Raw genomic sequence first — 51,082 nt, 5'->3', positions numbered from 1 at the left:
GGCGGAGGGTGTGCTGCGGGAGAGTGAGGGGGTGGGGGATGCGGAGGCGGCGTCGATCGCGTTGCGGGGGATGGCGTTGGCCGCGTGGGAGTTTGGGGATCTGGGGTTGGCGGATGAGCTGCTTACGCGGGCGGCTCGCCGGGCTGTCGATGTGCCGGTGCGGGCGGCGCAGGCGGCGATGTCGCAGGTTCCGCTTCGTGCGTTGCTGGGGGATCCCGAAGCGGCGCTCGCTCTGGCCGACAAGGTCGAACCGGATCTGGACAGGCTCGATCGGCATCGGCTGGATGTTCAGCGGGCGGTGCCGCTGGTTCTGCTGGGCAGGCATACGGAGGCTGTTGAGCGGTGTACGACGGCTTTTCCAGCTCTCGGCGATGACCCACGTTGTCATGCGGGCGGGCTCCTCAGCCGGGGGCTCGCCTATGTCTTCCTTGAACGATTCGGGGAAGCGGCGGCCGACTTCACGCGTTCCGCCGGAATCGCCAGAAGCTCAGGGTTCACCCATTTGGCCATGCTCGCCGAAGGCAACCTGCCTTTTGCCGCCGCCCGCCGAGGTGACATTCCCGCCGCTTTCGCTAGTTACCAGGCCGCCGAACATTCCCTGGTCGGCTACCCGGAACGCCTGGCGGCCATGCGCGTCGACTTCGCCCAAGCCCTCGTCGAGGCACGGCTCCCGAACGAAGCACGCGCCCTCCTGGAACAGGCCGTCCCGGTATTGGCGGCTTCCAATGCCCAGGTGGCGCTGAGCGACGCCCGCCTCCTCCTAGCTCAGGTGGAACTACTCACCGGCGACCCTTACCAAGCAGAACAAACCGCGCAGACGACCCACACTGAACTACTCACCCAAAGCCGTGCCCGCTGGGCTCCTCTGGCCACCGAAATCATCCTGCGAGCACGACTGGCACAGTCCGACCCTCCTCACCTCGTCCCCGCGGATCTGCTCACCGACTTGTACGCATGCGCCGACGAACTGGCCACCACAGGCTGGCCCACCCAAGCCGACTCCCTCCGCCTACTCGCCGGACGCACCGCCAAGCACCTGAAGGATCGAGCGGCGGCCACAACCCAGTTGTCCCGGCTCCTGACGCCGCGCACCCGCCCGATCGTCCGCCACCACGCGCAAGCCGTCCTCCATCACCTGAACGGAAACGACACCGCCTCTATGGCGTCAGTGGAGGCGGGCATCGCCACCTTCCTGGAAACGATCTCCCCCACGTCGGCTCAAGGCATCGAGCACCCCATGATCATGGGCGCGGCCGAGATCCGTGCCCACGCGATTCGAGGCGCCGAGCAGTTGGCAGCCTTCGGTCTCAAACTCGCCCTCTCACGCGGAAACGGCCATGGTGTCCTGGCCTGGGCAGAACGATGGCGTGCGGTGGTACGCGGCGACTTCAACGACGGCGCTCCAACCATCGGACCGACCTGCCTCGTGGAATTCGTCCGACACGAAGACGACCTATTCGCAGTCGTCGCCCAACATGACACTTGCGAACTCCACAAGATCGGCTCGTATTCGGACATAACCGAAGCAACAATCCGGATCCGCTACCAGCTCCGACGACGCAACCTACGCGACACCGAACCCCGCAGTGAACACGACACCGGACGCGACACCGAACCCAACATCGAACGTGGCACCGGACCCGGCACGGGGCGCAAGACCGAACCCGGCACCGGACGTGGCACCGGACCCGGCACGGAATCGATACCCGAAGCGGATCTGGCAGCACTCGACGCCTTGCTGATGCGTTCTCTCCGCCTGAACCTGGGACCAATCACCATCGTCCCCACAGGCTCGCTCCATACCCTCCCGTGGCCGCTGCTCCCCTCCCTCCGTGGCCGACCAGTCTCCGTACACTCACACGCGGGTGAACCTCCGGCCGCACACAAAACGGACGCCCTCGTTATCGCGGTAGCCGGCCCCGAACTGGAATACGCCAAAGCCGAAGTCCAGAGAGTGGTCGAGACTCACAAGAACGCCACAGCCATCCCAGCCACCAAGAAATCAGTGATCGAGGCCCTGGAATCGGCCGGAGTCCTCCACATCGCGGCCCACGGCATGTTCTCACCTCGCAGCCCAATGCTCTCGAACATCACTCTTGATGACGGCCCTCTGATGGCCTACGAAATCCTTCGCGCCAACCGCATGCCACCAGTGGTCGTCCTCTCAGCATGCGAAGCCGGAATGGCACACGCCCCCATGGACGGCGTCACCTGGGGCCTGGCAGGCGCATTTCTAGAACGCGGCGCCCGCTGCGTCATCGCCGGAGTGGTACCAGTACGGGACGAGGAAGCTCTAGTCCTGATGAGCCGCTTCCACGAACTCCTCGCAGTCGGCCACACACCCGCCGAAGCACTGGCACGCGCAACACACGAGACCAACATCCCAGGATTCGCATGCTTCGGCTCGGGAGACTAACCGATCACGATGTACCGAGGTCCACGTGTCCTGCGACCAAGCCACGAGCACCCAGAACAATCAGCCACTCGCCGAGTTCTCACCGCCATGTCCGGCCAGGGCCCCGTCGCCGTCCTCTACCGTCACTACACAGTCATCCCCTGCCGCGACTGGGAAGCCTCCCCAGAGATCACCTGAACCCCGGCACCCGCCTGACCGACCGCCACACCAGCGACCCGCGCACCCAGCACCGCCATGAACTGGGCTCGTCGTGCCGATATGCAGATTTCACAATTTTCCACCAGGATAAACGAGCAACACTCTATACATTAATAGCATCGCTTTATACAGCACATAGAGGCCCTCTATACCTTAGAAAAATCAAAACCGGCATATTCCAGTTATGTATTCGGTAATCTTTGCCTCATGATCAGCGCCCCCCACGAGGGTCTCGCCGGCATCGCCACCCTTGACCCGGGCCGAACCGCGGACGCCCTTCGAACCCTCTTCGAACTCCCCATTCCAGCAACCGGAAACAGCCGCGTCATCTCCGGCAACCTGACCGAATGCCTACCAACCGAGTACCGCGCCGACGCCGCCCTACTTTACGGCGACGAAGCCAACCCATTCGGTGTCATCGTCGAGGTCCAACTCCAGCGCGACGACCACAAGCGCATAAGCTGGCCCGCCTACATCACCAATCTCCGTGCCCGCGACAAATGCCGCGCCTGCCTGGTGGTCATCTGCCGCGACCGCGCCACCGCGAGATGGGCCTCCCAGCCCATCGAGGTCGGCCATCCCAACTGGGACCTGGTCCCCCTGGTGATCGGACCAGACAACTCACCCGTCTACACCGAGGTCACCGACGCCATCGGCAACCTCGGCCTCGCCGCGATCGCCGCCATCGCCCACAACAAACACCCCCAGATCAACAAGATCCTCGCAACATTGACAGCCGCCCTGCACTCCCTAGGGGAAGATTCCAGCGCCGAAGGTTACGCTGGGTACGTGCTGGTGTCTCTGACGGGCGACGCGCAACAAGAAATGGAGAGGCTCATGACCGCCGAGACCTACCCGTACCAGAGCAGGTTGATCGAGAACCTCCTAGCCGAAGGCGAAGCCAAGGGCAAGGCCGAGGGCAAGGCAGAGGGCAAGGCCGAAGGCGCGCTTGAGAAAGAGGCGGGGATCCTGCTGATGATGCTGGAAACCCGGGGCGTCGAACTCTCCGAAGGCGACCGCAAGCGCATCCTCGCCTGCAAAGACGAGGCGATCCTCGACTCCTGGGTCAAACGCGCCCTATTCGCCGAGTCAGCCAACGAGGTCTTCTCCTGACACGTTCACCCGGGTGGCATCTGACGAGAAGCCACCCAGGTCGGGAATGTACGCAAACTGAGCCAGGACGGGAAGCGCCCGGTCAGTGAAGTCGAAAAGGGCGTGGTTTCCCATTCGTTGGGATATCAGTAGCGTTGCTGCCACCACGGCCACTCGGGTGAAGCGTGCGGATTCGGTAACGTTCGGGTGAGAAATCGTCTGTCGACAGGGAGGACCAGACCGTAGAGGTACGGTTTGGCCCACCGCGGCAGTGCGATGAGTGCCTCTTCGAGGCGCTGGCGTGGGGTGTCTCCGGAGCACTCTCGGCACATGCAGGTAGGCGCGATCCGGTCAGTGGTGCCAGGAATGACCGCTTGCGCCCAAGCGAGCAAGGCCGCCGCCACTTCGCCTGGCCGCATACGGGTATGTTCCAGCCTGATCACCGCGGCCATGGGCCGACGGCCAAGACCGGGAACCTGATGGATCGAAGCTCTGTGGGTCACGCACACAGATCCTCGTGCGCGAACCTCGGAAGGGCGCCTACGCGGCATGGCCCTTTCTGCCAAATATCACAACCGTGATCATCGCATGCCGAGGTCCCGATCTCTAGATCAGGTGCCCAGCGGTGGAGCAGATCAAGAATCAAACACTTTCGGCATCCAGCGGGACATTCTGGCCTTCAGCAGGGCGCTCAAGGGCGCGTTGCCTGCGCCGCCTCGGCAATGCGAACCCCGATGGTTCACAATCTTGATGTTCACCCGTCCTGGGCTGCGAGGACGCTCGTTCGCCCAGCACCCGAAAGGTGCTGGCCGAACACGCGGCTATGAGCCATGTTCGCGCAGGTCAGGAAGTCAGCTATCAGATGTATTGACCAGATGCTGAATAGCTGAGGTGGAACGTGATGATCGCCACTTACCGGAAGCGTGTACTCACCCCACAATCGCCCTCACGCTCAAGCCCTCTGATGGCCGCCGCTGTGCCCCTGGAGCCGGGTTCCCCTTGGCCCTCGTCTCTGCGCCGTCCCGCCCGGCCACAGCCGACGATCGCGCGAGCGGGCGGTCTGCAGGGGGGTCAGCCTGTGGCGATGGGGCGGGTGGGGTCGGTGATCCAGTGGGACCAGGAGCCGACGTACAGGGCGGCGGGGAGGTTGGCTACTTCTAGGGCTAGGAGTTGGTGGGCGGCGGTTACGCCGGAGCCGCAGTAGGTGCCGATGGGGATGCCGGGGGTGGCGCCTAGGGTGTTGAAGCGTTCGCGGAGGAAGTCGGGGGTGTGGAAGAGGCCGGCGGGTTCGATGTTCTGGGTGGTGGGGGCGTTGACGGCGCCGGGGATGTGGCCGGCGACGGGGTCGATGGGTTCGGTTTCGCCTCGGTAGCGTTCGGGGGCGCGGGCGTCGAGGAGGACGCCGGTGATGGCGAGGTCGGCGGCCTGGTCGGCGTCCAGGGTGGGCATTCCGCCGGGGGTGGCGGTGAAGTCGCCGACGGGAACGTCCGGCATGTCCTTGGTGATCGGTAGGCCGGCCCGGATCCAGGCGCGGAGTCCGCCATTGAGCACGCGAACGCTGGGATGCCCGAAGTATCGCAACGTCCACCAGGCGCGCGCGGCGGACAGGGATTCGGCCTCGTCGTAGACCACGACGGGCCGGGAGCCCGACACCCCGAGACGGCGCATGGCGGCCTGGAAGTCCTCGGCGGACGGCAGCGGATGGCGCCCGCCGGGCCCGGGCGGCGCGGCCAGATCCCGGTCCAGGTCGCAGAAGACGGCGCCGGGAATGTGCCCTTCGCGGTAGGACTCGATCCCCGGCGGACCACCCAGCCGCCAGCGCACATCGAGCAGGGTGACCCGCTCGTCGGCCAGACTCTCAGCGGCGATCAACGGCCCCATCGTGCACCCCCAGGCAGATCAGACGAACTCACCGATGGATCTCCAGCAGCGGAACGTTCAGCTCCTCCACTGTCAACGACCCGTGGTACCCCGTGAATGCCCACTCCAACTTCTCGGCCTCCGCCGGGATGACCACGCAGCCACCGTACGGCACGGCTACGACATCCCCGATGCGCGGCAGCCACTCCCGCCGCACGCTCCCCCCGAACCACCCGGAATCCACCGCTTCCTCCCGGGACACGACCCACGCCCGCCCGTCGAGCATCTCCCGCCAGGTGGCTTCGACCGCCGAGGCGGCGCCCGGGAGCGTGTAGACATGCCGAGCCCGGGCTTCGCCCCCGAGCAGGGAGACGCCCTCCATGAGTTCGGGATGCTGGTCGACGTCGACCTTGTCGGTGGCGTTGACCATGCCGTGGTCGGCGGTCACATACATGACCGCGCCCGGCGGCAGGGTCTCGGCGAGGCGTTCGGCCATGCGGTCGACGATGGCGAGCTGCTCGAGCCAGGCGGGTGAACCCCAGCCCGACCGGTGGCCGGCGCTGTCGAGGTCGCTGTAGTAGACGGTCACGAACGTGCGGGGGGCTTGGAGCGCGTGCCGTACTCCCTCGATGCGCTCGTCGATGGACTCGGCGTGCAGGTGGTGGACGCCGCGGTAGACGGCGCGGTTGAGGCCGGTGCCGTCGAAGGCGCCGGTGGCGACGTAGACGGCGTCGACGTCGAGGGCGGTAAGGCGCTGGTAGACGGTGGTGGCGGGCTGCCAGACCTCGGGGTCGATGGGGAGGCCGGGGGCGGTCCAGCGCAGGCAGTTGAAGAGGCGGCCCTCGCCGGGGACCGCCATCTGGATGCCGATCATGCCGTGCTCGCCGGGGGTGCCGCCGGTGCCGAGGGTGGCCAGGCTGGTGGGGGTGGAGGACGGAAACCCGGCCGTGATCGTGCGGCCCAGCGCGCCGGACAGGAACGGGGCCGTCCCGGGATGGGCGCGCAGGAGTTCGGCGCCCATCCCGTCCACCAGGAACAGGCAGACCCGGGAGGCGGGCTCCAGCCCGAGCGTGTTGTCGCCGCCGCCCCCGAAGGTGGCGAGCAGGGAGCCGGGAAAATCGCTCAGCGAGGCGGCGCCGTACGCGGGGAGGTGGGGCCCGGCCACGGTCAGCTCCTGGCGGTGGCTTCGGACAGGGCGCGGGCGAAGGCGAGGACGTGGGTGACCGCCTCAGGACCGTCGGCGGCCTCGCTGACCCGCAGTTGCAGGTCGTCGGCGGTGACCGCGCCGGTGTAGCCGTGGTCGGCGTCGCAGTTCTCGTCGCCGCAGGTGGCCGGTTCGAGATCGACGTGCGAGATCGCGCCCCAGCCGATGGTCAGGGTGACCTCGCTGGGCGGCACGCCGGGCACGTAGGAGGCGGGGTCGGGGACCACCCGGGTGAGCGCGACCGACTGGATCCGGCTCAGCCGGACGGCCTCGGTCGTGGTGGAGGCGTGCGAGGTGGGGTTGCCCTCGGCGGGCGGATGCTCGTCGGTGTGGCAGACCAGCAGCCGGGACGGTGACAGCACCAGCACGGTGACGTGCCTGCGCACCTCCATGGCCGGGTCGAACGTGGCCTCGTGGTGCACGACGAACGCCGTTACCTGCTCTTTCCCTACGGCGGAGTCGACGGCGTCGGTGACCAGGTCGGGGTAGTAGCCGCTGCGGTCGATGGCCTCGCGCAGGTCGGCAGCCGAGACTCGGGTATCCCTCATGGGTCCATCCTGCCCTGTCATGGGCGCGGTTTTCACATGCGAAGCCACCTTCTCGCCAGCCCAGATATACGGATTTAGCAGTATTTGGAATGAGTATCGGGCCTTTCCCTTGCCCTTACCCGTCCAGGGTTATCGCTAGAGGCGTACTAGCCAAGGCGGCGGGGTCCGCCGTCGGGGCGAGGGCCGACCACGGGCCGGATCACCGCGCGGGCGCCCAGCACCGTGACGCCGCCCTCCCCCACCAGGACCTGATCGAGATCGAGCCGGGCCACCTCGGGCAGCGCGTCCGCCAGCAGCCCAACCCGGACCAGCAGATCCTCCAGAGCCGGTACGGCCACGGGCGGGTAGCCGTACTCCCCGAACAGGAGCGGCGCGGTGCGCACGGCGCGGACCAGACCGGCCGCGTCCTCCCCGGTCAGCGGCGCCAGCCGGTACGCGTGATCGCCCAGCAGCCGGGCCGCCACATCGGCGAGCCCGAACGACACGACCGCCCCGAAGTCACGGTCCTGGACCACACCGACCATGGTCGGCACCGCTGGCCCTGCCGAGGGCTCGGTCACGACCTCGATCCCGTAACAGGCGAGCAGGGCGGTGGCGTCGATCTCGGTGTCGGCGGGCGCGGCGTCGATGACGCGGTGCGCCTCCGCCCGATCTAACGAAATTTCCGGAATCGTGCCAGCCGGTGCGGTACGCCACCGGGCATGCCTGACCACATGCGCCAGCGCCCGAACGGCCTCCTCCGGCGCCGAATAGGACGGAATCGAGCCACGCTCCGGACCCTCCCCCGGCACGCGAAGCTCGGCGGGAAGCCCCCACTCGCCCTGGAACGTGGCCAGCACCGGTTTCCCGGACTCCCGGGCCACCTTGATCAGCTCGGCGGCCACCAGGTCGGCCCGCCCGGGAATGGGCGGCATGTAGATCGCGACCACGGCGTCCACCCCCGGCAGCACACCCGCGAGCGCCTTCCCGAACTCCTCGGCCCCCGCGCGTGCGCCCAGATTAACCGGAGTGCCAGGTTCAAGACCCGCGGCCAGGCAGGCGTCGGCGGCCAGCAGCGCCAGCGCGTCGGAATTGCCCACGATGCCCACCCGCGGCCCTTCCGGCAGCGGCTGGTAGGCCAGCAACTGGCCCACATCGAACAGCTGGGTCAGATCGTCCACCCTGATCACCCCGGCCTGGGCGAACAGCGAGCTCACCACGGTGTCCGGCAGGCCGAGCGCCGACGCCGCGTGCCCGCTCGGCACCCGCTGCGACTTGACCACCACGATCGGCTTGGTACGCGAGATGCGCCGCGCCAGCCGCGCGAACTTACGCGGATTCCCGAGCGATTCCAGGTAGAGCAGGATCACCTCGGTCGCCGGATCCTCCTCCCAGTACTGGAGCAGGTCGTTGCCGGACACGTCGGCCCGGTTCCCGGCGGAGACGAACGTGGAGATCCCCATGCCGCGCTGCGCCACCCGCTGCAGCAGCGCGGTCCCGAGCGCTCCCGACTGGCTGAAGAAGCCCACCCGGCCACGGCCGGGCAGGGTCGCGGCCAGGGTGGCGTTGAGGCGGATGCCGGGGTCGGTGTTGGCGATGCCGAGGCAGTTGGGGCCGACCACGCGCATGCCGTACAGGCGGGAGATGCGGACCAGTTCCTGCTGCCTCTCGGCGCCCTCCTCGCCGGTCTCGCCGAAGCCGCTGGAGACCACGACCAGGCCTTTGACGCCCTTGCGGGCGCATTCCTCGACCACGCCGAGCACGCTTTCGGCCGGGACGGCGACGATGGCGAGATCCACGTCGCCGTCGATCGCGGAGACGCTGCGATAGGCGCGCACCCCAGCGACCGCCCGGACCTCGCGGTGCACGGGGTAGACCGGGCCGGTGAAGTCGGCGGCCAGCAGGTTGCGCAGCACGGTCTGGCCGATGCCGCCGGGTTCCCTGCTGGCGCCGATGACGGCCACCGACTCCGGGGTGAGCAACCGCTGGATCGAGCGGGCCTCAGCGCGATGCTCACGGGCCGAGGTGACCTCGACGGCGGTCTCGGTGGTGGCCAGGTCGAGGGTGAGCCGCACGACGCCGTCGGCGAAGGTGCTGCGCGCGGTGTATCCGGCCTGGCGGAACAGCATGTTCATCCGGTGGTTGGCGGGCAGCACGTCGGCGATGAAGGTACGGATCCCGCGCTCGCGCGCGGCCGCGCGCAGGTGTTCCATCAGGACGGCGGCGACCCCCCGGCCCTGGTGGGCGTCCTCGACGAGGAAGGCCACCTCGGCGTGATCGGGGGGCTGCACCCGGTCATAACGGACGACGGCCACCATCTCCGTGCCGATGGTGGCGATCAGCGCCACCCGGTCATTGTGGTCCACGTTGGTGAACCAAGCGATCTCCCGATCGGACAATCGCGGACGAGGGCCGAAAAACCGAAAGTAAATCGTTTGATCCGACAAACGGGAGTAAAAATCACGGAGAAGTCCGGCGTCGCCGGGATGGATCGGCCGCAGGTGAGCGGTGCCGCCGTCGGAGAGGACGACGTCCGCCTCCCAGTGCGCCGGGTACGGTGGTTCCACAGGTCGAGCGTATCGACGCCCGGCTTGGGATGGTTGGGCAACGCTTGTGCATCGACTGTGCCCGAGTGTCCGCTCTACCCCCCACGGCGTCACCGGAAGCTGTTAAGTTTCTCGGCGTCAGCCTCATATCGCACGGAGAGGACGCCGACCCCCCAATGGTGCGGCAGGCTCACCTCCCTCAGCAGTTGGCAAGGTGGTGACATCATGACCCGGGTCGTCGTGGTGGGCGATCTCATGACCGACGCGGTCGCCCGCGCCAGGTTCCCGCTCGCCCGCGCCAGTGACACCCCGGCAATCGTCACCATGCACGGGGGTGGCTCCGGCGCGAACATCGCCTCCTGGCTCGCCGTGGAAGGTTCCGAAGTGGCCTTCATCGGCCGCCGGGGCGCCGACATCACGGGCCGTAACCGTGACATGGAGCTGATGGGCTACGGGGTGGACGCCCGCCTCGTGATGGACCCGGAACGTCCCACCGGCACCTGCGTCGTGCTCGTGACGCACAAGGGCGAGCGCACGATGTTGTCCGACCCGGGCGCGAACGCGGCGCTGTCGCCAGAAGACCTGCCGCGTGACCTGTTCACCCAGGGTGGCCACCTGCACATGTCCGGCTACACGCTGATCTGCGAGGGCTCCAGGGACGCCGGCCTGGCCGCGCTCGACCTGGCCCGCAGGGCCGGCATGTCGATCTCGGTGGACTGCGCCTCGTCCGCGCCGGTGGAACGCACCGGGGCCGAGCCGTTCCTGGAGTGGACGCACGGGGTCAAGCTGCTGTTCGCCAACGCCGACCAGGCCAAGGTGCTGACCGGCCGCGAGGAGCCGGACGCGGCGGCCAAGGTGCTCACCGCGTGGTTCCCCCAGGTCGTGATCAAGCTCAACAAAGAGGGCGCGCTCTGGTACACCAACAGCCGCTCCGAGCCGGTCCGGGTGCCCGCCGAGACCGTCGACCGCGTGGTGGACGGCACCGGCGCGGGCGACGCCTTCGCGGCCGGTTTCCTGCCGAGCTGGCTGAACGGCAAGCCCCCGGCCGACGCCCTGGCGGCGGGCAACGCCCTGGCCGCCAAGTGCATCGCCAACCTGGGCGCCCGCCCTCGCCTCTAGGGTGATTCGACAGGCGATCTCCTCGCCTGTCGATCGCCGTGGGACTCCCACCCACCCAGCCCGTTTGATCCCCTCGGGCTCCGCCCGAACCCGTCGTCGCTGTGGGTCCCACACGAAACGAGGTCGCCCGCCACACGGGGTAATGGGCGACCTCGTTCTCAGGCGGGCCTACTGGGTGGTGCAGATGGTTCCGTTGAGGGTGAAGACGGACGGGAGCACGTTCGGGCCGCTGTAGCTGCCGACGAAGCCGATGTTGGTGGTGGCTCCGGTGGCGATGGGGCCGCTGGCGACGACCTTGACGGCGGAACCCGTCTGGGTCCAGGTGGCGTTCCAGCCGCCGTCCAGGTTCTGCCAGGTTCTCGGCCAGGTGAAGTCGAGGGTCCAGTCGTTGATGGGCGCGCCGTTGTTGGTGATGTCAATGGAGCCGACGTAGCCGCTGCCCCAGTTGGTCTGATCGGTCAGCCGTACCGTGCAGGAACTGGCGGCGGGAGTGCCGGTGGTGAACGTCAACGGCGGGGAGGACCACGAGACGCCGCCGCCGCTGTCCCGGGCGATCACGTTGACGGTGTAGCGGGTGCCGGGCCTGAGGTTGCCGACCGCTAATGAGGTGCCGCCGGTTTCCCCTAGTTGTTCGGTGATGGCGCCGTTCTGGCGGTGGACTTCGTACTTCACGATCGGGCGCGTGCCGGGGGTGGCGGCGGGCCAGGAGATCGTCGCGGTCGTGTCGGTGACGGCGGTGGCGGTCGGCTGTCCCGGCGCGCCCGGCAGTCCGGCCGGGGCCGTCGCCGGACGCACCACGACCGTGGTCAGCGACAGCGGCGGCAGGGTCTGGCTGGTCGCGCTGCCCGCGGTCGAGCTGGTGATGCTGGTGGCGCCGTTGACGTGGGTCAGCACGGTGGGCGCTCCGGCGGCGGGGCCGAACCCGGCGTAGCCGATGGTGACGGGGTAGGCGGTGTCGGCGGAGGTGTTGATCAGCATGACGGCCAGGTCGCCGTTGGGGCGGCGGACCGCGTGCGCGGCGACCTTCGCCTGGCCGGTGGCGGCCTTGACGAACTGGTCGCCGGGGCGGGCGAAGCGGCTCATCATCTGCAGCGCGTAGTACGGCGCGAAGGGTGTGTTGACCGCCGGTTCGCACGCGCTGCCGTCGGCGGTGCAGCTGGCGTTGGACAGCAGGCCGAAGTCGCCGTAGTCGGTGTGCCCCTCGACCTGCCTGGGGGTGCCGATGCCGTTGTGGGTGTTCCACCAGTTGACGGTGAACACCCCGCCGGCCAGCAGGGTCGCGTAGGCGTCGGCGGCGGCCAGCGCGCCGGGCTGGGTGTTCTCCCCGGCGCCGCTGGTCCCGGTGTTGAACTCGGTCATCGCGATGCCGATCCGCTCCGAGCCGGGCCCGGCGTGGGCGGCGATCTGACGCCGGGTGAGCTGGATCATGTCGGGGATGTGGGCGGCCTTGTCGTACGCGCCGGGATACCAGTGCAGGATGACGAAGTCGATCTTCGATCCGGCTATCGACAGGACGACCTTGTTCCAGGTGCCGTCGTCGCCGCCGGCCACGATCCCGTCGGGCCAGTTGGCGGGTGTGGTCAGCACCGCGCCGATCTTGATGGTCGGGTCGACGGCCTTCATCGCGTTGGAGTAGGCCACGACGTTGCGGGCGTACTCGGCGGGGCTCTTGTCGGCGTGGTTGTCGGCCTCCCAGGCCGCGCCGTAGTGGCCGTTGCCGTAGTTCTCGTTGCCGATCTCCCAGTACTTCACGCCGTAGTTCTTGGTGACGTTGGCGTGCCTGACCCAGTCGGCGGCCTCCTGGGCGGTGGCGGTGCCGTAGTTGGCGGTCACCATCGGCTGCGCCCCGGTGCGGCGCGCGCCGCGCATGAAGGTGTCGAAGTCGGTGCCGGGCGCCACGTAGCCGCCGGGCGCGGTGTGGTCGGCCCAGTGGTAGATGTCGGAGTAGGAGCCGCCGGGGTAGCGCAGCACCTGCACGCCCGCGTCCTTGAGCCGGTCGGCCGTGTCGTCGGTGCCCAGGTAGGAGTCCCAGATCGCGTGATTGGCTCCGATACCGGTGGCCGGGACCGTGGCCAGCGCGGCGCGCGCGTTGACGGTCACCGCGACGGCCTCGTCGGCGTACGCCGGGGGAATGTTCAGGGCGGTCAGCGTCAGTAAGACGGCCGACGCGGCCCGCAGGAGGGTTTTGGGCATGGACGCACCTCGCATCGAAAACGGGTTCTCTCGACGCCCCCTCCTGACCAGAAGGCACCATGATCGTGCGGCCGATGCCCCCGCCCGTCAAATGGCCGTGAAAGTTTCAGGTCGCCAGCGTCAGGGGCAGCACCGCCGTCGCTCCCGCGTGCCGGAGCAGCGCGGCGGCCAGCGTCACCGTCCAGCCCGAGTCGGTACGGTCGTCGACCAGCAGCACCGGCCCGGACACCTCGGCGATCTTCGCGGCCAGCTCGCGCGGCATCGCCAGCGTGCCCCGGATGGCCTGCACCCGCTGCGCCGAGTTGTACTGCTGCCCCGGCGACCCGCTCCGATAGCCCAGCTGCCCGAGATCAGCCAGCCGCCCGACCTGCGCCAGCCGTTCGGTCAGCGACCGGATCAGCACCGGCCGGGATCCGGACGGCACGCTGACCACCGCGACCGGCCGCTGCTCCCAGTTCCACGTCTTGAGCACGGTCACCACGGCCGCGAACACATCGTCGGGCACGGGACCGTCCGGCTGGGCCAGCAGCTCGCGCAACCGGGTCCCCCACCCGATGTCGGTGAGCCGCCCGAGCGCCCGCCCGGTCTCCGCCCCCAGCTCCGGCTTGATCCGCCCCTTGAGGTCGGCCAGCCCGGTGGGCCACTGCCGGCGCGGCTCCAGATCGACGCCGGGCCGCGCCAGCCGCTCGGCCGCGGCCTGCACCGCATCCGCCGGGATCTCGGCGGAGCGCCACGTGCCGGTGCAGTTGTCGCACCGCCCGCAGTCCACTGCCGTGTCGTCGTCGAGATGGCGGCGCAGGAACAGCTCCCGGCAGTCCTGGGTGCTCTGGTAGGCCAGCATCGCCTCCTGCTCGGCCCGCCGCTCGGCCGCCACCCGCGCATACCGCTCCGCGTCATACGCCCACGGCTCGCCGGTGGCCTCCCAGCCGCCCTTGACCCGGCGCACCGCGCCATCCACGTCCAGGACCTTGAGCATCATCTCCAGGCGGCTCCGGCTGAGATCCACCCGGCTCTCCAGCGCCGCCGTGGACAGCACCCCGCCCTCTTCCAAGGCTGCCAAGGTCGCCCGCACGACCGCCTCCGCCGGAAACGCCAGCGACGCGAAATACGCCCAGATCTCCCGATCCTCGGAGCCGGGCAGCAGCACCACCTCCGCCTTCTCCACCCCACGCCCGGCCCGGCCCACCTGCTGGTAGTACGCCACCGGCGACTGCGGCGCCCCCACGTGCACGACGAACCCGAGATCCGGCTTGTCGAAGCCCATCCCGAGCGCCGAGGTGGCGACCAGCGCCTTGATCCGGTTGCCGAGCAGGTCCTCCTCGGCGGCCAGCCGCTCGGCGGGCTCGGTCTGCCCGGAGTAGGCGGCCACCGCATGCCCCTGCTCGCGCAGGTAGGCGGCGATCTCCTGCGCCCCGGCCACGGTCAGCGTGTAGACGATGCCGGAACCCTGCAGCTCCCGCAGGGTCTGCGCCAGCCAGGCCAGCCGCTGCTCGGCCCCGGGCAGCCGGACCACGCTCAGCCGCAGGCTCTCCCGCTCCAGCGGCCCGCGCAGCACGAGCGTCTCCTGTTCGTCGGCGGCCAGCTGCTCGGCCACGTCGCGGGTGACGCGCGCGTTGGCCGTCGCCGTGGTGGCCAGCACCGGAACGCCGGGCGGCAGCTCGGCCAGCATGGTCCGCAGCCGCCGGTAGTCGGGCCGGAAGTCATGCCCCCAGTCGGAGATACAGTGCGCCTCGTCGACCACCACCAAGCCGGCGCTCTCGGCCAGCTCGGGCAGCACCTGGTCGCGGAACTCAGGATTGTTCAGCCGCTCCGGGCTGACCAGCAGCACGTCGATGGTGCCCTCGGCGACCTGCGCGTAGATCTTCTCCCACTCCTCGGCGTTGGCCGAGTTGATGGTGGCCGCGTGGATACCCGCCCGCTCGGCGGCGGCGATCTGGTTGCGCATCAGCGCCAGCAGCGGCGAGACGATGACCGTCGGGCCCTCGCCCAGGTCGCGCAGGAGAGCGGTGGCGATGAAGTAGACGGCGGACTTGCCCCAGCCGGTGCGCTGCACGACCAGCGCCCGCCGCCGCTCCATCACCAGCGCCCTGATCGCCGCCCACTGGTCCTCGCGCAGCCGCGCGCCCTCCCCCGCGAGCGCGCGCAACCGCTCCTCGGCCTCTTCCCGCAACACCTCTTCTTCGGTCACCGGTCCTTAGTACCAGGTCCGGGTGACGGTTTCGCGCGCCGCCAGATTTTTCGGAACGATACAAGGATCAAGTGAAACAAAGCTGGCAGTCTCCGCATCTACCTCCATGACGATCCACTCATCAGACTCTGGAGAACGAACATGGACGTGTACGACGCCGGAACCTCCGACCTCGCCGACGTCGACGGCGACGGTTACTACGAGACCGCCGCGGTGGACACCAACGCCGACGGTGTGGTGGACGCGGCGGTGTCCGACCTCGACGGCGACGGCGACATCGACATGGAGGCCTACGACACCGACGGCGACGGCCGCGTGGACACCGCGATCCTGGACACCGACAATGACGGCATCGCGGACACCGCGCTGTTCGACACCGACAGCGACGGCCAGCCCGACGTGGTGGCGGTCACCATCCCGCCCACCGCCGACGACGCGCCGCTGTTCCCCGAGGCCACCACGGCCACCGACCCGGCGGTCGAGGAGACCGGCCTCAGCTCGAACGACATCGTCGAGGGCGCGCTGCCCGGTCCGGAGTACACCGCCTAGCAGGAACGTTCCACCAGCGGAAGGAAACCCGACATGGGTACCCCCCAGGATCCGACCCAGCCCCAGCCCGGCCAGTACGGCCAGCAACTCCCGCCGTACGACCCTGGGGCACCCCTCCCGCCGCAGCAGCCCGGATACCAGTACCCGCCGCCCCCGCCGTACGGGCAGCAGCCTGGACCGTACTACGGCCAGCAGTACGGGAAGCCGCCGGTCAGCGGCACCCAGACCATGTCGATCATCGCCTTCGTGATGGCCGGGATCGCCCTGCTGATCCTGCCGCCCGTCTTCGGCGTGATCGGCATCGTCCTGGGCGTGGTCGGCCACCGGCGGGGCGAGAAGCTGGGCTCCGCCGCCGCGATCACGTCCGGCGTGTGCCTGGTGCTCGGCATGATCTTCAGCTACATGGTGAACGTCATGTAGGCCCAGGGCCGATCGAACCCCATCTGCTGAGGAGCCAGAATGCCCATCGGCCGTCCCGCCCCCTCCCCCGCTCAACCCCCCCTGAGCGCGGGAGAAGGGCTGGCGCGCGCGCTGACCGAGGTGGCGGCAGGCGGCGCGAGCCCGGCTGTCAGCCAGCAGATCGAGCGCCTGCTCGCCGAAGGCCGCGACCGCGTCGCGCTGGCCCTGGCCTGCGCGCGCTTCCACGACCAGCTGAGCGAGCGTTTCCCCGAGCTGGCGGAACTGCTCGCGGCCGCGCTCGTGGAGGCCGGGATCCAGGAGGTACGCCCCGACGGGCTGCCCTTCGACGGCGAACTCCACGAAGCCGTGGACACCACGCCCACCGACGACCCCGACGCGCACGACACGGTCGCCGAGACCGTGCGGGCCGGATACCTGGACGGCGACCAGGTGCTGCGCGTGCCCCAGGTCGTGGTGTACCGGCGGGAGCCGCCGTCATGAGCTACCCGAGCAGCTCGCGCAGGCTCCGGCGGCCCCGGAAGATCCACACTTTGACCGTGTTCAGCGGCACCTCCAGCGCGGCCGCGGTCTGCTCGTACGTCAGGCCGCCCGCCCACAGCAGCAGCGCCTCCCGGTGCGCCGGGGCCAGCGTGGCGAGCGCGCGGCGCAGGTCCACCAGACCCGCCACGGTCTCATCGAACCCGCTCTCGGCCGCGTGCGGTTCCGCCGCCTCCGGGAACAGCAGATCGTCGTGGGAGCTGCGGCGGCGGACCACGGACAGGGCCGCGTTGCGGGCGATCGCCAGCACCCAGGCCGCGAACGGCGCCCGGCCCTCATACCGGTGCATGCCCTTCCAGGCGGCCAGCTGCGTCTCCTGCAGCGCGTCGAGCGCGTCCGGGCGGTTGGCGGTGAGGTGGAAGCAGACGCCGAAGGCGCGCCGCTCGACCGGCTGCCAGAGCAGGCGGAAGGCATCGCTGTCACCCGCGCGCGCGGCGGCGAGAAGTTCGGCGTCGTCGCCGATATCGCCACCGACATCGCCGACCAGAGGAGCAGGCATCGCCGGAGATTCCTCCCGTATCCCTAAACGCCCGGCTCCGAACGTCAACCGGGAAATCTGCGACGATCAGACCACGGTCCTCGCCGAACCGATATGTGATGACACGGCATGATATTCGACCGTAATGAGGGCGTGGAGGAGGACGACGCGGGGGCGTTCTACGACCTTCTCTACGGCTCGGTCCCGGCTCCCACAACGGCGGAGAGCCTGGCCATGTTCGAGGAGACAATGAGCACCACCGAGACGGAACCCGAAGACCTTTTTCAGGACTTCGAGGAATATTTCGACATACCCGTTAACGAAACGGACTTTAGTGACGACTTCTCCGATATTGGCGATATCGGAGACCTGGGATGAATCCGAGTGACCGGCTGCGCGACCTGTGCGGCACCACGATCGCCAAGCTGGCCGATCCCGGGTTACGGGAGCGGGTCCACCAGGTCCGGGTCCGGCTCGACGCGCCCCTGAAGATCGCCGTCGCCGGCGCGGTCAGCAGCGGGAAGTCCACCCTGGTGAACGCCCTGCTCGGGCTGCCGGTCGCGCCCGTGGACGCGGGCGAGTGCACCCGGGTCGTCACCCAGTACGAATACGGCCCCGACGACGGCCGGGTCGAGGTCGAGTGCGAGGACGGCCGCACCGTCGTCACCCGCCTGGCCCCGGGCCACCGCCTCCCCGCCGACCTGGGTGTCCCGATCGACCTGGTCCGCCGGATGCGCGTGCACCTGGCCTCCGAAGCCCTGCGCGCCATCACCGTCGTCGACACCCCCGGCATGAACACCACGACCGTCGAGAACGAGCGCGCGGCCCGCCGCATGCTGTTCGGCACCGACCAGGACGACGACCACGCGCAGGCCCTGATCTACGTGCTCCGCTACGTCCAGGCCTTCGACGACACCACCCTCGCCGAGTTCCGCGGCCTCACCGAGGCGACCGGCATGACCTGCGTGAACACCCTGGCCGTGCTGAGCCAGATCGACCGGCGCGGCGACGAGGACGACCCCTGGCCGACCGCCCGGCGGCTGGCCGTCAAGGCGTACGCGGATCTGCGCGCCTCGGTCTTCGACGTGGTCCCGGTGATCGGCCTGCTCGCCGAGACCGCGGGCACCGGCGCGCTCGGCCCGGCCGACCTGGACGGCCTGGCCGCCCTCGCCGCCCTGGACGAAGCCGACCTGGAGTTCCTCCTCCTGGACCTGGACGACCTCGCCGACTCCCCCGACTCGCCGCTCACCCCCGAGGTGGCCCGCCGCCTGATCCGCCACCTGCACCGATACGGCTTGCGCACCGCGATCACCCACAGCGCCGAAGGCCCCGAAGCCCTCCGCCAGACATTGCTCGATAAATCGGGATTCGGGGTGAGCGCCCGTACGGGCACGGTCGCGGGCGGCATCGCCCACTTCGCCCGCCGGGCCGACCAGCTGAAGGCGCTGGCGGCGATCACCCAGCTCCGGCGCGTCTCCCGCGCGCCCGCGTTCGGCTCCGACCTGGCCGTGCTGGACGCCCTCGCGGCCGAACTCGACGAGACCAAGCCGATCGCCGCCGGGCTGCACGGCCTGCGCATCTTCGCGGCCGTCGAGGCGGTGGCCCGGGGCCAGCTGGTGCTCACCGAGGACATGCGAAACGAGCTGTTCCAGCTGGCCCGCTCGGACGACCCGGCCGAACAGCTCGGCGTACCCGCCCCGGAGGTTCCGGAGGCCGCGCGGCGGGCGACCGAGCGGTGGCGCGCCCGCGCGATGATCGAGCGTGGCCGCGTCGGCGGCCAGCGCGCCCGGGACGTGCTCGGCGTCCTGGAGGACCTGGCCGCCCCGCCGGTCATCCAGACGCAGGCCCCCATCTTCCTGCCGGTCGCGCCGACCCCGGTGGACGGGGACGCGGTCCGGCGGCTGCTGGCCTCGCCGCTGGTCCCCGCCGAGGACCGGCAGGCGCTCGCCCATCTGATCGCGGGCGCCGACGGCGCCGCCCAGGTCGGCATCGCGGCCGGACCTCCCGACGTCGCCGCCTACGCGGCGGCCCTGAGCGCGCGGTTCCGCTCGCTCAGCCACTTCCTCCCCTTCACCGCCGACCGCCGCGCGGCCGAGAGCGTCAGCGACAGCTACGCGCACCTCGCCGTGACCGCGGTTCAGAAAGGTTCCCCGCATGTCGGCTGAGCTCTCCAACGCGACGCTGGTCACCCGCGTGCTGCGCCTGGCCAACGAGGTCAACACGCTCGCCAAGCAGGCCGGCCGCGCCGACCTGGCCGAGGTGCTCGTCCAGGTCGCGGCCAGGTGGAAGGAGACCGAGACCACGGTCGTGCTGGCCGGCGCCCAGAAGCGCGGCAAGAGCCGCCTGCTCAACGCGCTGATCGGGCATCCCGGGCTGCTGCCGGTGGACGCCGACGTGGCCACCAACTGCTACCTGGGCTTGCGCCGCGGTCCCGCGCTGACCGCCAAGGTGCACAAGGCCAGCGAGTCCTTCGCGATCGACCCGGCCCAGATCACCGACTACGCCTCGATGACCGGCGACCCGGCCAAACGCCGCGAGGTGGTCAATGTCGAGCTGACGGTCGACCACCCGATGCTGGAGGGCGTACGGCTGCTGGACACGCCCGGCGTGGACAGCCTCACGGTCGGCCACCGGCAGGCGACCGTGGCCATCCTGCAGCGGGCCGACGCGCTGCTGTTCGCGCTCAGCGCCCAGGACCAGCCGGTGCTCCGGCACGAGCTGGAGTTCCTGGCCGAGGCGGTGCAGCGGGTGCAGGCGGTCACGTTCGTGCTGACCAAGGTGGAGGACTCGGCCAACTGGCAGGCGCTGCTGGCCGAGAACCGCCGCCGCCTGGACACCTTCGTGGCCGAGTCGGGGCTGGTCGCGCCCGAGAACGCGGCGATCCTGCGCGGCGCGGCCTGGCTGCCGGTGAGCGCCAAGCTGGCCGAGGCGGCGGTGGCGCAGCGCCGGCTGGGGCGGCCAGAGCGCGCCGACCAGCTGCACGAGCGGAGCGGGATCGGGCGGCTGGAGGAATACCTGCGCTCCTGCGCGGAGGGGCGCGAGCTGGCGCGCAGCGCCACGGTGGTGTCGGCGTGCGTCTCGGTGCTGTCGGCGGTGGCGGCGGTGGCGACCGACCATGTCGCCGGGGCCTCCGACGATTCGAAGGAGCCCGCCAAGCGGCTCGCCGAAGTGGAGACCGCGCTGGCCGAGCTGGCCGAGATCGCCAAGGAGCGCCGCAGGTACGCGGTGGGCAACCAGTTCCTGGGGCGGGAGGTGGCGACGATCGCGCGGGCGCATCTGGCCCGGGTGCGGCAGCCGTACGAGCAGGCGGTGGGCGAGCTGACCAAGCGCGCCGATCTCGAACGGTACCTGCAGCAGCTGCCGGAGAGCGTCGAGCGCTCCATCCAGGCCGCCTGGGACGAGATCGTCGCCGAGGTGAGCACCCTGGTCGGGACCGCGCTGAACGAGTTCCTGCGCTCGCTGCGGCTGGATCCGATGGACATGGACCTGGCCAAGGTGGCCATGCCCCGGGTGTGGTCGCACGAGCTCAAGAGCGAACCCACCGCGGGCGCCAAGATGGACATGTTCCGGGAGGGCGTGCCCGCCGCCGCGATGGCCGCCAGCCTCGGCCTGATCATCGCCCACCTCAACCCGATCGGCTTCATCATCGGCCCGGCGCTGGCCGCGGCCGTGCTGGTACGGCGCCGCGAATGGGACGAGGTCCACCGCAACCAGCAGGCCCTGCGCCGGCTGCTGGCCGAGCAGTTCACCCAGGCGGGCAGCGAGATCACGCTGGCCCTGGAACGCGAGGTGGCGAACTGGCGCGCCACCGTGGAGCAGAGCGCCGACACCGCCCTCGCCACCCAGCGCAAGGACCTGGAGTCCCGCCGCGCCGAACTGCGCACGCTGGCCGCAGGCAACGCGGCAGACAAGCGCGACGCCCGCGAGTCGGCCACCAAACGCCTGGAGACCATCGCCGCCCTCACCGACCGGGCCGCCGGTCTCCGGACCGAGATAGCGACAGCGCTGGGGGGTGCTCGTCCGGCGTCGTGATCATGTGCGACGCTCGTCCGGACGAGAAAGGGATCACCTCATGTGTCACAGCACGAGCAGCCGGCCGCCCGCTCCGCCCGTGATCGGCGAGGTCGCCGCGCGGGAGCAGATCGAGCTGACGTCCGGGGACGGCACCCGCTTCCTGGCCTACCGCACCGAACCCGCCACGCCCAACGGGCGCTCGGTCGTCATCCTGCCGGACATCCGGGGGCTGCATCCGTACTACCGCGACCTGGCGGTGCGCTTCGCCGAGGCCGGGTTCCACACCATCGCCATCGACTACTTCGGCCGTACGGCGGGCACAGACCCCGACCGCGGCGACTCCTTCGACTGGCAGTCGAAGATCGGTGAGGTGTCCCACGAGCACGTGCGCCTCGACGTGGCCGCCGCGGTGGCGGAACTCCCCCAGCCGGTGTTCACGGTCGGGTTCTGTTTCGGCGGGGCGAACTCGTGGTGGCTGGGCGCGCACGGGAGCGGCCTGGCCGGGGCGATCGGGTTCTACGGCGCGATCCGCCGCATCGGTGAGCTTCCGGACACGCCCGGCGCGCCCGTGCTCCTGCTCCGCGGCGGCGCCGACACCGCCTCCACCGACGAGGAGTTCGACACCTTCACCGCCGCACTCGACCATGCGGGAACCGAGCACGAAACGGTCATCTACCCCGGCGCGCCGCACTCGTTCTTCGACCGCTCCTACAGCGAGTGGGCCGACGCGTGCGCGGACGCGTGGCGTCAGATCCTGTCATTCACCGAATCGCGCGCCTAGTCCGGCAGCAGGCAGAGCCGACCGGGTAACGACTGCTCCGGGCCGGGGACCGCGTCGGGGAGCCGCAGGTAGAGCAGGCCCGACGGGACCTTGGCCAGGGGTTCGGCCCAGCCGGGCGCGCTGAGGGCCTGGCGGGCCCCGGTGGGCGTGACGTGCATGATCCGGGAGGTGTTGCGGGCCCCGGAGACGCCCAGCCAGAGGGTCTCGCCGTCGGCGACCACGCGGGGCCGCTCGCCGGCCAGGCGCGAGGTGAGATGGCCGAGCAGGGTGGTCGCGGGCTCGTGGGCGAGGGTGCGCAGGTTGCCGGTGGTGCGGTCGCAGTGCAGGACCGACCAGCCCTGGGAGGGGAGCACGGTGTCCATGCCGATCGCGTACATCTCCCGGCCCGCCGGGAACCAGCGCAGCGCGCCCGCGCGGGGGCGGGAGGCGAGCACCCGGGGCGGGTTGGGGGCGGCGTCGATCTCCAGGCCGTGGCTGGTGGCGACGAACCACTTCGACTCGTGCAGCACGACCTGCTGCAGCCAGTTGGGCGGGCGGCGGTCGACCCGGCGCACGCGGCCGCCCGGGTCGATGATCAGGAACACCTGCCAGGGCAGGAAGCCGTTCTGGAACGCGTACTGCCCGAGCACGACCGTGCAGCCCGGCGAGCCGATCGCCAGGGCGGGTCCGACGCCGGTGGGGCTGTCCTGATCGAGCAGCCGCCGCCTGGTGCCGTCCTCGTTCACGAACCACTGCGCTGACGGGCCGAGCGGGATGTGGGCGGGCTCTTGGAAGAACCCGCCGAGCCGGAACTCCAGCATGGTGATCTCGCCGGTCTCGCCCCACGGCAGCCCGCGCGAGTTGTCGACCGGCATTACCGGGCCCGGGTGGAAGAACGCCCAGGCGATCCCGCCCTTGGCCAGCGTCCGCACCTCGGGCACGCCGGGCAGCACCTGGGTGGACTGGATCACCAGCTCCGGCGTGAGCGTGCGCAGCACCGCGCCGTTCGGGCCGCGCTCGGCCAGCAGGATCCCCTCGTCGGTGGCCGCCCAGTCGATGACCGGGCCGAACGCCAGTTCCCGGTCGGTACGGCCCGAGGGCACGTCCACCCGCCGGAGCAGCTGCCGCCCGCCGTCCACACACAGGCAGTAGGTCCCGTTCTTGGTCACCCGGACCGAGAACACGCCCTCCATCACCGTTTTGAGCGACCCGCCCTCCGCGGGCCTGCCCGCCGTCCTGACCGTGCTCGCGACCGTGTCCAGGGCCGCGCTCTTGGCGGCGTTCTTGGCCGCGGTCTTGGCCCGCTCGGCCTCCAGGATCGTCCAGGCCAGCCGGGCCGCGCCCAGCGCCACGACGATCTTCGGGTCGTCGTAGGTGCGGACCAGGTCGCCGTGCCTGGCCTTGATCGTCTCGTGCACCAGCGGCATCCGGCTGGCGCCCCCGGTCAGGAAGATCCCGGACAGCTGCCGCAGATCCACCCGGGCGGCCGCGATCGTCTCGTCCAGGATGTCGGCCGTCCTGATGATGTCCGCGCCCACCAGCGCGTGCAGGTCGGCCCGGGAGATCTGCACGTCCACGTCCGCGCCCGCCACATACTGGCTTGCGGTGTCGTACGCCGAGAGGGTCTCCTTGGCGGCCCGCGCCTCGTCCAGCAGATCGGCGGCGGCGGCCCGGTAGCGGCGGTCGGGGTTGGCGCTCACCTCGGCCCACCAGTCGGCCGCGGAGCGCTCGAGCTGGGCCCCCAGGAAGGCGAAGACGCGCTCGTCGAACACCTCGCCGCCGATCATGTCGTCCCCGCCCGGCTCCCCGATCACGTTGAAGTCGGCGCCGTCGGCGGCCAGCACCGCCGTGTCGAAGGTGCCGCCGCCGAGGTCGTAGACGGCCACCTGCCGCCCGCCGGAGACGCTGTGGATCGAGGTGTAGTGCAGCGCCGAGGCGACCGGCTCCTCCACGATGACGATCCGCGCCCCCGGCACCACCGCGGTCCCGGCCGCCTTGAGGATCTCCCGCCGGTCGGGCCGCCAGGCGACCGGGCAGGTCAGCACCACGGTGGCCGGGTCGGCGCCGTCGAAGCGGGTGCGCCCCTCGGCCACGAACAGGGCGAGAATGGCCGCCATCGCGTCCTTGACGTCCACCGGGACCCCGCCGAGCAGCATGGCGGCCCGGCCCACGTAACGTTTGGGGTTGCGCTCCACCCGTTCCGGATAGCGGACCATCGACCGCTGCGCGACCCGCCCGGCCACCAGCACGCCCTGCTCGTTGAGCAGGATCGTGGACGGCACCCGGCGTTCGCCGCCGACCTCCAGGATGTCCACCCGCCGGTCGGTCGCGATCGCCCCGGCGGAGAAACTCGTCCCCAGGTCCACGCCGAGGCACCACTGCGCCATCTCGGCCTCCTCCCGCTTTTGCGGCCTCCCGCAGGCGACCACGATAGTGGTCCGCGCGGGGCTCGATTGTGGCCGATCGCGCGCCCGAGTCGCGGCACGGCCGGAGGACCGGCAAAATGTTCGACATGGCCCGACGAACCACCAGCCCCCCACCCGAGGATTTCGAGGAGCGGATCGTCGATATCGACGTGTCCGCGGAGATGCGCACCAGCTTCCTGGAATACGCGTACTCGGTGATCTACCAGCGCGCCCTCCCGGATGCCAGGGACGGGCTCAAGCCCGTGCAGCGGCGCATCCTCTACTCGATGAACGAGATGGGGCTGCGGCCCGACCGGGGGCACGTGAAGTCCTCCCGGGTCGTCGGCGACGTGATGGGCAAGCTGCATCCCCACGGTGACAGCGCCATCTACGACGCGCTGGTCCGGATGGCCCAGCCGTTCTCGATGCGGCTGCCGCTGGTGGACGGCCACGGCAACTTCGGCTCGCCGGACGACCTGCCCGCCGCCATGCGGTATACCGAGGCCCGGCTGTCCGCCGCCGCCATGCTGATGACGCAGTCCATCGACGAGGACACCGTCGACTTCAAGCCCAACTACGACGGCCAGGAGACCGAGCCCACGGTCCTGCCGTCGGCGTTCCCGAACCTGCTGGTCAACGGCTCGACGGGGATCGCGGTCGGGATGGCCACCAACATGGCCCCGCACAACCTCGGCGAGGTCATCGCCGCCGCCCGGCACCTGATCAAGAAGCCGGACGCGACGCTGGAAGACCTGATGCGCTTCGTGCCCGGCCCCGACCTGCCGACCGGGGGCTCGATCATCGGGTTGGCGGGGGTCAGGGATGCGTACGAGACCGGGCGTGGCACGTTCCGGATGCGGGCCAAGGCCACGGTCGACAACGTGACGCCGCGGCGCAAGGGGCTGATCGTCACCGAGTTGCCGTACAACGTGGGGCCTGAACGGGTGATCACCAAGATCAAGGAGCTGGTGAACGCCAAGAAGCTGTCCGGGATCGCCGACCTGAAGGACCTCACCGACCGGCACAAGGGCCTCCGCCTGGTCATCGAGATCAAGAACGGGTTCATCCCCGAGGCGGTGCTGGAGGAGCTCTACCGGCTGACGCCGATGGAGGAGACCTTCGGCATCAACAACGTGGCCCTGGTCGACGGCCAGCCCCGCACGCTCGGGCTGCGCGAGCTGCTCCGGGTGTACGTGGATCACCGGATCGACGTGGTGCGGCGGCGCTCGCAGCACCGGCGGCGCAAGCGGGAAGAGCGCCTGCACCTGGTGGACGGCCTGATCGTCGCGCTGCTCAACATCGACGAGGTCATCCAGGTCATCCGCTCCTCCGACGACTCGGCCGCCGCCCGCGCCCGGTTGATGGAGACCTTCGAGCTGAGCGAGATCCAGGCCAACTACATCCTGGACACGCCGCTGCGCCGGCTGACCCGCTACGACAAGCTGGAGCTGGACAAGGAGAAGGAGACGCTGACCCGGGAGATCGCCGAGCTGACCGCGATCCTGTCCTCCGAGGACAAGCTGAACAAGGTCGTCTCGGACGAGCTGGCCCAGGTGGCCAAGACCTACGGCACGCCCCGCCGGACGGTGCTGCTGGAGTCCTCCGGGGCGTCCAGGACGGCCGCGGTGCCGCTGGAGGTGGCCGACGATCCGTGCCTGGTGCTGCTGTCCTCGACCGGGCTGCTGGCCCGCACCGGCGACGCCTCCCCGCTGGCGGCCGACGGCGAGCGCACCGTGCACGACGTCCTGGTCTCGGTGGTCCGGTCGACGGTCCGCGGCGAGACCGGCGTGGTCACCTCGCACGGGCGCATGATCCGGGTGTCGGTGGTGGACCTGCCCGCCCTGCCGCCCTCGGCCAACCCGCCGTCGCTGGCGGGCGGGCATCCGGTGGCGGAGTATGTGTCGCTCAATCCCGACGAGGTGGTGGTCGGCCTGGGTTCGCTCGACCCGAACAGTCCCGGCCTGGCCATCGGTACCGCGCAGGGCGTGGTGAAACGGGTGGTGCCCGAATATCCGGCCAACCGTGACGAGTTCGAGGTCATCGGCCTGCGTGACGGTGACACCGTGGTGGGGGTCGCCGAGCTGACCTCCGAGGAGCACGACCTGGTCTTCATCAGCTCGGACGCGCAGCTGCTCCGCTTCCCGGCCGCCAGCGTGCGGCCCCAGGGCCGCCCGGCCGGCGGCATGGCCGGGATCAGGCTGGAGCCCGGGGCCCGGGTGATCTGGTTCGGGGCGGTCGATCCGTCCCGGGAGTCGCGGGTCATCACGATCGCCGGGTCGTCCACGGCGCTGCCGGGCACCCAGATCGGCGGCGGCAAGATGGCGGACTACGCCGAGTTCCCGCCGAAGGGCCGGGCCACCGGCGGAGTCCGCGCGCAGCGCTTCCTGAAGGGGGAGGACATGCTGCTGCTGGCGTGGGCGGGTCCCGCGCCCGCCAAGGCGGTCTCGGCCGTCGGGAAGCCGATCCCGCTGCCGGACGAGCTCGGCCGCCGGGACGGTTCGGGGGTGCGCCTCACCCACACGGTCGCCGCCGTCGGCGGCTCCCTCTTCGCGGACTTCGAGGAGGGTCCGGAGGCTCCCCCCGAGGATGTCTGATCACGTAGCTCCCCGGTCTCAGGAGAAGGCCGGGGAGAGCTACGTCCACTCGCCCAGAAGCCCTCGATCGGCCAGCTCGGGACGAACCTTCGCCGAGTAGGCTCTATCTCGCAAGCCGTCCTTGAACCAGCGATCATCCCGCTCAGGAAGGAGGCGAGCCCCGCTCGTGTCTAGGAGCTGGTACACGTGAGTGCAACCACACGCCTAAGACCAACGGACGCGGATAAGGGCTACTCGGTGAGCGGCCGGATTCTCGGGCCGCTCGAACTTGCCGGGCCTTTGGGCACGTTACAGCCCAACGCGGGCAAGCACCGGGTGTTGCTGGCCGGGCTCATGCTTCGGGCCGACACGATCGTGCCGGTCACCGATCTGATCACATGGCTGTGGGACGACCTCCCGCCCGCCACCGCCAAGGAGACGTTGTACGTCTACCTGATGCGGCTGAGAAAGGAACTCGCCAAGGGGGTCGGCGGCGGGATCCGGATTCACACGGCCGGAGGGGGCTACCGGCTGAGCCTGAACAGGGACGCGGTCGACGTCCTGGTGTTCCAGCGGCTCGTGGAGGAGGCGCTGGTCGCCGAGCGGCGGGACGACCCGAAGGCCGCGATCGATCTGCTCCGCGAGGCCGAGGAGTTGTGGCGCGGCCCTGCCCTGGCCGACGTGCCGTCCGACGCGCTCAGGCGGGACGAGGCCGCCCGCCTGACCGAAGAGTGGGGCCGCGCGGTGGAGCGCCGGATCGATCTGGAACTCGACATGGGCCACCCGGGCGTGCTCATCGGCGAGCTGCGCACGCTCACCGCTCGTTACCCCTCGCGCGAGCGCTTCTGGGCGCAGCTCATGATCGCCCTCTATCGCGACAATCGCCAGGTGGAGGCGCTGGAGTGTTACCGCCAGGCCCGCGAGCTGCTCATGGACGAGTTCGGCCTGGAGCCGGGCGACGAGCTACGGCGCCTGCATCAGCAGATCCTGGACCAGGCGGTGCCGCCCGCTCTCGAGCCGCCGCGGGCGCCGACGGCCTGGGTTTCGCAGTGCCAGCTTCCCCCGGACACGCCTGACTTCGTCGGACGGGACGAGGAGATCGACCGCATCGAGGAAGCCCTGACGGCGGGTGCCGAGCTGGCCGCGGCTCCCATCGTGGTGATCTCCGGCCCGCCGGGAGTCGGGAAGAGCGCGCTCGCCGCGCGGGTCGCCCATCGCATGCGGCACGCGTTCCCGGATGGGCAGTGGTACGCGCGTTTCCCTGAGACCAAGGCCGGCGAGGGGGTCGAGGACACCACGCTGACCGATCTGCTGCAGTTGTCCGGCGTCGATCCGCACAGCGTGCCCGGCGGGCAGCTCGCCCGGAGCGCCGCCTTGCGCGCACGGCTGACCGACAGACGGGTGCTGCTGATCCTGGACCAGGCCAAGAACCTCGACCAGGTGCTGGCCCTGCTGCCCAACAGCCCGGGCTGCGCGGTGATCGTCACCAGCACGCGACTGCTGGTCGGGCTGCCGGGGGCCGTGCAGGTCAGTCTGGAACCGTTGCCGTCCGCCCAGGCGGAGGAGCTGCTGGAAGAGCTGGTCGGGCGGCGGGTCAGGGAGGAACCGGACGCGGCGCGTGACATCGCCTCCTTGTGCGGGAGGCTGCCGCTCGCCCTGCGCATCGCCGGGGCCCGCCTGGCCACCAGGCCGGACATCCGCCTGGCGGACTTCGCCCAGCGGTTGGGGGATACGCGTCGGCGGCTGGACGAACTTCACACCGGGTCGATGGAACTGCGCGCCAGCATCGAGCTCAGCTATGTCGCGCTCTCCGACGGCGCCCGGTCGGCGTTCCGGATGCTCGGACTGCTTGACGGGTCGGACTTCCCCGAGTGGGTGCTCGCCGCGCTGCTCGGCCGCGAGGATGTCGATCACCTCGTGGAGGAGTTCGTGGTGGCGAGTCTCATCGCGCCGGTGGGCAGGGATCGTACCGGGGAGCCCCGGTACCGGATGCACGACCTGCTCTTCGTCTACGCGGCGGAGCTGGCGGCCGAGGAACCCGAGGAGGTCAGACGTGTCGCGCTCCGGCGGCTCCTGGACACGCTCATGCAGGTGGCGGTGACGGCCTGGCATCGGCATCCTCGAATCCTCTGGGGGCGCGCGCCCGTCGGTCCGCCGCCCGCTGGCTCGCTCGCGCTGTCCGACGAACGCCTGAACCGCCTGGTCTCCGAACCGCTCGCCTGGGACGAGTCCGTACGGCAGCTGGTGGTTCCGCTGATCGAGCGGGCCTGCGAGTACGGCTGGCACGGTGACGCCGGCTACCTCTCCGGGCTGATCTGCATAGGAACCGACGCCGATCTGGAGCGCATCTGTCACGCCGTGAAGACCGCCGCCCGGGCCTCCGAGGACGAACTGGTGTGGTGGCAGGCGGAGTTCGCGCTGACCCGCCGGCTCATCCACCAGCCTTCGGAGGAGGCCGTGGATCGGCTGACCAGGTGCCTGGAGGCTTTCCGGCGGTTCAACGCGCCCTCCGCCGTGCGGCACACGCTGGTGTGGCTGTCGATCTGCTTTGCCGTACGCGGCCACGTGTTCCAGGCCCGTCAGTTCGCGGCCCAGGCGCTGGCCGTCATCGACGATCTCGGCAAGGACGCGGCATGGACGCTGCCCATGCCGGATCTGGTCTCGGCTCTGGCCACCGAGCGTCACCGGCCTGAGTTCCTGCCGAGGTTCCAGCGGGCGTGGGAGGAGGCCGAGCGGTTCGGAGATCTCACGTATCAGTGGATCGCGCTCAACGGGCTCTCCAGCGCCGCCCGGAATGTCGGCGACCTGGAATGGGCGTTGTGGGCGGCGGAACGCGGGTTGGCGCTGGCGGACACCATCGGGGAGATGCAGGCGTCGGCGTGGATGCGTGTCCAGCTCGCACGCGTACGGCTCGATCAGGGGCACCTCGACGAGGCGGAGGCTGAGGCCGAGCGAGCGCAGAAAATCTTCGCGAGGGATCTCAGCTGGCCCGGTATCTCGGCCGCGGCGGAGCTGCTGATACGGATTTCCAGCGAGAAGCGGTCACACGCCGTTCAATAAAAGACAGTTAGAAACTCTGGCTGCCCGGACCCTTATCGGTCTGTGGCAGCTTTTCTTTCTCCGTTAACCCCGATGTGGTTCCACAATACGCAGTCTTCACGTTGGCCGGGCCAGCAGGCCGGTGAAATTCTCCATATCACGGAGAGTGACTTACCAGAAGCACTGTCCTGCCACGAGGGACGGCCCTGATGCGGCCAATCCGGCGCTTTACCTGCGCTGCTATGTAGCCGCTAGGAGCCGCGTTAGGACCGGCCTCGTAGCCTTATCTCGGTTTCATTGATGAGGAGGGCAAACGGGGATGGCCTTCGAAAAAGGAATCGAGCTTGACGTCGCGTTCCTGGAAGCCGATCGGGGGATCGCGGAAAACTTTGTGAATCCGCCCGCCTCGCGTCGATGCGCAGCGCTGGCGATTATCGCCGCATATCTGCATCGCACGACGACGAGGGCGGAGATCTTCTTCCGGGCGGAGTCCGCGGACGCGAAAAGGTCCTTGCCGTTCAGCGTACGGGTTCGCGGTGAGGAGACCCTGGACGTCCTGGCACAGCGCGTGGCCGACGCGTGGCATGCCACCGACGCCCTTGAGGCATTGGACAGTCAACGCATCTCCATTCATTCCGACGCTGACCTCCGTGATCTGCCCGAATTCGTTCGGCAGTTGACGCGTGGCGCACGGGTAGCCGGGCTTGAGCTGGGTGATCGCCTTGTTTCGCCCTCCGTTGTGGAGGTGTTCGGTGAGTGGGTGCGGGTGTCGCCGGATGCGGTGGCAGTCTGTGGCGACGGGGTGACCTGGACGTACACCGAACTGGACGCACGAGCCGAGGCGCTGGCGACTCGGCTGACCGCCGCCGGGGTGGACGCCGAGACGCCGGTGGCGATGCTGCTGGAACGCTCACCCCAGGTGATCGTCGCCTCCCTCGCGGTGCTGAAGGCCGGCGGCGCGTACGTGCCGTTGCATCCAAGCTTCCCGACCGAACGCATGCGCTGGGTCGCCGAGCACACCAACACCCCCATCCTGCTGACCGACACGGCAATGCGAGAACGAGCCGCAGAGCTGGGTCTCCCATTCCTGGTGGTCGACGATGACCAGCCTGGTGGGGATCGCATCCGTGATGGTCAGGCCAGGGGCGCTCGGGATGCGGACGGCCGGCACGGTCAAACCGCGACTGGTCAGATAGACGCGCGGACCGCAGAAAGCCGCGCCATGGCTGGTAGCCGTGGGGATCGGCCGACCGATGGGGATCGTAGCCGCCTCGGCCTGGATGGGTCGGGGAACGGGAGTGCAGGTGGCGAACGGCTCGCGTATGTGATGTTCACCTCCGGATCGACCGGACTGCCCAAAGGCGTGGCCGTGACCCACGCCGACGTGATCGCGCTGGCCACCGATCGTGCCTGGCACACCACCGCACACGCCCGCGTGCTCATGCACTCCCCGCACGCCTTCGACGCCTCCACCTACGAGATATGGGTCCCCCTGCTCAACGGCGGACGCATCGTCGTGGCACCCCCCGGAATCCTCGAGCCCGCCCGGCTGGCCAAGGTCATCTCCCAGCAGAAAGTCACCGCGGTCTTTCTTACCACCGCCTTGTTCAACCTCCTCGTCGAGGAATGCCCACCCGGGCTGGAAGGTCTTGCCGAGATCTGGACTGGAGGCGAGTTCGTTTCCCCTTCGGCTATGCGCGCAGCCTCCGATGCTTTCCCAGACACACGAATCGTGCACGTCTACGGCCCGACCGAGACCACGACCTTCGCCACCTACACCCCTGTACCCCGTTCCATCCCCGCCGAGGCGGCCACCATCCCCATCGGCCGGCCCATGGACGGCATGCGCGCCTACGTCCTGGACCAGCGATTGCGACTGCTGCCTCCCGGCGTGCCCGGCGAACTGTATCTGGCCGGGGCCGGACTGGCACGCGGCTACTATGCCCGCCCCGACCTCACGGCGGAACGGTTCATCGCCGACACGTTCGGCCGTCCCGGCGAGCGGATGTATCGCACCGGCGACCTGGTGCGGAGGACCACCGAGGGCGAACTGGAATTCATCGGCCGCTCCGACGATCAGGTCAAGATCCGCGGATTCCGGATCGAACTCGGCGAAATCGAAGCAGCACTCGACCGGCTGCCACACGTAGCCCAGTCGGTGGTCGTCGCCCGTGAAGACCACACCGGCAAGCAATTGGTCGGCTATGTGGTCCCGGCATCAGGACACCGCCTAGACACTGTCCAACTGCGCGCCGAACTGTCCGCTCATCTGCCCGCCTTCATGATCCCCGCGGCGATGGTGCCGCTGGAGACGTTGCCGCTGACCGGCAACGGCAAGATCGACCGGGCAGCCCTCCCCGCGCCCACCTACGAAACCTCACCCGAGCACGCCGCCAGCCGTACCCCCACCGAAGAAATCCTCGCCGGGCTGTTCGCGGAAGTGCTCCAACTGCCCGCTGTGGGGGTGCATGACAGCTTCTTCGACCTGGGCGGACACTCACTGCTGGCCACACGACTGATCAGCCGGGTGCGCAGCGTATTGCAGTCCGAGTTGTCGGTGCGAGATCTGTTCGAGGCACCAACGGTGGAAGCGTTGGCGGCGCGACTGGATGACGGTCCCGTAAGACCCGCCGTACACAGCCGGGAACATAAGTCCCCGGAGCTGCCGCTGTCGTTCGCGCAGCAGCGGCTCTGGTTCCTCGATCAGGCGCAAGAAGCAAGTGCGGCCTACAACATCCCCCTTGCCGTGGACATCTCCGGCCCGCTGAACGTGACCGCCCTGGAACAAACACTCGGGGACGTGGTCGCCCGGCATGAGCCGCTCCGCACCGTGTTCGATTCTCGCCAGGGACACCCCTACCAGCGAGTGCTGGGACCCGGCCAGGCGCTGGTGCCGTGGCGGGTGATCGAGACAGGTCCCGATGGGTTGGAGTCGGCTCTTGCTGACGCCGCCGCCGCGCCGTTCGCGCTGGGTGCGGATCTGCCGGTGCGGGCCTGGCTGTTCGCGGCTGGTCCGCAACGGTGGACGTTGCTGCTGGTGATCCATCACATCGCCGCCGACGGGTGGTCGCTGGGGCCGCTGGCGCGGGACCTGGCTGATGCTTACACGGCCCGATGCCGAGGAGAGGCACCGACGTGGGAGCCGTTGCCTGTCTCTTTCCGGGACTACGTGCTGTGGCAGCGTGAGCTGCTGCAGGGTGAGTTGCTCGATCAGCAGCTGGCATTCTGGCGGGAGACGCTGCGCGGCGCTCCCGAACAGCTCGACCTGCCCTTCGACCGCCCCCGACCCGCGCACCCGACCGGGCGGGGCGGCACGGTGGAGTTCCAGATCGACCCGCAGACACACACCCGCATCCAAAGCGTGGCGCGTGAGCATGGTGTGAGCGCCTTCATGGTCATCCACGCCGCGCTGGTCAGCCTGCTGCACCGGCTCGGCGCCGGAACCGACATCCCCCTGGGCAGCGTCGTCGCCGGCCGCGTCGATGAAGCACTCGACGACCTCGTCGGCTTCTTCGTCAACACCCTCGTCCTGCGCGTGGACATCTCCGGCAACCCGTCCTTCCGCGAACTCCTCCACCGCGTCCGCGAAACCGACCTCACCGCCTACAGCAACCAAGACCTCCCCTTCGACCGCCTGGTCCAGGAGCTCAACCCGGCCCGCACCCTGGGCGTGCACCCGCTGACCCAGACCATGCTGGTGTTCCACAGCCAAGGGGAGCCCTCGCTCGAACTGCCGGGTCTGAAGACCGAGCTGAGACAGCCCCACGTGGGGGTTTCTCGGTTCGACCTCACCTTCGAGATCACCGAGAACACCGGTCGTCTCGAATACAACGTGGACCTGTTCGAGCGCCGGACCGCTCAGGAGCTGGTCGATCGGCTGCTGCGGGTTCTCCAGTCGGCGATTCGCGATGTGGACACGCCGGTGGGAAATCTCGACGTCCTCTCCGCGGACGAGCGCATGGTGATCCTCGAATCCTGGGGCGGGACCGAATCTGTTGATCAGCAGGGCACGTTCGTCGAGCTTTTCCAGAAGCAGGTGGCTCGCGTTCCCACCGAGACGGCCCTCATCTACGGGGACGAGCGGCTGAGCTACGCCCAACTCGACGCTCGTACGGACCGACTCGCTCGCCACCTCGTCGCCAACGGCATCGGGCCGGAGCAGGTCGTCGCCATGGCGTTGCCCAGATCCGTCGAGATGGTGGTCGCCATTGTCGCGACGCTCAAGGCGGGTGGCGCTTACCTCCCGATCGACCTGGCCTATCCTTCCGAGCGCATCGCGTACATGCTGACCGATGCCGAACCCGCGCTCGTGCTGACCACGTCGGAAGTGGCCGCAGAGCTGCCTGGCCAGCACCGGATGATCCTTCTCGACAGCCCCATAGCCGATACCCGCTCAAACGAGAACCGATGGGCGCCCCCGCACCCGGCCAACCCCGCCTACGTCATCTACACCTCCGGCTCAACGGGCCGGCCCAAGGGCGTGGTGGTGACCCACGCGGGCATCGCGAACCTGACGCGTTCACAGACCGAGGCGTTCGCCCTCGACTCGGGATGCAGAGTGTTGCAGTTCGCTTCGCCGAGCTTCGACGCGATGTTCTGGGAATTCTGCATGTCCCTGCTGACGGGTGCCACCCTCGTGGTCGCCCGGGCCGAGGAGCTGCTGCCGGGCGAAGCGCTCGCCGGGCTGATCGCCAAGCACGCGGTCACGCACGTCACGCTGCCCCCATCGGCGCTGACCCAGCTCGCGGAGTACGACCTTCCCAGCGTCACGACTCTCGTGGTCGCCGGTGAATCCTGCCCGGCTGAGGTGGTCGCCGCCTGGTCCGCCGGCCGCCAGATGATCAACGCGTACGGTCCGACGGAGACAACGGTATGCGCCACGATGAGCGCGCCGCTGTCTCCGGCGGCTAGCCCGACCATCGGCGGGCCTATCACCGGGATGCGGACATACGTGCTGGATGAGTGGCTTCAGCCTGTACCGCCCGGCGTGCCCGGTGAGCTGTACATCGCCGGTGTGGGCCTGGCTCGTGGCTATTCCGGTCGCCCCGACCTGACCGCGGAGCGGTTCGTCGCCGATGTGTTCGGCGGGCCGGGTGAACGGATGTACCGCACCGGCGACCTGGTGCGATGGACCACCGAAGGCGAACTCGAATTCATCGGCCGCTCCGACGACCAAGTCAAAATCCGCGGGTTCCGGATCGAACTCGGCGAGATCGAAGCAGCGCTGGACCGGCTACCGCGCGTAGGCCAGTCGGTGGTCGTCGCCCGCGAGGACCACGCGGGCAAACAGTTGGTCGGCTACGTGGTCCCGGCGTCAGGGCATCAGGTAGACGGCGTTCAACTTCGGGCCGAACTGGCCGCTCACCTACCCGCGTTCATGGTTCCAGCAGCGGTCGTAGTACTGGAGGCGTTGCCGCTGACTCCGAATGGGAAGATCGACCGCGGTGGTCTTCCCGCCCCGACGTACTCCGACGGCAGTCACGCTCTAGCTCGCACCGTCATGCAGGAGATCCTCGCCGGGCTGTTCGCGGAAGTGCTCCAACTCCCTGCCGTCGGCATGCGCGACAGCTTCTTCGACCTGGGTGGACACTCACTGCTGGCCACACGACTGATCAGCCGGGTGCGCAGCGTATTGCGATCTGAGTTGTCGGTACGAGATCTATTCGAGGCACCTACGGTGGAAGCGCTGGCGGCGCGACTGGATGACGGTCCCGTAAGGCCCGCAGTACGCGCCCGTGAACACACGTCCCCGGAACTGCCACTGTCGTTCGCGCAGCAGCGGCTCTGGTTCCTCGACCAGATGCAGGAAACAGGCGCGGCCTACAACATCCCCCTAGCCGTGGACATCTCCGGCCCGCTGAACGTTACCGCCCTGGAACAAGCACTCGGGGATGTGGTCGCCCGGCATGAGTCGCTCCGCACCGTGTTCCTGGCGCGTGAGGGGCGGCCCTACCAGCGAGTGCTGGAAGTCGATCAAGTGCTCATGCAGGTGATCGACTTAGGCTCCGATGGATTGGAGCCAGCGCTTGCTGACGCCGCCGGCGCGCCGTTCCTGCTGGACGGAGAAGTGCCCGTGCGGGCGTGGCTGTTCGCTACCGGTGCGCAGCGGTGGACGTTGCTGCTGGTGATCCACCACATCGCCGCCGACGGGTGGTCGTTGGGGCCGCTGGCGCGAGACCTGGCTGATGCTTACGCGGCTCGATGCCGAGGAGAGGCACCGACGTGGGAGCCGTTGCCGGTCTCTTTCCGGGACTACGTGCTGTGGCAGCACGATCTGCTCGAAGGCGAGCTGCTGGACAAGCAGTTGGCTTTCTGGCGGGAGACGCTGCGCGGCGCTCCCGAACAGCTCGACCTGCCCTTCGACCGCCCCCGGCCCGCGCACCCGAGCGGACAAGGCGACACGGTCGAGTTCCAGATCGACCCCCAGACGCACACCCGCATCCAAACAGTGGCGCGTGAACATGGCGTAAGTACCTTCATGGTCATCCACGCCGCATTGGTCACCCTGCTCCACCGCCTCGGCGCCGGAACCGACATCCCCCTGGGCAGCGTCGTCGCCGGCCGCGTCGATGAAACACTCGACGACCTCGTCGGCTTCTTCGTCAACACCCTCGTCCTACGCGTAGACATCTCCGGCAACCCGTCCTTCCGCGAACTCCTCCACCGCGTCCGCGAAACCGACCTCGCCGCCTACAGCAACCAGGACCTCCCCTTCGACCGGCTGGTCGAAGAACTCAACCCCGCCCGCGCCCTGGGCATCCACCCGCTGGCGCACGTGATGCTGGCCTACCGAACCGCGTTCGAAGCGGACATGCGGTTGAACGGGCTGGAGACACGCGTGCGGCCGGTCCATTCAGGTACGGCCAAGTTCGACCTCACCTTCGAGGTCATCGAGCACTTCGACGAGGACAAGCGGGCTGACGGCATCCAAGGAAGCCTGGAGTTCAACACCGACCTGTTCACCCAGCACACCGCCACCGCGCTGACACAGAGGCTGCGCCAGATCGTCGAAACAGTCATCGCCGATCCTGACCTGCCGGTCGACGACCTCGACATTCTCACGCCGAGCGAGCAACAGCAGGTCGTGGCGGCAGCGACAGCAGAACCGAACGCCGCAAAGACCGACACCTCGGTGGTGGAGGTGTTCGATGAGTGGGTACGGGCGTCGCCGGATGCGGTGGCGGTCTGCGGCGACGGACTGACCTGGACCTACGCCGAACTGAACGCACGAGCCCAGGCACTGGCGTCTCGGCTGACAGCCACCGGGGTGGATGCGGAGACGCCGGTGGCGATGCTGCTGGAACGCTCACCCCAGGTGATCGTCGCCTCCCTCGCGGTTCTGAAGGCCGGCGGCGCATACGTGCCATTGCATCCAAGCTTCCCGACCGAGCGCATGCGCTGGGTCGCCGAACACACCAACACCCCCATCCTGCTGACCGACACAGCGATGCGAGAACGAGCCGCCGAACTCGGTCTCCCGCTCCTGGTCGTCGACGACGACCAGCCCGGTGAGGATCAGGCCAGGGACACTCGGAATGCGGACGGTCAGACCGCGGCTGGTCAGATAGACGCACGGACCGCGGAAGCTGGCCTCGCAGGTGGTAGCCGGGGAGAGCGGCTCGCGCATGTGATGTTCACCTCAGGATCGACCGGACTGCCCAAGGGCACTCGGGACACGGACGGCCGGGACGGTCAGACCACGGCTGGTCAGATAGACGCGCAGACCGCAGAAAGCCGCGCTACGGCTGGTAGTCATGCGGATCGGCCGACCGATGGGGATCGTGGCCGCCTCGGCCGGTATAGGTCGGGGAACGAGAGCGTAGGTGGCGAACGGCTCGCATACGTGATGTTCACCTCCGGATCGACCGGACAGCCCAAAGGCGTGGCGGTAACCCATGCCGATGTGGTCGCCTTGGCCACCGACCGTGCCTGGCACACCAGCGCACACACCCGTGTGCTCATGCACTCCCCGCACGCCTTCGACGCCTCCACCTACGAGATATGGGTCCCCCTGCTCAACGGCGGACGCATCGTCGTGGCACCCGCCGGGATCCTGGAGCCCGCCCGCCTGGCCCAGGTCATCTCCCAGCAGAACGTCACCGCGGTATTCCTCACCACCGCCCTGTTCAACCACCTGGTCGATGAGCACCCGCCCGGACTGGAAGGCCTAGCCGAAATCTGGACTGGAGGCGAGTTCGTCTCCCCCTCGGCCATGCGCGCGGCCACCGACGCCTTCCCGCACACACAAATCGTGCACGTCTACGGCCCCACCGAGACCACCACCTTCGCCACCTGCATCCCCCTATCCCGGCCCATCCCCGCCGAGGCGGCCACCATCCCCATCGGCCGACCCATGGACGGCATGCGCGCCTACGTCCTAGACCAGCGACTACGGCTGCTACCTCCCGGCGTGCCCGGCGAGCTGTATCTGGCCGGGGCCGGACTGGCACGCGGCTACTACGCCCGCCCCGACCAGACCGCCGAACGCTTCATCGCCGACACCTTCGGCCGACCGGGCGAGCGCATGTATCGCACCGGCGACCTGGTGCGATGGACCACCGACGGCGAACTCGAATTCATCGGCCGCTCCGACGACCAAGTCAAAATCCGCGGATTCCGAATCGAACTCGGAGAAATCGAAGCAGCACTCGACCGCCTCCCCCACGTAGCCCAGTCGGCCGTCGTCGCCCGCGAAGACCACACCGGCAAGCAGTTGGTCGGCTACGTGGTCCCAACGTCAGAGCATCAGGTGGACGGGGGTCAACTACGGGCCGAACTGTCCGCTCACCTACCCGCCTTCATGATCCCCGCAGCGATCATGACGCTGAAGACGTTGCCCCTGACCCCGAATGGGAAGATCGACCGCAGCGCGCTTCCCGCCCCAACGTACTCCGACAGCGATCACACCCTGGCTCGCACCGTCATGCAGGAGATCCTCGCCGGGCTGTTCGCGGAAGTGCTGCAACTGCCCGCTGTGGGGGTGCACGACAACTTCTTCGACCTGGGCGGACACTCACTGCTGGCCACACGACTGATCAGCCGGGTGCGCAGCGTATTGCAGTCCGAGTTGTCGGTACGAGATCTGTTCGAGGCACCAACAGTGGAAGCACTGGCGGCGCGACTGGATGACGGTCCAGTAAGACCAGCCGTACACGCCCGGGAACACAAATCCCCAGAACTGCCGCTGTCATTCGCGCAGCAGCGGCTCTGGTTCCTCGATCAGATGCAGGAAACGGGCGCCGCCTACAACATCCCCCTTGCCGTGGACATCTTCGGCCCGCTGAACGTGACCGCCCTGGAACAAGCACTCGGGGACGTGGTCGCCCGGCATGAGCCGCTCCGCACCGTGTTCGAGTCTCGCCAGGGACACCCCTACCAGCGAGTGCTGGATGTCGAGCAAGTGCGAGTAGCCCTCCAGGTCAGCGATCCTGCTTCCGAGGATTTGCGCCAGAGGCTGATCGAGGCGGCCTCCACGCCGTTTGTGTTGGATCAGGATCTGCCGGTGCGGGCGTGGCTGTTCGCTACCGGTGCGCAGCGGTGGACGTTGCTGTTGGTGATCCACCACATCGCCGCCGACGGGTGGTCGCTGGGGCCGCTGGCGCGAGACCTGGGTGAGGCCTATGCGGCTCGGTGCCGAGGAGAGGCTCCGGAGTGGGAACCGTTGCCGGTCTCTTATGGGGACTACGTGCTATGGCAGCGTGAACTGCTGAAAGGCGCTTTGCTGGATCAGCAGCTGGCTTTCTGGCGGGAGACACTGCGGGGCGCCCCTGAACAGCTCGACCTGCCCTTCGACCGCCCCCGACCCGCGCACCCGACCGGACGGGGCGGCACGGTCGAGTTCCGGATCGACCCCAAGACGCACGCCCGCATCCAGCAACTCGCCCGCCAGCACGACGTGAGCGTCTTCATGGTCATCCACGCCGCGCTGGTCACCCTGCTCCACCGCCTCGGCGCCGGAACCGACATCCCCCTAGGCAGCGTCGTCGCCGGCCGCGTCGATGAAGCACTCGACGACCTCGTCGGCTTCTTCGTCAACACCCTCGTCCTACGCGTAGACATCTCCGGCACCCCCTCTTTCCGCGAGGTCCTCGGTCGAGTTCGGGGAACCGACCTGGCCGCCTACAGCAACCAAGACCTCCCCTTCGACCGCCTGGTCGAAGAACTCAACCCCGCCCGCGCCCTGGGCATCCACCCGCTGGCGCACGTGATGCTGACCTACCGAACCGCGTTCGAAGCAGATATGCGGTTGAACGGGCTAGAGACGCAGGTACGCCCGGTCCATTCAAATACGGCCAAGTTCGACCTCACCTTCGAGGTCGTCGAGCACGTCAACTCCGATCGCCAGGCCGACGGCTTCCAAGGATCCCTGGAGTTCAACACCGACCTGTTCACCCAGCACACCGCCACCGCGCTGACGCAAAGGCTGCGCCAGATCCTCGAATCAGTCATCGCCAACCCCGACCTGCCCATCGCCGACATCGGCATCCTCACGCCCGGCGAACGGCAAGACATCCTCCAAGCGGCGATAGCAGAGCCATCCAACATCCACACCGATCGCTCCGTCGTGGAGGTGTTCGATGAGTGGGTGCGGGCGTCGCCGGATGCGGTGGCAGTCTGCGGCGACGGAGTGACCTGGACCTACACCGAACTGAACGCACGAGCCCAGGCACTGGCGTCTCGGCTGACGGCCGCCGGAGTGGGCGCCGAGACGCCGGTGGCGATGCTGCTGGAACGCTCACCCCAGGTGATCGTCGCCTCCCTCGCGGTTCTGAAGGCCGGCGGCGCATACGTGCCATTGCATCCAAGCTTCCCGACCGAGCGCATGCGCTGGGTCGCCGAACACACCAACACCCCCATCCTGCTGACCGACACGGCAATGCGAGAACGAGCCGCCGAACTCGGTCTCCCGCTCCTGGTCGTCGACGACGACCAGCCCGGTGAGGATCAGGCCAGGGACACTCGGAACGCGGACGGTCGGGACGGTCAGACCGCGGCTGGTCAGATAGACGCACGGACCGCGGAAGCTGGCCTCGCAGGTGGTAGCCGGGGAGAGCGGCTCGCGCATGTGATGTTCACCTCAGGATCGGCCGGACTGCCCAAGGGCACTCGGGACACGGACGGCCGGGACGGTCAGACCACGGCTGGTCAGATAGGCGCGCGGACCGCAGAAAGCGGCACCACGGCTGATAGCCGGGGAGATCGGCCCGCGTATGTGATGTTCACCTCAGGATCGACCGGACAGCCCAAAGGCACTCGGGACGCGGACGGTCGGGACGGTCAGACCGCGGCTGGTCAGATAGGCGCGCGGACCGCAGAAGGCGGCGCCACGGCTGATAGCCGGGGGGATCGGCTCGCGTATGTGATGTTCACTTCCGGATCGACCGGACTGCCCAAAGGTGTGGCCGTGACCCATGCCGACGTGATCGCGTTGGCCACCGATCGTGCCTGGCACGCCAGCGCACACACCTGTGTGCTGATGCACTCCCCGCACGCCTTCGATGCCTCCACCTACGAGATATGGATTCCCCTGCTCAACGGTGGACGCGTCGTCGTGGCACCCCCCGGGATCCTGGAGCCCGCCCGGCTGGCCGACGTCATCTCCCAGCAGAACGTCACCGCGGTATTCCTGACCACCGCCCTGTTCAACCACCTGGTCGACGAGCGCCCGCCCGGACTGGAAGGCCTAGCCGAAATCTGGACTGGAGGCGAGTTCGTCTCCCCCTCGGCCATGCGCGCCGCCACCGACGCCCTTCCAGACACACGAATCGTGCACGTCTACGGCCCGACCGAGACCACGACCTTCGCCACCTACACCCCCGTCCCCCGACCTGTCCCCGCAGAAGCTGCCACCATCCCCATCGGCCGCCCCATGGATGGCATACGCGCCTACGTCCTGGACCAACGGCTCCAACCCCTGCCGCCCGGCGTGCCCGGCGAACTGTATCTGGCCGGGGCCGGACTGGCACGCGGCTACTACGCCCGCCCCGACCAGACCGCCGAACGATTCATCGCCGACGCCTTCGGCCAACCGGGCGAGCGCATGTACCGCACGGGTGATGTGGTGCGGTGGACCGCTGAGGGCGAGCTGGAGTTCGTCGGCCGCTCCGACGACCAAGTCAAGATCCGCGGGTTCCGAATCGAACTCGGCGAAATCGAAGCAGCACTCGACCGGCTGCCACATGTAGCCCAGTCCGTGGTCATCGCCCGCGAAGACCACACCGGCAAGCAACTGGTCGGCTACGTGGTCCCGGCATCAGGACACCACCTCGACATTGTCCAACTACGCACCGAACTGTCCGCTCACCTGCCCGCCTTCATGATCCCCGCAGCGATCGTGACGCTGGAAGCGTTGCCACTGACAGGCAACGGCAAGATCGACCGGGCAGCCCTCCCCGCACCCACCTACCAGACCTCACCCGAGCACGCCGCCAGCCGTACCCCCACCGAAGAAATCCTCGCCGGGCTGTTCGCGGAAGTGCTGCAACTGCCCGCCGTGGGGGTACATGACAGCTTCTTCGATCTGGGCGGACACTCACTGCTGGCCACACGATTGATCAGCCGCGTCCGCGACGTGCTACGTGTGGACCTGACCGTTCGCGACCTGTTCGAAAGTCCCACAGTGGCGGCTCTGGCCGAGACCGTCACGACTGTGGGAAGCGACCGGGATCCCCTCGATGTGCTGCTCCCCCTCCGCACCTCCGGAGAGCTGCCGCCGCTGTTCTGCATTCACCCGGGTATGGGATTCGCCTGGTCGTATGTGAATCTCCTCGGCTCCGTCGAAGGCGGGCGACCACTGTATGCCTTGCAAGCGCGCAGCCTGACCAACCCGAAGTTGTGCCCGCCGAGCGTAGACGCGATGGCCCGCGATTACGTCGCGCAAATTCGGGCGGTGCAACCAACTGGCCCGTACCACCTGCTGGGCTGGTCCTTCGGTGGGCTCGTCGCATACGCCATGGCTACGGAGTTGAGACGGCAGAACGAGGAGATCGCGCTGCTCGCGATCCTCGACTCCTACCCGGGCAGCGAGTACCACATAGACGAAGAACGGGTGCCGGAGCACGAGGCGCTCACGCTGATCCTGGGCGACCTTGGCTGCCCGGTCGCCGCAGAAGACCAGCCGACGATGAACCGCGAGAAATTCATGCGGATCGTCGACGAAAAAGTGGACTCCCTGCGCTTCCTCACTCCCGAGCAGGTCTCGAATCTCATCGACACCTGGATCAACAATATCGAGCTGGTTCGGACGTTCGACCCGGCTCGGCTCGACGGTGACCTGCTCTTCTTCGTGGCCACCGAAGGACGAACCGCCGATTCACCGACACTGGACGGCTGGGCGCCCTATGTACGCGGGGAAATCAAAGAAGTGCAGGTCGCCTGCACGCACGGAGAAATGATGAGCCCTGGCCCGGCAGCCGAGATCGGCCGGGCCGTGTCGCAGGAAATCAACAAGACAAACGAATCCGGAAAGGGGGCCTTCCATGGCGAATCCATTTGACGACGAGACCGCCGAATTCTTGGTTCTTCGCAACAGCGAGGGACAACATTCCCTGTGGCCGATCTTCGTGGACGTGCCGAACGGCTGGGAGGTAGTCAAAGAAAGAGACAGCCGAGCCGCCTGCGTCGACTACATCAATGAGAACTGGACCGACCTGAGGCCACGAACCCTGGTCGGGCGGATGAGCCAGGACTGATACCGGCTCAGCGGCTATGGGTCGTTAACGACAAGAAACCCTGGAGAGGAGAAGTCATGTCGATTGAGCAGACCTTGATGAACTTCCCGCTGCGGCGCGAGGACCCGCTGGATCCCCCCAGCGAGTATGCGCGGCTCCGCGAAAACGAACCGGTCTCCAAGGTACGCCTGCCCGACGGGAGCACCTGCTGGATCGTCACCCGCTTCGACGACGCCCGGACCGTGCTCACCGACAAGCGTTTCAGCGCGGACAGCAGGAAGCCCGGATTCCCCATTCTCATGCCGCACCGGCACCTGATGCAGAAGGTGCGCATGATGAACCGGCTCGACCTGCCGGAGCACACCGCCTACCGGCGGCTGTTCGTCAAGCCGTTCACCTCGCGGTCGATCGAGAACATGCGGCCCGACATCCAGCGGCATGTCGACGCACTTCTTGACGAATTGGTGGAGCAGGCGCCGCCGTTGGACCTGGTCACGAATTTCTCGCTCCCGGTGCCCGCACGGGTCATCTGCGACATGCTGGGCGTGCCGTACGACGACCAGGGTTTCCTGCAGAAGTTCAGCCAGGTGCTTACCAACCGCACCACCCAGGTCGACGAGGTGAAGGGCGCGCTTGACGCGTTGTTCGACTACGTCGACAAGCGCCTGCTCGAGGAAGAGCGCAGCCCGGGCGACGGCCTGCTGGGCAAGCTCGTCGTCAACAACGCGGAAACGAAGGCGCTGACCCACGACGAGCTGGTCGCCACAGTCGTCGTGTTACTCGTGGACGGCTACGAGACCACCTCGAACATGATCACGCTTGGCGTGCTCATGTTGTTCAAATACCCCGACCAGATGGCGGAACTGCAGGCCAACACGAAACTCATCCCCAGCGCGGTCGCCGAGATGCTGCGCTACCTGTCCATTTCCGATATCGGCGTCGCCAGAGTGGCCGACGAGGATGTCGAACTGGGGGGTGCGCTCATCAGGGCGGGAGAAGGCGTGATGACCCTCATCGCGGCGGCCAACCACGATGATTCCGCCTATCCCGAAGCCACGAAGTTCGATGTCACAAGAAACCCCCGCAACCATCTCACCTTCGGCCACGGCATTCATCAGTGCCTTGGACAGCATCTCGTCACGATCGAGCTCGAGGTCGCTTTCGGGACGCTTATCGATCGGCTTCCCAGCCTCCGGCCCGCCGTACCTTTCGACGAGATCGCGTTCAAGCACGATGCCGGTCTCTACGGGGTCTGGGACCTGCCCGTCACCTGGTGAGATTCCCCCCAAGAAAACAGGAGTAATCGGTGTCCGAAAAAAGCCGGAAGTCCGAGGAGACGACCCAGTTAGGCACGGAGACGACGGCACCGCCGAATCCGCAACGGTGGTGGGTGCTGGCCGTTCTGTGCCTGGTGGTCACCGTGGTGGAGGTCGACGCCACCGTCGTCAATGTCGCCCTGCCGTCGATGGCGGCAGATCTCTCGGCTTCCAGCAGTGACCTCGCCTGGATCAGTGACGCGTACATCCTCACCTTCGCCGCCTTCATGCTCATCGGCGGCCGGCTGGGTGACCAGTACGGGCACAAGCGGCTCCTCCAGGCCAGCTTGACGATCTTCGGGGTCGCGTCGCTCCTGTGCGTGCTGGCCACCTCGACGGGGCAGCTTCTCGCCTGGCGAGCGCTCCTCGGCGTGGGCGGGGCCGGGATCCTCCCGGCCTCGCTGGCCCTGGTCACGATCAGCTTCCCCAAGGAGGAACGGCCCAAGGCGTTCGGCATCTGGAGCGCCATGACCGTGCTGGGCCTCCCCCTCGGCCCCGTGCTGGGCGGCTGGCTGCTCAACCACTTCTGGTGGGGGTCGGTCTTCCTGATCAACATCCCGCTGGTCCTGGTGACGATGGTCAGTGCGCAGCTACTGATCAAGACACCCGCGGGCGCCGGCGGGCGAGGGCTGGACGTGCCGGGCGTGCTGCTGTCCGCGCTCGGCACCGGGACCTTGCTCTTCGCCATCATCGAAGGGCCCCGGCTTGGCTGGGCCACGCCGGGCACCATCGGCGCCGCGGTGGCCGGCGTCATCCTGCTGGCCGTGTTCGTGGGCTGGCAGCGCAGGGCGCCCGCGCCCGTCCTGGACCTCGGGCTGCTGCGCGTGCGCACCTTCGTGGTGGGCTCCATGGCGGCGTCGCTCAGCTTCTTCGTCTTCACCGGCATCATGTTCGTGCTCACCCAGTACCTGCAGGGGGTGCTGCGGTACGAACCCCTGAACGCGGGCCTCGGCCTGGTGCCGCTCGCGCTGCTCTTCACCCTGGCCAGCATCATCGCCGGGCCGATGGCAGCCAAGATCGGCAGCCGGGGCGTCATCGCGATCGGGCTGCTGCTGATCGGCGTGGGCATGTTCATCCTGGTCGCCGCGGACACGGACACCACCTACTCGCTCGTCGGCGTGAGCCTGGGCTTCACGGGGCTCGGGGCGGGGCTCACCGTGGGCCAGGCGATCGCCACCAGCCTCAGCCAGGTCCCCCCGGCCCTGGCCGGGGTCGGCAGCGCCGTCGGCAACTCGGCCAGGCAGATCGGCGGCGCGCTGGGCGTGGCCGTCCTGGGCAGCGTGCTGGCCTCCGTATACGCCGGCAACGTGACCGGCTCCTTGCTGTCCGCCTTCCCCGCCGACGTGGTCGGCAAGGCGTCGGAATCGGTGAACTCGCTGACCGAAGCCGCCGCGCTGCTGGATCGGGCTCAGGCCGACAGGTTCCTGGAGCTCGGCCGGGAGGCGTTCGTGAACGGGATGCATACCTCCATGCTCGTCGGTGGCGTGCTGGCCGTACTGAGCGCGGCGGTGGTGTTCACCTCGCTCCCCAAGGGCAACCTCGCCCGGGGAGAAGAACTCGTCTAAGACCGCCGGACACGGTGAGGAGTTCGCATGCCCGACGACCGGTTCCATGTGTACGACACGACGCTCCGCGACGGAGCCCAGCAGGAGGGCCTCAACCTGACGGTGGCCGACAAGCTGGCCATCGCGCGGCACCTGGACGGGCTGGGCGTCGGTTTCATCGAGGGCGGCTGGCCGGGAGCCATCCCCAAGGACACCGAATTCTTCAGAAGGGCTCGAACAGAGCTCGACCTGAAGCATGCGCAGCTCGCAGCGTTCGGCGCGACCCGCCGGGCGGGTGTGCAGGCGGCCGACGACCCGTTGGTGGCCGCGCTGCGCGAATCCGGGGCGCCCGTCGTGACCCTGGTCGCCAAGAGTCACGACCGGCATGTGGAACTGGCCCTCCGCACGACTTTGGCGGAGAACCTCGCGATGATCCGCGACACGGTCTCGCACCTGCGTGCGGAGGGCCAGCGCGTCTTTCTCGACGCCGAGCATTTCTTCGACGGCTACAAGTCCAACCCGGCGTACGCGCTGGAGGTCATCCGAACCGCCGCCGAGGCGGGCGCCTCGGTGATCGCGCTGTGCGACACCAACGGCGGCATGCTCCCCGACGAGCTCGCCGACGTGGTGCACCACGCGGTGTCGCTGGGCGCGCGGATCGGCATCCACTGCCACGACGACACCGGCTGCGCCGTCGCCAACACCCTGGCCGCCGTCCGCGCCGGCACCACCCACGTGCAGGGCTGCGCCAACGGGTACGGCGAGCGCTCCGGCAACGCCAACCTGTTCACCGTGGTCGCCAACCTCCAGCTCAAGCGGGGCTTCGACCTGGTGCCGGAAGAGTCGCTGGCGGAGCTGACCCGGATCGCGCACGCGATCACCGAGGTCACCAACGTCACCCCGGACTCCCACGCGCCGTACGTCGGCATGTCGGCCTTCGCGCACAAGGCCGGCCTGCACGCCTCGGCCATCAAGGTGGATCCCAACCTGTACCAGCACATCGACCCGGCCCAGGTCGGCAACGGCATGCGGATGCTGGTCTCCGACATGGCCGGGCGCGCCTCGGTCGAGCTGAAGGGCCGCGAGCTGGGCTATGACCTCGGCCCCGAGCACGCCAGGACGCTCGTCGACCGCGTCAAGGACCTGGAGGCCAAGGGCTTCACCTTCGAGGCGGCCGACGCCTCCTTCGAGCTGCTGTTGCGCGACACGATCCACGGTGAGAGTCGCCGCCACTTCGAGGTCGAGTCCTGGCGGGTGACCGTCGAGCGAAGCCGCTATGGCGAGGTGGTCAGCGAGGCCACCGTCAAGCTGGAGGCCAAGGGGGAGCGGATCGTCGCCACCGGCGAGGGCAACGGCCCGGTCAACGCCCTGGACAAGGCGGTACGGCTCGGCCTGGAGAAGCTTTATCCGGAGCTTGCGAAGCTGGAGTTGGTGGATTTCAGGGTCCGGATTCTGGAAGGTGAGCACGGCACGGACGCGATCACCCGGGTTCTGATCACGTCCAGAGACGATTCCGGCGAATGGGCTACAGTCGGCGTGGCCGAGAACATTATTGAGGCTTCGTGGTATGCACTGGAACAGGCAGTTTCCTTCGCTCTTGTGCGCGGGTGTTATGAATATCAGTGACATTTCCGGGCGTTCGGCAACGGTGGCTCCAGGAAAAGGAAGGTATTGCGCGGTAGCTGGTGAGCTCCTTGAATAGGGTCTGTGTCTATGATGCCGGAGATCGCCACGATACTTCGCAGGATTCCGCGCGAGGACTATTTCCCAGGGCCCGACGAGGTGGAGAAACGCCTGGCCGCGCTCGTTGCCCGCAACCCAGGGCTGGCGCGCCGCCAACGCGTCGGGTCGTCCCGGCTGGGCGAGCCCATTCATCTGGTCAGCATCGGCTCCGGCCACAGGGACGCGCTCGTGTTCGCCGGGCCGCACCCCAACGAGCCCGTTGGTTTCCTCACGGTGTGCTATTTGGCCGAATTGCTCTGTAACGATGACGAGTTGCGCGACCAACTGGGTTACACCTGGCATTTCATCGGCTGTGTGGACCCGGATGGCGCGCGTCTCAATGAAAGCTGGTTCTCAGGTCCGCTGACACGGCGGAACTACGCGCGCTGGCACTACCGGCCACCGTTCGACGAGCAGGTGGAGTGGACCTTCCCACGCGACTGGCGGGAGTCCCATCCGAGCATGCCCGAGACGAGGGCTCTCGCGGACGTGATCGACACGGTGCGGCCAGCGCTGATGTGCTCGCTGCACAACGCCGAGTTCGGTGGCGTCTACTACTACGTCAGCGAGGAACGGCCCGGCATGGCGGAGGCACTCGCCGACCTGTCCAGCCATACCGGGATCCCCGTGCACACCGGTGATCCGGACATTCCCGGTGCGAAGCGGAGCGGGCCGGGAGTGTTCGTTGTGCCGCCGGCGGACGTCATCGCCCAGGCCGTGGCCGAGGAAGGCGAAGAAGGTGCCGTTATCGGCGCGTCAAGCGTGCACTACGCCAGCCGCCATGGCACCTATTCCCTGATCATCGAGGTCCCGATGTGGTCCGACCCCCGCAGCGGGGAGGATACCGACTGCGGTCAGCGTAGGGCGGAGCTGCTCCGCGGCACGGCGACGATGCTTGGGGACATCTCCCCGCGTGTCGGCGAATTCATCGACCCGGTCCTGGGCGCGCTCTCGGTGCCCGATTCGCCGTTCGTCCGCTCCCTGAACGACCTTCGGCGGACTACGGCCGCGTTGGGCGCCGCGTACCGGAATCAGGCGGAACGGGCCGGTGAGGCAGGGGCTACCGTCGCTGAGCGATTGGCGGCCTGCCAAACCGCCCACACGTTGCGCCTGCGTACCTGCGGCACCGCCTTGCGGCTTGTCGAAGGGGAGCTCGCCGTCGGCAACCACTCGCCCGCCATCCGAACGGCCCGCCGGGCGCTCAACGACGTGTTCGATTCCTGGGCCGACGAAGCCGAAGCCGACGCGAAGGGCACTCCAGTGCCCCTCTCGCGACTGGTCGGCGCCCAGCTCGGCGCCGTGCTCACCGCCGCGTGCCGCACCTCGCCACACCATCCTGAGCGCGATGCTTGATCAGGCGCTGAGGATTGCCTGCCGCCCGCATCCGAGCCGTTACGGCCCGATACACGGCGAATGCGGGGGGCAGAGGGCTGACGACAGGCTTAGAACACCAAACAGAATGCCGCTGCTGCTCGTGGCGCCCGGTGCGGCGAGGACCATCACCAGTGTCAACGGCGCCGGATAGCGGTGAGCACCGGGCAACCTGCTTCTGCGTCAGGTGCTCCTAGTCGACCAGGCAGAACGGGTGGCCGGCCGGGTCGAGGAAGACGACGAAACCATCCTCCTGGCCGGGCTGGTGGTGGTGCTTGACCGCGCCCAAGGCGAGCACCTCGGCCGTGCCCTTCTCCAGGTCGGGGACCCGGATGTCGAGATGGAACTGCTGCGGGTGCTCGGCGTCCGGCCAGACCGGGGGCTTGTAGTCGGGGGCGAGCTGGAAGGCCAGCTTGATCTCTCCATCGTCGCCGCTGATCGTGACCCAGTCGTCGGCTTTGTGCACGACCTTCCAGTCCAGGATCTTGGCGTAGAAGCCGCCCAGCGCGACCGGGTCCGGACAGTCCAGCACGACCTCGCTGAGTGTTCCGATGGCCATGATTTCCTCCTCAATGTGTAACCATCGAAGAGCGTATACCGGTGTCGTTGACGCCCGCCAGTGCTCATCGGTATTGAATTAGGAGGAAGCGGGAAGCACTCTTTCCTGACCTCAGATCCCGTTAAAACAGATAGGGAAAACGTGGCCGTCAACTCGTTCATGGTTCCGCTCGGATCCGCCGCGCCCGATTTCGACCTCCCCACGATCAGCGGCGGCCGCCTCACCCTCAGCAGCCTGAAGGGCTCCCCCGTCCTGGTGGTGTTCCTGTCCAACCACTGCCCCTACGTCCGCCGCATCGAGAACGGCCTCGGGCCGTACGCCGCCGACTACCTCGGCCGCGTGGCCACCGTGGCGATCTCCAGCAACGACGTCGTCAACTACCCCGACGACGACACGGAACACCTGATCGAGCAGGCCAGGCGGGCCGGTTTCGGCTTCCCGTACCTGATCGACGAAACCCAGGACGTGGCCCGCGCCTACCGGGCGGCCTGCACCCCCGACTTCTTCCTGTACGACGCCGACCACCGCCTGGCCTACCGAGGCGAATTCGACAGCGCCCGCCCCCGCAACGACGACCCCGTCACCGGCACCTCCCTCCGCACCGCCACCGACGCCATGCTCACGGGCCGAACTCTGACGGGGGACCAGAACCCCAGCCTCGGCTGCGGCATCAAATGGAAGCCGGGCAACGAGCCCGAGTAGCAGACCCGGCATGCTTTCGGATACGCCCGAAACGGGGGTTCCCCCACCCGCCCTCCCTTTGTTTCACCTCGGGCTCCGCC

29 protein-coding genes are annotated in these 51,082 nt (G+C 68.5%); 19 read left to right on the top strand and 10 right to left on the bottom strand.

The features are described 5' to 3' along the window. Positions 1-277, bottom strand: a 277-nt coding sequence (locus Aple_RS51905) for a hypothetical protein (protein WP_170321351.1), incomplete at its 3' end; no start/stop codon positions are given. Positions 278-298: 21 nt separating this feature from the next. On the opposite strand from Aple_RS51905, the gene Aple_RS08515 reads away from it, so the two are divergent. Together Aple_RS08515 and Aple_RS08510 are read left to right on the top strand one after the other, a co-directional pair. Continuing rightward, positions 299-2,416: a CHAT domain-containing protein gene (locus Aple_RS08515; RefSeq protein WP_170321350.1), complete on the top strand. Its 2,118-nt coding sequence runs from the start codon at positions 299-301 to the stop codon at positions 2,414-2,416. Between the two features lie 405 nt (positions 2,417-2,821). Beyond that, positions 2,822-3,727 carry an RpnC/YadD family protein gene (locus Aple_RS08510; protein ID WP_155343954.1) on the top strand — a complete coding sequence of 302 codons (906 nt, stop codon included), beginning with the start codon at positions 2,822-2,824 and terminating at the stop codon, positions 3,725-3,727. Between the two features lie 1,050 nt (positions 3,728-4,777). Here the strand turns inward: Aple_RS08510 and Aple_RS08505 are convergent. The 4 genes from Aple_RS08505 to Aple_RS08490 form a co-directional block, all read right to left on the bottom strand. After that, positions 4,778-5,587, bottom strand: coding sequence for a sulfurtransferase (locus tag Aple_RS08505; RefSeq protein WP_155343953.1), 810 nt, complete (start codon positions 5,585-5,587; stop codon positions 4,778-4,780). A gap of 28 nt (positions 5,588-5,615) precedes the next feature. Next, positions 5,616-6,731: an alkaline phosphatase family protein gene (locus Aple_RS08500; RefSeq protein ID WP_155343952.1), complete on the bottom strand. Its 1,116-nt coding sequence runs from the start codon at positions 6,729-6,731 to the stop codon at positions 5,616-5,618. Positions 6,732-6,733: 2 nt separating this feature from the next. Then, positions 6,734-7,318 carry a DUF5998 family protein gene (locus tag Aple_RS08495; RefSeq protein WP_155343951.1) on the bottom strand — a complete coding sequence of 195 codons (585 nt, stop codon included), beginning with the start codon at positions 7,316-7,318 and terminating at the stop codon, positions 6,734-6,736. 146 nt (positions 7,319-7,464) lie between these two features. After that, a complete protein-coding gene (locus Aple_RS08490; RefSeq protein WP_155343950.1) occupies positions 7,465-9,864 on the bottom strand; it encodes a bifunctional acetate--CoA ligase family protein/GNAT family N-acetyltransferase in 2,400 nt (799 codons plus the stop codon). A gap of 204 nt (positions 9,865-10,068) precedes the next feature. Between Aple_RS08490 and Aple_RS08485 the strand changes: the two genes are divergently transcribed. Beyond that, positions 10,069-10,962: a carbohydrate kinase family protein gene (locus tag Aple_RS08485; RefSeq protein WP_155343949.1), complete on the top strand. Its 894-nt coding sequence runs from the start codon at positions 10,069-10,071 to the stop codon at positions 10,960-10,962. A 168-nt stretch (positions 10,963-11,130) separates the two neighbouring features. Here Aple_RS08485 and Aple_RS08480 read toward each other — a convergent pair whose 3' ends face one another. Next, on the bottom strand, positions 11,131-13,155 hold the full coding sequence (locus Aple_RS08480) for a cellulose binding domain-containing protein (protein WP_155343948.1): 2,025 nt from the start codon (positions 13,153-13,155) through the stop codon (positions 11,131-11,133). A gap of 106 nt (positions 13,156-13,261) precedes the next feature. Beyond that, positions 13,262-15,343, bottom strand: coding sequence for a RecQ family ATP-dependent DNA helicase (locus tag Aple_RS08475; protein ID WP_246264257.1), 2,082 nt, complete (start codon positions 15,341-15,343; stop codon positions 13,262-13,264). Positions 15,344-15,484: 141 nt separating this feature from the next. Here Aple_RS08475 and Aple_RS08470 point away from each other — a divergent pair, with 141 nt between their 5' ends. The 3 genes from Aple_RS08470 to grpE are packed head-to-tail and all read left to right on the top strand — an operon-like array spanning position 15,485 to position 16,792. Further along, entirely contained in the window at positions 15,485-15,892 is a 408-nt protein-coding gene (locus Aple_RS08470) for a hypothetical protein (RefSeq protein ID WP_155343947.1), read from the top strand. A 33-nt stretch (positions 15,893-15,925) separates the two neighbouring features. Further along, a complete protein-coding gene (locus Aple_RS53140; RefSeq protein ID WP_218038194.1) occupies positions 15,926-16,312 on the top strand; it encodes an HAD family hydrolase in 387 nt (128 codons plus the stop codon). Between the two features lie 39 nt (positions 16,313-16,351). Then, a complete protein-coding gene (gene grpE / locus Aple_RS08455; protein WP_155343946.1) occupies positions 16,352-16,792 on the top strand; it encodes a nucleotide exchange factor GrpE in 441 nt (146 codons plus the stop codon). A 1-nt stretch (position 16,793) separates the two neighbouring features. On the opposite strand, the gene Aple_RS08450 is transcribed toward grpE, so the two are convergent. Then, positions 16,794-17,348, bottom strand: coding sequence for an RNA polymerase sigma factor (locus tag Aple_RS08450; protein ID WP_155343945.1), 555 nt, complete (start codon positions 17,346-17,348; stop codon positions 16,794-16,796). A gap of 108 nt (positions 17,349-17,456) precedes the next feature. On the opposite strand from Aple_RS08450, the gene Aple_RS08445 reads away from it, so the two are divergent. The 4 genes from Aple_RS08445 to Aple_RS08430 are packed head-to-tail and all read left to right on the top strand — an operon-like array spanning position 17,457 to position 22,122. Then, complete coding sequence (locus Aple_RS08445) at positions 17,457-17,705, top strand: hypothetical protein (protein WP_155343944.1); 249 nt, start codon at positions 17,457-17,459, stop codon at positions 17,703-17,705. Further along, positions 17,702-19,492: a dynamin family protein gene (locus Aple_RS08440; protein ID WP_155343943.1), complete on the top strand. Its 1,791-nt coding sequence runs from the start codon at positions 17,702-17,704 to the stop codon at positions 19,490-19,492. Before Aple_RS08445 ends, Aple_RS08440 begins: the two co-directional genes overlap by 4 nt. Further along, entirely contained in the window at positions 19,482-21,359 is a 1,878-nt protein-coding gene (locus Aple_RS08435) for a dynamin family protein (protein WP_155343942.1), read from the top strand. Before Aple_RS08440 ends, Aple_RS08435 begins: the two co-directional genes overlap by 11 nt. Positions 21,360-21,399: 40 nt before the next feature. Further along, positions 21,400-22,122, top strand: a complete 723-nt coding sequence (locus Aple_RS08430; RefSeq protein WP_155343941.1) for a dienelactone hydrolase family protein — start codon at positions 21,400-21,402, stop codon at positions 22,120-22,122. On the opposite strand, the gene Aple_RS08425 is transcribed toward Aple_RS08430, so the two are convergent. After that, the gene (locus Aple_RS08425) at positions 22,119-24,488 is read right to left on the bottom strand and encodes an Hsp70 family protein (RefSeq protein WP_155343940.1); all 2,370 of its coding nucleotides are present in this window, start codon (positions 24,486-24,488) and stop codon (positions 22,119-22,121) included. The genes Aple_RS08430 and Aple_RS08425 overlap by 4 nt on opposite strands. Before the next feature lie 125 nt (positions 24,489-24,613). Between Aple_RS08425 and Aple_RS08420 the strand changes: the two genes are divergently transcribed. The 8 genes from Aple_RS08420 (at position 24,614) to Aple_RS08385 (ending at position 49,723) form a co-directional block, all read left to right on the top strand. Next, positions 24,614-27,100, top strand: a complete 2,487-nt coding sequence (locus Aple_RS08420; protein ID WP_155343939.1) for a DNA gyrase/topoisomerase IV subunit A — start codon at positions 24,614-24,616, stop codon at positions 27,098-27,100. Positions 27,101-27,286: 186 nt separating this feature from the next. Further along, the gene (locus Aple_RS08415) at positions 27,287-30,139 is read left to right on the top strand and encodes an AfsR/SARP family transcriptional regulator (protein WP_155343938.1); all 2,853 of its coding nucleotides are present in this window, start codon (positions 27,287-27,289) and stop codon (positions 30,137-30,139) included. A gap of 298 nt (positions 30,140-30,437) precedes the next feature. Then, complete coding sequence (locus Aple_RS08410) at positions 30,438-43,613, top strand: non-ribosomal peptide synthetase (RefSeq protein WP_155343937.1); 13,176 nt, start codon at positions 30,438-30,440, stop codon at positions 43,611-43,613. Then, positions 43,597-43,809: an MbtH family protein gene (locus Aple_RS08405; protein WP_155343936.1), complete on the top strand. Its 213-nt coding sequence runs from the start codon at positions 43,597-43,599 to the stop codon at positions 43,807-43,809. The genes Aple_RS08410 and Aple_RS08405 overlap by 17 nt, the downstream gene beginning before the upstream one ends. A 56-nt stretch (positions 43,810-43,865) precedes the next feature. After that, positions 43,866-45,065, top strand: a complete 1,200-nt coding sequence (locus Aple_RS08400; protein WP_155343935.1) for a cytochrome P450 — start codon at positions 43,866-43,868, stop codon at positions 45,063-45,065. A gap of 29 nt (positions 45,066-45,094) precedes the next feature. Beyond that, on the top strand, positions 45,095-46,669 hold the full coding sequence (locus Aple_RS08395) for an MFS transporter (protein WP_155343934.1): 1,575 nt from the start codon (positions 45,095-45,097) through the stop codon (positions 46,667-46,669). Between the two features lie 27 nt (positions 46,670-46,696). Continuing rightward, positions 46,697-48,274 (top strand): citramalate synthase, encoded by a 1,578-nt coding sequence (gene cimA / locus Aple_RS08390; protein WP_155343933.1) that lies wholly within the window; start codon positions 46,697-46,699, stop codon positions 48,272-48,274. An 87-nt stretch (positions 48,275-48,361) separates the two neighbouring features. Then, a complete protein-coding gene (locus Aple_RS08385) occupies positions 48,362-49,723 on the top strand; it encodes a M14 family zinc carboxypeptidase (protein WP_155343932.1) in 1,362 nt (453 codons plus the stop codon). Between the two features lie 211 nt (positions 49,724-49,934). Here Aple_RS08385 and Aple_RS08380 read toward each other — a convergent pair whose 3' ends face one another. Further along, positions 49,935-50,300, bottom strand: a complete 366-nt coding sequence (locus tag Aple_RS08380; RefSeq protein WP_155343931.1) for a VOC family protein — start codon at positions 50,298-50,300, stop codon at positions 49,935-49,937. Between the two features lie 141 nt (positions 50,301-50,441). Here Aple_RS08380 and Aple_RS08375 point away from each other — a divergent pair, with 141 nt between their 5' ends. After that, on the top strand, positions 50,442-51,002 hold the full coding sequence (locus Aple_RS08375; protein WP_155343930.1) for a thioredoxin family protein: 561 nt from the start codon (positions 50,442-50,444) through the stop codon (positions 51,000-51,002). Positions 51,003-51,082: the final 80 nt, after the last annotated feature.

Source organism: Acrocarpospora pleiomorpha, from assembly GCF_009687885.1.
In the GTDB taxonomy this organism is placed as follows: Bacteria; Actinomycetota; Actinomycetes; order Streptosporangiales; family Streptosporangiaceae; genus Acrocarpospora; species Acrocarpospora pleiomorpha.
Note: the sequence above shows the minus strand (reverse complement) of the source record. Positions and strands in the feature narration are given on the sequence as shown.

Excerpts from the sequence above, each read along its gene's own strand:
- Aple_RS08445 (WP_155343944.1), top strand. The coding sequence starts at position 17,457 with ATGATATTCGACCGTAATGAGGGCGTGGAGGAGGACGACGCGGGGGCG.
- Aple_RS08435 (WP_155343942.1), top strand. The coding sequence starts at position 19,482 with ATGTCGGCTGAGCTCTCCAACGCGACGCTGGTCACCCGCGTGCTGCGC.
- Aple_RS08420 (WP_155343939.1), top strand. The coding sequence starts at position 24,614 with ATGGCCCGACGAACCACCAGCCCCCCACCCGAGGATTTCGAGGAGCGG.
- Aple_RS08410 (WP_155343937.1), top strand. The coding sequence starts at position 30,438 with ATGGCCTTCGAAAAAGGAATCGAGCTTGACGTCGCGTTCCTGGAAGCC.
- Aple_RS08505 (WP_155343953.1), bottom strand. The coding sequence starts at position 5,587 with ATGGGGCCGTTGATCGCCGCTGAGAGTCTGGCCGACGAGCGGGTCACC.
- cimA (WP_155343933.1), top strand. The coding sequence starts at position 46,697 with ATGCCCGACGACCGGTTCCATGTGTACGACACGACGCTCCGCGACGGA.
- Aple_RS08450 (WP_155343945.1), bottom strand. The coding sequence starts at position 17,348 with ATGCCTGCTCCTCTGGTCGGCGATGTCGGTGGCGATATCGGCGACGAC.
- Aple_RS08430 (WP_155343941.1), top strand. The coding sequence starts at position 21,400 with ATGTGTCACAGCACGAGCAGCCGGCCGCCCGCTCCGCCCGTGATCGGC.
- Aple_RS08385 (WP_155343932.1), top strand. The coding sequence starts at position 48,362 with ATGATGCCGGAGATCGCCACGATACTTCGCAGGATTCCGCGCGAGGAC.
- Aple_RS08495 (WP_155343951.1), bottom strand. The coding sequence starts at position 7,318 with ATGAGGGATACCCGAGTCTCGGCTGCCGACCTGCGCGAGGCCATCGAC.
- Aple_RS08380 (WP_155343931.1), bottom strand. The coding sequence starts at position 50,300 with ATGGCCATCGGAACACTCAGCGAGGTCGTGCTGGACTGTCCGGACCCG.
- Aple_RS08480 (WP_155343948.1), bottom strand. The coding sequence starts at position 13,155 with ATGCCCAAAACCCTCCTGCGGGCCGCGTCGGCCGTCTTACTGACGCTG.
- Aple_RS53140 (WP_218038194.1), top strand. The coding sequence starts at position 15,926 with ATGGGTACCCCCCAGGATCCGACCCAGCCCCAGCCCGGCCAGTACGGC.
- Aple_RS08425 (WP_155343940.1), bottom strand. The coding sequence starts at position 24,488 with ATGGCGCAGTGGTGCCTCGGCGTGGACCTGGGGACGAGTTTCTCCGCC.
- Aple_RS08400 (WP_155343935.1), top strand. The coding sequence starts at position 43,866 with ATGTCGATTGAGCAGACCTTGATGAACTTCCCGCTGCGGCGCGAGGAC.
- Aple_RS08510 (WP_155343954.1), top strand. The coding sequence starts at position 2,822 with ATGATCAGCGCCCCCCACGAGGGTCTCGCCGGCATCGCCACCCTTGAC.
- Aple_RS08405 (WP_155343936.1), top strand. The coding sequence starts at position 43,597 with ATGGCGAATCCATTTGACGACGAGACCGCCGAATTCTTGGTTCTTCGC.
- grpE (WP_155343946.1), top strand. The coding sequence starts at position 16,352 with ATGCCCATCGGCCGTCCCGCCCCCTCCCCCGCTCAACCCCCCCTGAGC.
- Aple_RS08470 (WP_155343947.1), top strand. The coding sequence starts at position 15,485 with ATGGACGTGTACGACGCCGGAACCTCCGACCTCGCCGACGTCGACGGC.
- Aple_RS08440 (WP_155343943.1), top strand. The coding sequence starts at position 17,702 with ATGAATCCGAGTGACCGGCTGCGCGACCTGTGCGGCACCACGATCGCC.
- Aple_RS08485 (WP_155343949.1), top strand. The coding sequence starts at position 10,069 with ATGACCCGGGTCGTCGTGGTGGGCGATCTCATGACCGACGCGGTCGCC.